Here is a 46430-nt window from a genome sequence, read left to right as displayed (position 1 = left end):
CGCGAGGTGCCGCGCAGCGGCACGAGCCGTCGGCTCTGGCTTTTGACCTACCGGGTCCCCGTATGAGGCGGCGGGCGGGTGGAGATCAGGCCCCGCAGGGGTGCCTGGCAGGAAGCCAGGCACTTTTCGTCGGGGCAGGAGCCCCGTCGAAAAGCCCGGAACCCGCCCGCGCACCTTCCGGGCTTCGCCCGGAAGGCGCCTCATCCGGGGGGCCCTTCTCTTTGGTTACTTTCTCTTGGGCAAGCAAGAGAAAGTGACCCGGCCTCCGGCAGGAGGTCGGAACGCCCGCCGCGCAGGCGGCCAGGTCGCGGAAGCGCTCGAAGAAACCAATCACCTCTACGCGACAACCGAACGCAAAGTCACTGGATCCCGGCCTACGCCGGGATGACGGCTAAAGCACGAAACACCGAGGCCAGATTGTCCCTGTCCAGAGCGCCGACAAACTCAAACACTCAGCCACCCGCCCCCGACATCAACTCCACCGCCGCCGCCCGCGCCACATCCCGTGCAATCCCCCGCCCCAACGGAGAAAGCCACCCCAGCGCCCCCGTATCGAGCACCCGCAACGAAGCCAACCGATGCGTGCGAAAGCACAACAGCTCGGCGATGGCCGCCTTGCACGCCACCTCCCCCGGACACACCGGCGCCGCCGGCAACAGCGTGCCACCCGACAGCAGGGCATCCCACGCCAGGTAATCAGTATCCGGCAGCAGATGCAGGCGCGCGCAGAACGTGCCGGCCGCATCGAGGCAGTCGATCCACTCGCGCGGGCCGTCCGCGCCGATCATGCTCGATGCACGCAGTTCTTCCGTATGCAGCAACGGCGCCAGATCCTCGCGCGCCACCAGCCAGCCCGGCGCGATGTCGCGCATGGCGCGCGCGGACCGGCACGCCGGTAGGTACAGCACGCCGCCGAGCAAGGGCAGCTGGGCGGCGAGTTCGGTGCCGGACATCCGCACCGAGGCGCGGCTGATGGTCCAGCCCGTCGCGTCGGCGCAAGACCGTACCGAGGCCAAAGCGTGGGCAAGCCAGCCAAACATCATCGTGCTCCTTGAAAGCCATGGAGAGGACCCGGCTGGCGTTCGGCGAGAAGCGCGTGGCGGTAGGCCAGTTGAACGTGTCCGGCACGAAACCGGCGAAGGTGTGGGCATCCTTGCCCGTGAAGTTTCTCCATCGGGGGACGGCGCAGCCGTTGGCGACCCGCGATGCAGCGCGGGTCGCGGGCATGCTTATTTGGTGAGGATCAGCTTGTCGTTGCGGGTCAGGCGCAGGTGGTACTCGCTGCCCTGATGCTGGATCACCAGTTCGCGCTCGCCATGGAGCAGCGCCTGGCTGGAGATGCGCCGTACCGGCGCATCCGGTGCAGGGGAAGGCTTGGACTTGAGGCTGAGCAGGCGGAACGGGCGGGCCAGTGCGTCGGCCCCCGAGGGGAGGGACAGAACCGTCGTGGTCATGGTGATGCTCCGCAGGAGAGTGGCGACGCTCAGATGATAATAATTCTCATTTGAGTGTCAACCACCGGATTCACGGTGCGGCTTTCTGACCGGCCCGCTCCTTGGCCAGCTTGGCGTCGAGCATGCGGGTGCCTTCGGCCGCATAGCGGCGGCAGGCGCCGGTGTCGATCAAGGGGTCGGGCTGGGTCCCCGCGTTGTGGCCCGCCATGCGCTCCAGGAAATCGCTCTGGCTCGGATGCGGGGACATCAGGATGTCGCAGGGCAAGGCCGCGACCATGGCGATGCTGCGCCGATAGTTGGTCACCCGTTCCGGATGCGCCGGGTCGCTGTAGCGGTAGTCGGAACCATCAGCGGTGAAGGCGCCCAGGCTGTCCGCGTAGACCATGTGCAGGCAGCGGCTACCCTCGCACGACTCCCACGTCCAGCTCGTGCTGCCGGGCGTATGTCCCGGCGTGTAGTGCGCGGTGATCGCCACGTCGCCGACGCGCACCACGCCGTTGTCCGCCACGACGCCGACGTGCGGAATCGGCGGATACTCCGGCGCCTCGCCGAACTGCGGATCGTCGGGATAGTGGCCGCCCACCATCAGCTCCTTTGCCCCGGCGTCGCTGGCCGCCACACGTGCGCCGCTGTCGCGTGCGATCGCGGCGATGGCACCGGCATGATCGAAATGCGCGTGGGAGTTGAGGATCAGCTTGACGTCTTCGAGCTTGAAACCCAGCGCCTTGATGTTGCCCTCCACCTGCGCCGCGTTCTGCGGCAACGTGCCGTCGATCAGCACCAGGCCCTTGGACGAACCGATGAGGATCGCACTGAGTCCACGCGTGCCGACGTAATAGGTGTTGCCGTAGATGCGGAACGGCTTCTCGGGCTGCGTCCAGTCGGGATGATCGGCGGCGTGGGCCGATGCGGCGGCGACCAGGGCGAAGGCACCGAGCAATGCGTGGCGAAGGGACTTCATGGGATGGCGTTCCTTACCGTGGAAAGTCTGCAGAACATAGCAGCGGCGCGCGGCTGGAAAAGGCGGCCGTCAGGCGGGGCGGGGGCAAGATCGGGCATCGCGCGGGCAGGTGCTCGCTGCACGATTTGGCGCCACCGCGGGCTCGATGCGAGAAGTGATGGGCGAGATGCTTGCTAAGCCTGTTCAGAATCTCGCGTGAGCGCGCCATCCCCCTCACCGTCATCCCCGCGAAAGCGGGGATCCAGCGACTTTACGCGCTGCGAGAAGGCTTAAAGACACTGGATCCCCGCTTTCGCGGGGATGACGGTGAGGGAAACAGGCGTTGCTCAAGAGATGGCGACCGGCTCTTACGCCACCGCCTGCCCGATATGCTTCAGCACCTCAGCATCAAGCCTCGGCAACAACGCCAGCGACGCCAGGTTCTGCTCCAGTTGCTCCAATTTGCTGGCGCCCAGCATCACCGTGGACACGTGCGGATTGGCCAGGCACCACGCAATGGCCAGCTGCGCCATCGGCACGCCGAGTTCCGCCGCGATGGGCGCGAGGCGGCGCACCTTGTCCAGGCGCGAGGCGTCGTGTTCCAGCACTGCTTCGCGCAGCCATTCGTAGCCCGGCTGGGCCAGGCGCGATTCCGCCGGCACGCCATGGTTGTACTTGCCGCTCAGCAAGCCCGAAGCCAGCGGCGACCAGATGGTGGTGCCCATGCCGTAGGCGTCGTACAGCGGCGCGTATTCCTGCTCCACGCGTTCGCGATGCAGCAGGTTGTATTGCGGCTGCTCCATCGTCGGGGCGTACATGTGGTTTTCCTTCGCCACGCGATGGGCCTCCACGATGGCCTCCGCCGGCCATTCGCTGGTGCCCCAGTAGAGCACCTTGCCCTGGCGCACCAGCGTATCCATCGCCGCCACCGTTTCGGCAATGGGCGTATCCGGATCGGGGCGATGGCAGAAGTAGAGATCCAGGTGCTCCACGCGCAGCCGCTGCAAGGCCTGGTGGCACGCCTCGATCACGTGCTTGCGCGACAGGCCGCGCTGCGTGGGCAGCGGGTTGTCGACCGCGCCGAAGTACACCTTGCTCGACACGCAGTAGCTGTCGCGCGGAAAGCGCAGGTCGGCCAGCACGTCGCCCATCAGCGTCTCGGCCACGCCGTTGTTGTAGGTCTCGGCGTTGTCGAAGAAGTTGATGCCGTGGTCGTGCGCCATCGCCAGCAGGTCGCGCGCGAGCGAACGCCCCACCTGTTTGCCGAACGTGACCCAGGCGCCGAACGACAGCGCGGAGAGTTGCAGGCCGGATTTGCCAAGACGTCGATACTGCATGGGGGCGCTCCGATCGGTGGGGACTGGTCAGCATGCCAAGAGCGGCGGTGGTTCGTCCATCGCCACGGCTTACACGCAACGCCAACGCCATGCGGCTTAAGCTGAGGCGTTTGCCGCACTCACTCTCACGATACGGAGCGCATCGCATGTCGACCATGAAGGGTTGGGCCGCCGAGCAGGCGGGCAAGCCGCTGGTGCTTTCAGAGTTCGATCTCGGCCCGCTCGGCGCCGAACAGGTGGAAGTGGCCGTGGACTACTGCGGCATCTGCCATTCGGACCTGTCGATGATCAACAACGAATGGGGCATGGCGCGCTTTCCCTTCGTGCCCGGCCATGAGGTGATCGGCCGCGTCACCGCGCTCGGACCCCAGGCCAAGGGGCTCACCATTGGCCAGCGCGTCGGCATCGGCTGGAGTTCCAGCAGCTGCATGCACTGCAAGCAATGCCTGAGCGGCCACCAGAACCTGTGCGCCGAAGTGGAAGCCACCATCGGCGGCCGCCATGGCGGCTTCGCGGACAAGGTACGCGCGCATTGGGCCTGGGCCATTCCGCTGCCCGAGGGCATCGACCTGCCCAGCGCGGGTCCCCTGCTCTGTGGCGGCATCACCGTGCTCAAGCCGTTCCTCGCCTATGAGGTGAGCCCGACCGCGCGCGTGGGCGTGGTGGGCATCGGCGGCCTGGGCCACATGGCCGTGAAACTCGCCAGGGCATGGGGCTGCGAAGTGACCGCCTTCACTTCCACCGCCGCCAAGGCCGACGAAGCCCGCGCCTTCGGCGCGCACAACGTGGTTTCCAGCCGCGACGCCGCGGCCATCAAGGCGCTGGCGCGTTCGCTCGACCTGCTGCTGGTCACCGTCAACGTATCGCTGGACTGGAGCGCGTTGATCAACACGCTCGCGCCGCGCGGACGCATGCATGTCGTCGGTGCGGTGATGGAGCCGATACCGGTATCGATCTTCCAGCTGATGGGCGCGGAACGCGAGATCTCCAGTTCGCCCACCGGCGCGCCCGAAGATATCGCCGCCCTGCTCGATTTCGCCACGCGCCACGACATCCGCCCGCAGGTGGAAATGTTCCCCATGTCGGACATCAATGCCGCCCTCAAGCATCTGGAGGAAGGCAAGGCGCGCTATCGCATCGTGCTCGACGCGAAGGCCTGAACGGCGAAAAGGCCCACGGTCGCCGTAACCGGCAACCGTGGGCCATGATCAAGCCCGCTCAGGGCAAGGTGTGGACGTTGATGCGGCCGTCGAGCCCCTGGTCCGCGTCGGGACGCCACATGGTGCTCTTGAGCGCATCGGCGGTGGCCCAGGCTTTCAGCGCGGCGACCAGCGTTGCGTTGTCGCCGTCCTTGCGCACGTAGAAATCCAAATGGCGGAAGTCGTCGCAGGCCGTGTCGCAGTGGTAGCTGGAAAAACCCAGCGCTTCGATCTGGCCGTATTCGTTGACGATGATCGCCGCCGCGCTGCCGCCGCACTCGCGCGTCGGGCAGGCGGAGAACAGGTAGCGGTCGTTGGCCAGCGTCTGCACCGACGGCGACGAACCACCCAGCGCCGCCAGCGCCTGTTCGCTCACCGAACGGTTGCCCTGGAAATAACTGACCTTGCTGCCGCCCGCGAAATGACCCAGCGCCGTCGCGAAACCGCTGGCGCGCGCCAACTGGTTGGCGTTGGCACACGTGGTCGGATCGATCATGCGGCACGGACCTACCGGCGCCGCCGTCGCGGCCCATACGGAAGCCGGCACAACAAGCAGCAACAGAATGAAACACGCCAAGCGCGCGAATTTGCTCATGACACACCCTCCCCTACGAGTGATCTTCCCTCTGAATCCGCGTCAGGCTGCCTCCGTGCCGGCACCGGCGATGACGCCGGCGGCATGCGCCTTTGCCGGCGCCTGACGCAAAACACGTTCACGCAGAGCCAGGAACGGACGCTCCACCCCGTAGTAAAGCACCGCCCCCACGCCCAGTACCGCCAACGCATACCCCGCGAAGGTCAGTACGCCGTGGCCGTCCAGCCACGCGCCCGCCACGCTCTCGGTCATATGGAACACCGCTTTGTGTGACAGGTACATGCTGTAGGACACCGTCGCCAGCCAGCCCGCGCCCGGCACCCGCCATCGGGCGAGCACACCGGACGCCTGCGCGCCGGCAAACACCAGCAAGCCCATGCCGAAGGAAAGCAACGGATATCCCAGCACCGTGGGAACCAAGCCGGTCCGATCGCGGAACAGCCAGATCGAACCGCCGACTACCGCTACCCCTGCGAGCAGAAAGCCGTTGGCGTGGCGCCCCCATCGGGACCAGAGGATGGGCCGGTAGACCCTGGCCGCAGCCAGCATCACGCCCATCAAAAGGCCGTCCAGACGGGACCACGTGGGATAGTAAACGCCCTCGAGGAACATTTTGTTATAGGAATTTTGGTCAATCGCCTTGAGCGGCTGCATGCCCCACAGCCAGACGCCGCCGCGCACCAGCATGCCTCCCAGCACCACCACCGCGCAGACCGCGGCGAACCGGCGCATGGACGGCCGCCGCGCCAGCCACCACGCCAGCAGCGGGAAAAGCAGGTAAAAGTGCTCCTCCACGCACAGCGACCAGGCGTGCGAAAACGCCAGGTGATACTTCGCCTCGATCAGCAGGTTCAGCGTGAACGTAAGGAACTGCCACAGCGGCTGGATCAGGTTCACCTCGCGAATGGACGGCCAGATGAAATAGGCGGCCACCACCACCAGGTAGGCGGGCAGGATGCGAAACGCGCGGCGCAGGTAGAAATCCCCGAAGGCGAAGCCACGCCCCTCCGCCAGCGGCCTGAGCACCTGCGAGCCGATCAGGAAGCCGCTGAGCACGAAGAACAGATCCACGCCCATCCAGCCGTTCTTCTCGATGCCGCCGAAATGGCCCCAGCCATCGACGACGAACGAATGGAAGATCATCACCCACACGATCGCTGTCGCACGCAGCAGATCCAGCCCCGGCAATCGGTTCACGCGTCTCCCCTTCCCTGGTGTGTACCCGCGGCCTTGACGCGTGTGCGTCGAGAGAGAACCGCAGCGGCGCAATATAGCGTGGCGGTGATGGGGAGTTATGGCGAATTTGTGGCGGGGATGGGGGCTTGGTTTGGACGGCTACTTGAGGTGCTGTCGTTTGACGTGCGATGCGAGCTTTTTTCCATCCGGTCTAAGACAGCATGGACACGCGACCTGCAAGGCACCTCTGTCCAGCTCCCTCTCCCCTCCGGGGAGAGGGTTGGGGTGAGGGGTCACGCTTGCCTCATCACTTCAAAGAATCCGTCACCCCTGCGAAGGCAGGGGTCCAGTGACTTGGCTTTTGGTTTTGCCGTGCCTCCGGTTACTGCGATTTCGCGGGGTGGTCAGATTGGGGGAGTGTGCTCCTAGGGCTTACGGCTCATATGAAACCGCGAGGCGAGCACCCGCCCCTCACCCCAGCCCTCTCCCCGGAGGGGAGAGGGAGCAAACCGGGGTGCACCCCATGCTCATCGCAAGGGTGTTTAACCCACACTCACCGCAACGCCCCCAACACCACATCCAGCACCACGGCCGCGAACACACCCGCCACCACGTCATCCACCATCACGCCCAAGCCACCCTTGAGGCGCCGATCCAGCAGGCGGATCGGCCAGGGCTTCCACACGTCGAACAGGCGGAACAAGGCGAAGCCGATCAGCGCGCCCCACCAGTCTTCCGACATGGCCGGAATCAAGGCGATCCACAGGCCGACGAATTCGTCCCACACGATGCTGCGGTGATCGTCCACGCCCACCGCGCGCCCGGCGACGCCGCATGCCCACACGCCCACCGCAAACGCCACTGCGATGGCGAACACGTAGAGCTGCAATGGCAGGGTCCGCAGCAACAGCCACGGCAGCAGCGCCGCCAGCGAACCAAAGGTGCCCTGCGCGAAGGGCGTGAGGCCGGAGCCGAAGCCGCAGGCGAGCCAGCCGGCCGGCGTGGCGAGCAACTGGCGGCGCTGTTCGAGGGTGAGGGTTTTCTTGTCGCTCATGCGAAGTGGTCCCAGCCGCGATGCGCGGCTTCCAGCCATTGTCCCTGGGCATCGCGCACGCGTACGCCCTCGCCTTCCACCATGCGGCCGATGCGCGTGGCACCGCAGCCCAGGCGCGCGAGGTCGCTTTGCACATCCGCCACCAGCGAGGGCGGCACGGTGAAGCACAGTTCGTAGTCGTCGCCGCCGGCCAGCGCGAAATCGCGCACGACAAGCTCATCAAAACTCGCCATGAGCATCGGTGAACGCGGCAGCAGTTCCGCGTCGATCTCCGCGCCCAGACCGCTTTGCTCGCAGATATGGCCAAGGTCGGCCAGCAGGCCGTCGGACACATCGATGCACGCGCTGGCGCGGCCACGCAGTGCGAGCCCCGCGGCAAGGCGTGGCGTGGGCCGGTGCAGGCGTTCGATCAGATAGGCGGCGCGGCCGTCGCCCTCGTCCACGCGCGCGCCCCGCTGCAGCATGTTGAGGCCGGCCGCCGCATCGCCCAGCGTGCCAGTGACCAGCACCACATCGCCGGCGCGCGCACCCGCGCGCGTGAGCGCCTTGCCCGGCGGCACGAAGCCGTGCACGGCCACGCTGATGGTCAACGCGCCGCGCGTGGTGTCGCCGCCGATCAAGGCGAGGCGATGCGGTTGCGCCAGCTGCGCAAAGCCTTCCGCATAGTCGTCGATGAACTGCCGCAGCTGCTCGGCCGGCTGCGCTGGCAGGGTCAGCGCCAGCAACGCCCACGCCGGGCTCGCGCCCATGGCGGCAAGGTCGGAGAGATTCACCGCCAGCGATTTCCAGCCGATGTCCGCGGCCGCCGTGCCTGCCGGGAAATGCACGCCCTCCACCATGGTGTCGATGGCGATGGCGACCTCCTGTCCGGCCGGCGGCGCCACGATGGCGGCGTCATCGCCGATGCCCAGCTTCACGTCTTCGCGACCTTGCGCGGTGCGTTCGCGGATGCGGTCGATCAGTCGGAATTCCATGGCGAGCTTCCTCGTCGGAATGGTAGGACTTATCGGCTGAACACGATGGTCGGGCTGCCGTGATAAGTGGTGTCCTGCCAGCGCCGGAAACCGGCCTTCTCGGCCACGCGGATGGACGGCAGGTTCTCGGGCGAGATGATGCATACGGCGCGGCGGTCGCCAAAGTGCTGCTCGCCCCAGGCGATGGCGGCGGCCACCGCTTCGCTGGCGTAGCCCTTGCCATGCGCGTGCGGCGCCAGCACCCAGCCGAATTCCAGCATGCCGTGCAGCGACGGCTCCATCTCGCGCCGGAAGTCGGCGAAGCCGATGTCGCCGATGTAGCGGCCGGTGGATTTCTCTTCCACCGCCCAATAGCCATAGCCGAGCAGGCTCCACAGGCCCGCGTACTGCAGCAGGCGCCGCCACACCTCCTCGGAAGTGGAAGGACGCCCGCCGATGTAGCGCGTCACCTCCGGATCGGACCAGATGGCCAGGCACTCGGCGTGGTCGGCAACGCCATGCGCGCGCAGGCGCAGCCGCGCCGTTTCGACCACGGGCACCACGGACGTGTCGACCGTGGCGCCGTCCATCAACCGCGCTTCTCCACCGAACGCAGCGTGGCGGCGAGCTTGTCGAGCACGCCGTTGACGTAGCTGTGGCCGTGATCGGCGCCGAAGCGCTTGGTCACTTCGATGGCCTCGTTGATGATCACGCGGTACGGCACGTCCGGTCGGTATTTCAGCTCGTAGGTAGCCAGGCGCAGCGCGGCGCGCTCGATCGGGTCGATCTGGCCGACCTCGCGGTCCACATAGGGCTTGAGGGCATCGTCGATGACCTCGACATGGCGCTCCACGCCGTGCAGCAGATCCTCGAAGTATTCGAGGTCGGCCACTTCCATGTCCTGCTCGTGGCGGAACTGGTCGATCACGGCATCCATGCGGCTGCCGCCGATCTGCCATGCGTACAGCGCCTGCAGCGCGCGGCGACGCGCGCGCGAACGGGCGGCGAGGTCGATGCCCTGGCTCATTACAGCTTCCCGTACAGGTTGACCATCTCCAACGCCGCCAGCGCGGCATCCGCGCCCTTGTTGCCGGCTTTGGTGCCGGAGCGCTCGATGGCCTGCTCGATGTTGTCGGTGGTCAGCACGCCGAACGCCACCGGCACGCCGGAGGCGTAGGCGGCCTGGGCCAGGCCCTTGGCGCATTCGCCGGCCACGTAGTCGAAATGTGGGGTGGAGCCGCGGATCACCGCGCCCAGCGCGATCACGGCGGCGTACTTGCCGGAGTTGGCCACCTTGTGGGCGGCCAGCGCGATTTCCCACGCGCCAGGCACGCGGATCAGCTCGATGGCATCGTCCTTCACGCCGTGGCGTACCAGCGCGTCGCGCGCGCCGGCCACCAGGGGCTCGACGACGAAGCCGTTGAAACGGCCGGCGACGATGGCAAAACGGCCTTTGGGCGTGGCGAAATCGCCTTCGATGATCTTCATGGGTATGCGTTTCCTGGGTCTGGGCCCGGAGGGGCCGTCTATTTTACGGAATTTGGGGCAGCGTGCCCGGCTCGGGCCGGAAAACCGTGCGGGCCAGCGTGGGGTGGCCCTGGAACGTGAGGCTGGCCTGCCCTTCGGCCACGCTCAGCCGGGCCGGCGCGCCGAACGGCAGGGTGAACTTGTCCACCTCGTGGCCGAAGGGCAGGCCGTGGACGATGGGGATGCGCGCGACGCGGGCGATCTGCGCGAAGGCCGCCGCCGTGTCGAAGCCGTTGTCGTAGGCGTGCGGACGGCAATGGGTGAAGTGGCCCAGCACCAGCGCCCGCTGGCGGTCCAGCACGCCGGACAGGTGCAGCTGGTACAGCAGGCGCTCGATGCGGAACGGCGGCTCGCCCACGTCCTCCACGAACAGGATGCCGCCGTCGATGGCCGGGAAATACGGCGTGCCCAGCAGGCTGCACAGCATGGCGAGATTGCCGCCCCACAGCGGGCCTTCGACATCCAGCTCGGACGGCGTGGGCGTGCTCCAGCGGGCCGTGGCCTGCGGCTCGCCCACCGCGCGCCAGAAGTGCTCCCACATGAGGCCGTTGAGTTCCGGCGCGCCAAAATCGGCCCCCAGCATGGGGCCGCCGAAGGTGACCAGGCCGCATTTCACATGCAGCGCCATCTGGATGGCGGTGAAGTCGCTGTGGCCCACCAGCAGCGTGTTCGCGCCGGCCAGGCGCTCGCGCAGGGCGTCGTAGCGGATGTGTTCCAGCAGCCGCGTGGCGCCGTAGCCGCCGCGCACCGATAGCGCGATATCGGGCAGCGTGGAGGCGGTGGCGAGCGCATTGATGTCGGCTACGCGCGCCGCATCGTCGCCGGCGAAGCGATGATCCACGCGCTCCAGCACCTCCGTGCCCTCGACGGCGCAGCCGGCGGCACGCAGGCGCGCCACGCCGCGATGCATGGCGTCGTGGTCGTGCGGGTAGCCCGAGGGCGCGATAAGGCGGACGGTCAATGGAGTCATGGCGTGGATTCGTGGCTCAAAGCCCGGAGTATGCCGGCCGGGACATGGCGTGGAAGTGGCGTGGCGCGGCAAGCCTTCTGCGGAAGCGCGAAAACGTCGCTCCCGCCGAAGCCGCCGGGTTCACACGTATTCGGTCACTTCCAGGCCGAAGCCGCCCAGGCCCACCATCTTGCGCGGCGTGCCGAGCACGCGCAGTTGGCGAATGCCCAGGTCCGCTAGGATCTGCGCGCCCAGGCCCAGCTGGCGCCACTCCTGCTGCTGCGCTTCTTCCGGCGCCTGCACCGCGGGCTGGCGGTTGAGCCGGCGCAGCAAGGCATCGGCGGTGTCCTCGCCGGAGAGCACCAGCAGCGCGCCGCGGCCTTCGTCGGCAATGCGGCGCAGCGCGGAAGTCACGGTGAGGCCGAGATCATCGCGCTGCAGATGCAGCACGTCGGACAAGGTATTGCGCACGTGCACGCGCGTCAGCACGGGCTGGCCGTCGTCCACCGTGCCGCGCACCAGGGCGAAATGCAGGCCGTGGCGGATCGCGTCGCGATAGGCCACCAGGCGGAACGGACCGAACTCCGTATCCACCTCGCCCTCGTACACGCGCTGCACGGTCTTCTCGGTTTCCAGGCGATAGCGGATCAGGTCAGCGATGGTGCCGATCTTCAGGCCATGCTTCTTCGCGAACACTTCCAGCTCGGGGCGGCGCGCCATGGAACCGTCTTCGTGCAGGATCTCGATCAGCACCGCCGACGGTTCCAGGCCGGCCAGCGCGGCCAGATCGCAGCCCGCCTCCGTGTGGCCCGCGCGCGTGAGCACGCCGCCCGGCTGCGCGGTGAGCGGGAAGATATGGCCCGGCTGCGAGAGGTCCTGCGGCTTGGCGTCGGACTTCACCGCCACCTGAATGGTGCGCGCGCGGTCATGCGCGGAAATGCCGGTGGTGACGCCCTCCGCCGCCTCGATGGAGACGGTGAAGTTGGTCTGGTATGGCGAGGTGTTGTCCACCACCATGGGCTTCAGGCCCAGCTGGCGCGTGCGCTGTTCGGTGAGCGTAAGGCACACCAGGCCGCGCGCCTCGCGCACCATGAAGTTGATGTCCTCCGGGCGCACCATCTGCGCGGCCATGATGAGGTCGCCTTCGTTCTCGCGATCTTCATCGTCGAGGATCACGACCATGCGGCCGGCGCGGATGTCTTCGAGGATTTCGGGGATGGTGTTGAAGCTCATGACATATCCAATCTAATGCGTTGCCTCAGCGCTTCGAGCCGTCATCCCAGCGAAAGCTGGGATCCAGCGACTTGTAAGCACCGAGCATAGACACTGGATCCCAGCTTTCGCTGGGATGACGGGCGTTATGCGAAACCGTGCTGCCTGAGGAACGCCTCATCCAGCTTCGGCGCATCGCCACCGGCGATCAGCCGCTCGATGTAGCGCGCCACCACGTCCACCTCGATGTTCACCGCGTCGCCCGCCTTTCGTGCATGGAACGCCGTGTGTTCCACCGTGTGGGGAATAAGGTTGACGCCGAAGCGATGCCCGTTCACCTCGTTCACGGTGAGGCTGGTGCCGTCGATGCAGATGGAGCCCTTGGCGGCGATGTAGCGCGACAGCGCGGCGGGTACTTCGAACACCCAGCGCAGCGAGCGGCCGTCCGGGGTGATCGACACCACCTTGCCCACGCCGTCGACGTGGCCGGAGACCAGATGCCCACCGAGGCGATCGGCCAGGCGCAATGCCTTCTCCAGATTCACCAGGTCGCCGGCCTTGTGCTTGCCCAGCGTGGTGAGCGACAGCGTTTCGTTGGAGACGTCCGCGCTGAAGCCGCGCGATTCCAGCGTCACCGCGGTCAGGCACACGCCGGAGACGGCGATGCTGTCGCCCAGCTGCACGTCGGAGAGATCGAGGTCGGCCGTATCCACGTACAGGCGCACGTCGCCGCCGCGCGGTTCCAGCCGCGCAATGCGGCCCACGCTCTGGATGATGCCGGTGAACATCAGCGCACCTCCTGCATGGAGGCGGCGAAAGCAATGCAACGATGCTTGGACATGAAACGTTTCCCGCGTCGAAAGTGCGAAAAACGCCCCAAGGCGTCTGGCAGGCGCACGCCGGCGAAGGCGCGCACCGTACCGTCTTCTCTCATCCGGACTTTCTGGTCGCCATCGCTGGCATGCCAACCGTCGGCTCCGGCATTGGACCGGATCTGCTGACCTTCCGATGTTCTGGAAGCGCTCGCGGGCTTATCCCTCAGGATCTACCGCCGGTGGGGAGTTTCGCCCCGCCCTGAAGACGTCGTTTTGTGGTGTTGCCGGCTAGCCGGCCGGCGGATTCTAGCACCAACCCCGGGCAAGGCCGACGCTGCCGTTGTCCACCGTGGCGAACAACGCGTCCTTACGGCTGCTTCATGGCCTGCACCAGATAGTCGATCAACAGACGCACGGCCGGCACGCGATCCGCGCCCGGCAGCCAGACCAGATGGATGGGCGACTCGCTCAGCTGCCAGGGCGGCAACACCTCAACCAGCCGCTTCTGCGCCAGCAGCGCGTCGCCCATGTAATCACCCATGATGCCGATGCCCGCGCCGGCCAGCAGGGCGTCGCGCACCGCCTGCACGTCGTTGCACACCATCACCGGATCGATGCGCACGGAACGCCGCCTGCGCTGCTTCTGAAGCTGCCATAGCGTGCCGGTGCGCAATCCGCTGAAGGCGAGGCAGCGGTGATGCTTGAGGTCGGCGGGATCCTCGAGCGGCGGCGCGCCTTTCAGGTACGCGGGCGAGGCGCAGAGATAGCGGCGCATCGTGCCCACGCGCCGGGCCACCACGTTGGCGTCCGCCAGCCGCCCCACGCGCACCGCCACATCGACCTTGCCCGCCACGAGATCCACGTAGGTGTCGTCATAGGTCGCGTCGATGCGTATCTGCGGATGCCGTGCCATGAAACGCGCGACCAGCGGCGCGACGCGCTCGCGCCCATAGGTGCGAGGCAAATGCAGGCATAGGCGCCCCTGCGGCTCGCCTTGCTGGGGACGCAGGTCCACGGCCAGGTCGGTCATCACCTGCTCCAGCCGCTCGCAATGCGCCAGCAATTGCTCGCCACGCGCGGTGAGCGTGACGCGGCGCGTGGTGCGCATGAACAGCCGCGTGCCCACCGCATCTTCCAGGGACGCGATGCGCCTGCTCAGCACGGACGGCGTGCAGCCGGCTTCGCGCGCCGCTTGCGAGAAATTCAGCAGCCGGGCGGAGATGGCGAAGGCCCGCAGCTCGCGTACCCGTGTCGGCGTCAGCTCGAACGATTTATTCATGGTATGAACAAATGAAGTGCGATTTGCGAAGATTATCACCCGAGGCATCCCGCCCGACCATGGCGCCATTCCCACCACGGAGTCACGCCATGCGCGCCTATCGCCTACCCGCTTTCGGACTGGACCAGCTGCAACGCATCGACCTGCCGGAGCCCCAGCCCGGCCCCGGTGAAGTACTGGTCAAGCTGGAAGCGGCCTCGCTCAACTATCGCGACCTGCTGATGGCCCAGGGCGGGCTGTACCGCGACGTGAAGCTGCCGATCGTCCCGGTGTCGGACGGCGCGGGCACGGTGCTCGCCGTCGGCGATGGCGTCAGCCGCTTCAAGCCCGGCGACCGCGTCACCACCTTGTACAAATCACGCTGGGTGGCCGGCTCCATCCGGCCGGAATGGACAGGGGCGGAACCTGGCGGCCCCGATGACGGCGTCATGCGCGACCTTGCCTGCTTCGACGCCTATGCGCTGGTGCATGCGCCGTCCCACCTCGACCATGTGCAGGCCGCCACCTTGCCCATCGCCGCACTCACTGCATGGCATGCGCTGGAGCTTGCGCATGTCACCAGCGGCCAGTCGGTGCTGATCCTCGGCACCGGCGGCGTGTCGCTGTTCGCGCTGCAGTTCGCCAAGCTGCGCGGCGCGCGCGCCATCATGCTTTCGTCCAGCGACGAGAAGCTCGCCCGCGCAAAAGCCCTGGGCACCGACGTGGGCATCAACTACCGCACCCATCCGCAATGGAGTCCGCTGGTGCGCGATGCCACCGGCGGCCGCGGCGTGGACGCGGTGATTGAAACCGTGGGCGCGTCCACGCTGCCGCAATCGATGGACGCGGTGGCCATGCACGGCTTTATCGGCCTGGTGGGTTTCATGGGCGGCAACGAAGCATCGCTCACGCTGACCCAGGCGTTGCTCAAGCGCATTCGCCTGCAGGGCATTTCGGTGGCGCCGCTGGAATCGCACGAGCGCATGAATGCGGCCATCGAACTGGCGCGCCTCGAACCGGTGATCGATCGCGTTTACGGCTTCGAGCAGCTACGCGATGCCTTCGACCTGATGGCCACGGGCAAGCACTTCGGCAAGATCGCCATCGATTTCAGCAAGTGAGTGCCCTGCATGAAGCGTGCGCGCCTCCTTGGCTCGGAGGCGCGCACGCGCATCATCCGCCGATCGTCTGCCCGGTATCGCGGCGATACTGGCGCAGCACCTGATCCATCACCCAGCTGGTGCGCGCGCCGCTTTCCGCCGTGGACGGGCAAGCGCCCTTGTGGCCGGTGAGTTCGGCCACGATGGTTTCGATCAACGGCTGCTGGATGTGCGACGGGTTGGCGACGCGGTACTCGTGCGAGCCGTCGAGGTTCTCTACGTGGATGGGGCCGTCGCCGAAAGTAGCGAAAGCAATGCGCCCCTTGTCGCCGATCACCTCGATCTGGTCATGGTGCTTGAAACTGTCGAAGTTCCAGAGGCCCGTGCCCAACATGCCGTTGCCGAACTGGAACGACATGGCGACGCCGTCTTCCACGCCATAGGCGCCCAACTGATTGCTGGCGTTGCCGCTCACCGACACGATAGGCCCGAACAGCCAGTCGAGGATGTCGAGCGTATGGCAGCCGATATCCATGAACACGCCGCCACCTGAAATCTCGGGCACCACATGCCATGGCAGATTCGCCGGATCGTGGTAGCGCCGGTGATGCGGCTCGTACAGCACCGTGTTGACGATGCGTGGCTTGCCGATGGCCTGCTGGCCGAAGATCAGCTCGCGCACCTTCTGGAAGCGCGGCAGGCTGCGGCGGTAGTACGCCACGAACACCGGGACATTCGCCTGTTTGCCGGCATGGATGATCGCCTCGCATTCGGCGTGGTCCAGCGCCATCGGCTTTTCCACGTACACCGGCTTGCCGGCGGCGATGCTCATCAGCGCGTACTGCTTGTGCGTGGAGGGCGGCGTGGCGACATAGACCGCATTGACGTCCGGATCGGCGATGAGCTTTTCCGCATCGTCGTACCAGCGCGGCACGCCATGACGCTCGGCGTAATCGCGTGCCTTCTCGCCATCGCGCCGCATCACCGCGACCAGGGCGGAGTTTGGCGTCTTGCTGAAGCCCGGCCCGCTCTTCACCTCGGTGACATTGCCGCAACCGATGATGCCCCAGCGTATCGCTGCCGTCGTCATGTGGTCTTGAACTCCTGCTTCAGGAACTGCTGGTGGTAGGCGTGGAACACGTTCACTTCCGGATGGCGCGCACGTTCGACCAGATGCGCGCGCAGGGCCTCGCGCACGCAAGGCGCCAGCGAGGAGAGATACTCCACGCTGTATTCAGTGTGATCGAGCACGCCGAAATGCAGGGTCGGCGGATACTGCGCCGAGTGGAAGCCCAGGTGGATGGTGATGCGGCGATCCTTCAATACGCCGCCCCAGCCGCGATGCACGGCGTAATTGTTGTAGAACACCGCCTCGCCCGGCTGCAGCACGATCTGCTTTCCGGTGGACAGCTCCGGCGCCTCGACCGGGGCCATCTTTTCGGTGTTGCCGAAGATCGCGCGCTCCTGCGCATCGAGCTGGCGGCGATGGCTGCCCGGCACGATCCATAGGCAGCCATCCGCCGTGAGCGGCATGTTCATCTGCACGTAGTTGTAGTGGTAGTCCTCGCTGAACCAGCGCGTGTCCACCTGATCGTCCGGCACCTGCAGCACGTCGCGATGCCAGCCCTGCCGGTAGTCGACGCCGGCATCGGCATAGAACAGCGACGCACCGTCCACGATGATGCCCTCGCCCAGCAGGTCGCGGCAGACGGCGAGGATGTCTTCGTTGCAGATGATGTCCTGGATGCCACGGATGGCCTTGCCGGGCTGCAGGAACTGCAGGTTGCTCATGCGCTGCGCCTCCCCGCTTTCGCGGCGCGCCTCGTCCACGGCGGCGACGTAACGCGCGACGCTGACGTCATCGAGGATCTTGCGGATCAGGTAGCCCTGCTCGCGGAAGAAGGTGCGCTCGGCATCACTCAGGACGAGCAGCGGCGTGTGGGGTTGCGTCATGGTTGGCATCCAGCAGGGGTAACGCGCACTCAGGCGATGGGGCGAAGCTGCAGCCGCAGGTCATCGCCCAACACCCGGCGGTCGATGGTGCGCAGCTTCCAGCGCGACGCCATGTCCGTCAGCGACGGCAGGCCGAGCAAAGGCTGCGCGCTGTCGCCCAGCAACACTGGCGCGATGTAGATCAGCAGCTCGTCCACCAGCCCGGCCGCGAACAGCGAACCGCACAGGCTGGGACCCGCCTCCACATGCACTTCGCTGATATGCCGCCGCGCCAGCTCATCCATCACCGCGTGCAGATCCATCGCGCCGCCCTTCTCCGCCACCACGGCCAGTTCCACCGCCTGAAAGCGCGGGTCGACCGGTGCGTATTGCGCGTTGTGCAGCACCAGCGTCGGCACGGTGCCATCGAGCACGTGGCTGTCCGGCGGCGTACGCAGGCGATTGTCGAGCACCACGCGCCACGGCGGCGTAAACGCCTCGCCTTCCGGCAAGCGCACGGTCAGGCGCGGATTGTCGGCCAGCACCGTGCCCGATGCCGTGAAGATCGCCGAACTGCGCGCACGCCAGCGCTGCACATCCGCGCGCGCCGCCTCGCCGGTGATCCACTTCGATTCGCCATTGGCCAGCGCCGTGCGCCCATCCAGACTCATCGCCAGCTTCACGCGCACCCACGGACGCCCGCGTTCGATACGGCTGAAGAAACCGATATTGAGCTCGCGTGCGGCGTCGCGCATCAAGCCCGTCTCCACCACGATACCCGCGTCGCGCAACTTGCCGATGCCGCGACCGGCCACCTGCGGAAACGGATCCTCCGCTGCAATCACCACGCGCGCCACGCCCGCTGCGATGAGCGCATCCGCGCACGGCGGTGTGCGGCCATGATGCGCGCAGGGTTCCAACGTCACATAAGCCGTCGCCCCACGCGCCTGCTCGCCAGCCTCGCGCAACGCATAAACCTCCGCATGCGGCTCTCCCGCCCGCTGGTGATAACCCGCACCCACCACCTGTTCGCCGTGCGCTATCACGCAGCCGACACGCGGGTTGGGATGCGTGGTGTACAGACCAAGCTCGGCCAGGCGCAGGGCGTGGGCCATATGGGCGTGATCGATGGCGGTGAATAGTGGAGGCATGGGCGCTTTTGGCGGCGGAGGCTTGGCGCAGTTTAAGGGATGAGGACCACTCCACCGCCACGACGCGATGTGCCGCACAGCGGCACGAGCCACCGGCTTTGGACTTTGGGCTCTTGATCTTCCGGGTCCCCGTATGAGGCGGCGGGCGAGTGGAGATCAGGCCCCGCAGGGGTGCCTGGCATGGATGCCAGGCACTTTTCGTCGGGGCAGGATGCCCCGTCGAAAAGCCCGGAACCCGTCCGCGTACCTATCGGGCTTCAGCCCGATAGGCGCCGATTCCGGGGGGCCCTTCTCTTTGGTTACTTTCTCTTGGGCAAGCAAGAGAAAGTGACCCGGCCTCCGGCAGGAGGTCGGAACGCCCGCCGCGTAGGCGGCCAGGTTGCGGCAGCGCCAAAAAGAACCGATCACCCTTTGCGCGACAACCGAACATAAAGTCGCTGGATCCCTGCCTTCGCAGGGATGACGGTTCTTTTTGAAGTGGTGAGGCAAGGGTGCGCCCCCTAGAACAGCGAGAGCAAAAGCCCCCTCAGGACTTCTTGCGCCTCGCCACACTCTCCCCCAACAACGACAACTGCAACGCCTCCAACTCCGGCAAATCGCGCTCCAGCTTCTCGATCTCCTCGCGGAACGCCTGCACATCCTCGAACTTCCGATACACGGAAGCGAAGCGCACATACGCCACCTGATCGAGCTTCTTCAGCTCGCGCATCACCAGCTCGCCCAGCTGCCGCGAAGGCACTTCGCGTTCGCCGCAGCGGCGCAGGTCGTTGACGATCTCGCGCACGGCGGTGTCGACGGAATGCGTCGGCACGGGGCGTTTCTGCAAGGCACGCTCGAAGCTCACGCGCAGCTTGTGCTCGTCGAACGACTCGCGCCGCTCACCGCTCTTCACGATGGTGGGCAGCTTGAGTTCGGCGGTTTCAAACGTGTTGAAGCGCTCGTTGCATTTGGGACACTCGCGACGACGGCGCACGGTGGCGCCGTCCTCGGTCAGGCGCGAGTCGATCACGCGGGTGTCTTCGTGCTGGCAGAAGGGGCAATGCATAGGGTCAGGAGTGAGAAACGAGGAGTGAGAAAACAGAGGGTTGGTTCGCTCTCACTTCTCGCTCCTCTCCACTCGCTTCTCGCTCTCAGCCGTACACCGGGAACTTGTGGCACTGCGCCGTGACCTTCTCGCGCACCTTGGCGATGACGGCCTCGTCCTTCGGCGCATCGAGCACGTCGCAGATCCAGCCGGTCAGCTCGACCACGTCCGCTTCCTTGTAGCCGCGGGTGGTGACGGCGGGCGTGCCCACGCGCAGGCCGGAGGTGACGAACGGCTTGCGAGGGTCGTTCGGCACCGCGTTCTTGTTGACGGTGATGTGCGCCTTGCCCAGCGCTTCTTCCGCGTCCTTGCCGGTGACGTCGCGGCCGATCAGGTCCACCAGCATCAGGTGGTTTTCGGTGCCGCCGGAGACGATCTTGTAGCCGCGCTCGATGAAGGTCCGGGCCATGGCCTTGGCGTTCTTGACCACCTGTTCCTGGTAGGTCTTGAACTCCGGCTCCAGCGCTTCCTTGAAGGCCACCGCCTTGGCGGCGATGACGTGCATCAGCGGGCCGCCCTGGATGCCGGGGAACACGATGGACTGCAGCTTCTTCTCGATCTCCTCGCCGGCGTCCTTGGCCACGATGATGCCGCCGCGCGGGCCGCGCAGGGTCTTGTGCGTGGTGGAGGTAACGACGTGCGCATGCGGCACCGGGCTCGGGTACACGCCCGCGGCGATCAGGCCGGCGACGTGCGCCATGTCCACGAACAGGTAGGCGCCGACCTTGTCGGCGATGGCGCGGAAGCGCGCCCAGTCCATCACCTGCGAGTAGGCGCTGAAACCGGCCACGATCATCCTGGGCTTGTGCTCGATGGCGAGGCGCTCGACTTCGTCGTAGTCCACCAAGCCCTGCTCGTTCACGCCGTACTGCACGGCGTTGAACAGCTTGCCCGACACGTTGACCTTGGCGCCGTGCGTGAGGTGGCCGCCGTGGGCCAGGCTCATGCCCAGGATGGTGTCGCCGGGGTTGAGCAGCGCCAGGTACACGGCCTGGTTGGCCTGCGAGCCGGAGTGCGGCTGCACGTTGGCGTAGGTGGCGCCGAACAGCTTCTTCAGGCGGTCGATGGCCAGCTGCTCGGCGATGTCCACGTATTCGCAGCCGCCGTAGTAGCGCTTGCCCGGATAACCCTCGGCGTACTTGTTGGTGAGCACGCTGCCCTGGGCTTCCATCACGCGGGGGCTGGCGTAGTTCTCCGAAGCGATCAGCTCGACGTGATCCTCCTGACGGCGGGCTTCGTCGGCCATGGCCTGGGCCAGTTCATTGTCGTAACCGGCGATCGTGTCGTGCTTCGGGAACATCCTGACCTCGTTGGGGTGGCTGCAGGGTTAGAACGCGAAATTGTAGCGGTGATGTGCTATGGCGGCCACTCGGGGCCACTTGCGGCCACATTTCGTACAGCGTACCGTACATTGCACGCCATCCCAGCCACGGACTTTCGCCATGCCCACCATGCCGCCGCGCGCCAAGGCGCGTCCGATGTCCCAGCTATTGCTTCGCCGGTTTGCCCTGATCCTCGCACTGCTCCTGCCACTGGCCGCCTACGCGTCGGAAGTCACCGGCGTGGGCTTGTCGCCCATCCAGATCACCGACCCGGTCAGCGGCAAGCCGACCGAGGGCTATGTGTTCTACCCCTCGCCGCAGCCGGTGCATGGCACCACGGCCATGGGCCCGTACGACGTCGCCGCCACGCCGGGCGCGCCGGCCATCCCCGGCGCCAAGCCGCTGGTGGTCATCTCCCATGGCAATGGCGGCAGCAACCTGGGGCACCATGACCTGGCCACCTACCTGGCCAGCCACGGCTTTGTCGTCGCCACGCTCAACCAGCTCGGCGACTATTTCGGCGACACCAGCAAGGTCGGCAAGATCGAGGTGCTGGCCGGCCGGCCCGTGCAGGTGAAGGCAACCATCAGCACCGTGCTGGCCGACCCGCGCTGGAAGGCGCTGATCGACCCGCAGCGCATCGGCGTGGCCGGCTTCTCCGCCGGCGGCTATACCGCGCTGATGATCGCCGGCGCGCAGCCGCGCTTCGTGCGCTTCATCGATTTTTGCGATCACTACCCGCAGGACAAGGATGTGTGCGGCCATCGCAAGGAGGCCGAAGCCGAGGCCGCCAGCCAGGGCGAGACCATCGCGCAGGCGTTCGAGAAGATGCAGGGCCAGCTGGGTCGCTACGGCGACACCGCCGACCCGCGCGTGAAGGCCGCCTTCGCCATGGCGCCGCTGAGCCTGCTGTTCGACGAACACAGCTTCGACAAGGTGCATATCCCGGTCTTCCTCTACTACGGCCAGAACGACCAGGTGCTGCCGCCGGAAGCCAACGCGAAGCACATCGCGCCCCTGCTCAAGACACTGTATGCGGTGAAGGAAATCCCCCGCGCCGACCACTGGGTATTCCTGCCGCCCTGCTCCGATGCGCTCAAGAAGGAAATCGCGCAGCTGTGCGCCGACCCGACCGGCGTCGACCGTGCCAAGGCGCACGCGCAGATCAACGCCGATGCGCTGGCGTTTTTCCGCAAGACGCTGAACGCAAGAGACTGACGTGCCGCGAGCGCTGAGCGAACAGGAAACCGAAGCCTTCCGCGAACGCCTGTGCGAAGCGGCTGCGCGGCTGTACGTGGAAGAAGGCCCCGGCGCCGTCACCCTGCGGCGCCTGGCCGGCGAACTGGGCGTGGGCACCATGACGCCCTACCGCTACTTCGACAACAAGGAAGAGATCATCACGGCCGTGCGCACGCGCGGCCTCAACCGCTTCTCCGAAGCGCTGGAACGCGCGCTCGACTCGCCCGGCGACGGCCGCACGCGCAGCCGCGCCGTGCGCGACGCCTACATCGCCTTTGCCCGCGACAACACCGCCACCTACCGGCTGATGTTCGAATACCCGGAAACCCGGCGCGACGACCCCGCCTATCGACAGGCCTACGAGCGCATGTGGCGCACCGTCTCGGCGCACGTGGAAGTGATGATCGCCGAAGGCACCGTGGCGGCGGACCCGGCCATCCTCGGCCACCAGATCTGGGCATCGCTGCATGGCGCGGTGATGCTGGAGATCGCCGGCATGCTGCCGGAGGGCTTCGACGCCGCCTCGCTGCACACCCGCACGGTCAGCGCGCTGTTCGACACCGCCAGGCCAGCGCCCGCCCTGCCCCGGTAAGGGCGCGGGCGGGGCCGCCGTCACCGGACCGCCCCCAACACCCGCTATAATGAGTGGTTTACACCCACTCTGAATCGCACCGCCTGCCCCTGCGCCGGCGCCGTGCACGTCGCCGGAGGCTCCATGCAGTACATCTACACCATGAACGGGGTCAGCAAGATCGTTCCCCCGAAGCGCCAGATCATCAAGGACATCTCCCTGAGCTTCTTCCCCGGCGCCAAGATCGGACTGCTGGGCCTGAACGGCGCGGGCAAGTCCACGGTGCTGCGCATCATGGCCGGCGTCGACAAGGACTTCCAGGGCGAAGCCCGCCCGCAGCCGGGCATCAAGGTCGGCTACCTGGCGCAGGAGCCGGAGCTCGATCCGGAGAAGACCGTGCGCGAAGCGGTCGAGGAAGGCGTCTCCGTCATCATCGACGCGCAGAAGCGCCTGGAAGAGGTCTACGCCGCCTACGCCGAGGAAGGCGCGGACTTCGACAAGCTCGCCGCCGAGCAGCAGGAGCTGGAAAACATCCTTGCCGTGAACGACGCGCACGCGCTGGAGCGCCAGCTGGAAGTGGCCGCCGACGCGCTGCGCCTGCCGCCGTGGGACGCCAAGATCGGGCCGCTGTCCGGCGGTGAAAAGCGCCGCGTGGCGCTGTGCCGCCTGCTGCTGTCCAAGCCGGACATGCTGCTGCTGGACGAGCCCACCAACCACCTGGACGCCGAATCCGTGGACTGGCTGGAGCAGTTCCTGCAGAACTACCCGGGCACCGTGGTGGCCGTCACCCATGACCGCTACTTCCTCGACAACGCGGCGGAGTGGATTCTGGAACTCGATCGCGGCCGCGGCATTCCCTGGAAGGGCAACTACACCGAGTGGCTGGAGCAGAAGGACGCCCGCCTCAAGCAGGAAGCCCAGCAGGAGAAGTCGCGCCAGAAGGCGATCGAGAAGGAGCTGGAGTGGGTGCGTTCGGCCGCCAAGGGCCGCCAGTCCAAGGGCAAGGCGCGTCTCAACCGCTTCGAGGAGCTGAACTCGGTCGAGTACCAGCGCCGCAACGAAACCAATGAAATCTTCATTCCGCCGGGCGAGCGCCTGGGCCAGGAAGTGATCGAGTTCAAAAACGTCACCAAGTCGTTCGGCGACCGCGTGCTGATCGAAGACCTGTCGTTCAAGATTCCGCCGGGCGCCATCGTCGGCGTGATCGGCCCGAACGGCGCGGGCAAGTCCACGCTCATGAAGATGATCATGGGCAAGGAAACCCCGGATTCGGGCGAAGTGAAGCTGGGCCACACGGTCAAGCTGGCTTACGTCGACCAGTCGCGCGATGCGCTCGATCCGAAGAACAACGTGTGGCAGGAAGTGTCCGGCGGTTCGGACATCCTCACCATCGGCAACTTCGAGATCCAGTCGCGCGCCTACATCGGCCGCTTCAACTTCAAGGGCACCGACCAGCAGAAGATCGTCGGCCAGCTCTCCGGCGGTGAGCGCGGCCGCCTGCACATGGCCAAGACCCTGCTGCAGGGCGGCAACGTGCTGCTGCTCGACGAACCGTCCAACGACCTGGACGTGGAAACCCTGCGCGCGCTGGAAGACGCGCTGCTGGAATTCCCCGGCTGCGCCGTGGTCATCTCGCATGACCGCTGGTTCCTCGACCGCATCGCCACGCACATCATCGCGTTCGAAGGCGACTCGCACGTAGAGTTCTTCCCGGGCAACTACAACGAGTACGAAGCGGACAAGAAGCGCCGTCTCGGCGATGAGGCCGCGAAGCCGCATCGGGTGAAGTACAAGAAGCTGGCGTAAGAGCGAGCAACGAGTAAAGAGGAGTGAGAAACGAGAGCGCCACGCCCTCTCTCACTCCTCGCTTCTCTTCACTCACTCCTGGCTCGGAGACCGCAATGCACTTCATGCACTCCCTGCAACACGCATGGACTGACCACCACTCCCTCGTCTGCGTCGGCCTCGATCCCGAGCCCGCGAAATTCCCCGCGCACCTCAAGGGCCGGCCGGATGCGGTGTTCGAGTTCTGTCGCGACATCGTCGACGCCACCGCCGACCTGGTCTGCACCTACAAGCCGCAGATCGCGCACTTCGCCGCGCTGCGTGCGGAGGACGCGCTGGAGCGGCTGATCGCGCACATCCACGACAAGCATCCGGCCGTGCCGGTGATCCTCGACGCCAAGCGCGGCGACATTGGCAGCACGGCGCAGCATTACGTCACCGAGGCGTTCGACCGCTTCAAGGCCGACGCGGTGACGCTGAACCCGTACATGGGCCGCGATTCCGCGCAGCCGTTTCTTGAGCGCGCGGACAAGGGCGTGATCCTCCTGTGCCGCACCTCCAACCCGGGCGGCGCGGACTTCCAGGCGCTCGACTGCGGCGGTATGCCCTTGTACCTGCGCGTGGCCGAAACCATCGCGCGCGACTGGAACGCCAATGGCAACTGCGCGCTGGTCACCGGCGCCACCTGGCCGGAGGAACTGGGCAAGGTGCGCGCGCTCGTCGGCGACATGCCGCTGCTGGTGCCCGGCATCGGTGCGCAGGGCGGCGACGTGGAAGCCGTGCTGAAGCACGGCCGCACGGCCAACGGCACCGGCCTGATGATCAGCTCGTCGCGCGCCATCCTCTACGCCGGCAGCGGCGAGGATTTCGCCCAGGCCGCGCGCGCCGCCGCCATCGAGCTGCGCGACACCATCAACCGCTTCCGTTGAAGCGCGGCTAGAAACGCCGCTCCGGCGCGCACGCCTTGCGCCGGAGCTGTTCGAAGTCGTGCACGCGCAGCACATTGCGTTCGCGGCTGATCAAGCCAGCGCGCTGCCATTCCTGCAGCAGCGCATTCAACTTGGGGCGGCTCGCATTGAGCATGGAGGCCAGGATGCCCTGCGTGGGCGGCAGCTGGATCTGCGCGGCGTCCCGCTCGCGTCCGTTGCGGTCCGACGCATCCAGCAGATAGCGCGCCAGCCGCGATTCCAGGCTGTACAGGCACATCGTTTCCAGCGCCCTGGCCGTGCGGCTCACGCGCCCGGCGAGCAGCAGCATCACGCGATGCAGGAACTGCGGCTCGGTCAGCAGCCCGGCCAGATGCACGCGCCGCAGCAACAACACCGTCGCCATGCCCGCGGCCACCGCGGTGAAGTGATGGCAGCTCGCACCGAGCAACGCGGCTTCGCCGATGGCCTGTCCGGAACCGGCCATGTCCACGATCAGCTCGCGACCATCGGGGCCGTACAGGATGGCGTAGACCACGCCCTCCACCACCAGCGCGGCGAAATCGGCCGCATCGTTCTTGCGGAACACCAGCTCGCCGCTATCCAGGCAACGCCCATTGGAACGCCCGGCCAACTCGTCCAGCACCGGGGCCGGAAGGCCGGCGAACAGGTCCGACCGCGCGAGCAACGCGCGGCGACCCTCCGCATCCAAGACCGTCGAACGGCCGCTGCGCACAGCCGTGCGCGACGCGTGCCGCCGCGTAGCCAGTTCCATGCCGATTGCCCCCTGATGCCCGGCGCCGCGCATCGCCCATCCTGTAGAGCGCACCGGACCGGATACCGAATATTCATGCCCGGCCGCCTGCGGGTATCGCCATCCAGCCCGCGGCGCCGGGAGTGTCGTTCTCCTGCGCTAACCTGCCTGCCCCCGGATAACGGGAACGTGATCGTCACACCCCTCGGCGGGCCGGACAGGCGCCTCCTGTCCGGTCCGCCGGGCCGGCGGGTTCAGCTGCTGCGGAATGCGTTGAGCACGCTCAGCAGGCTGGTCAGGTTGTCCGCCACACCGCCCTGCGCCACCTTTTCGCTGGCGGCACCGGTGGCCGTGGTGTCCAGGCTGTAGATCTGCATCACGCCCTGGTTGGCCGCCGCCTGCGACAGCGTGTTCTGCTGCTGCTGCTGCGCCACGGCGTTCTCGAACAGGATGCCCGTCGAGTGGGCCATCGTCTGGTAGATCGACCCCATGGCCATGGCCGGCGCTTCGGCGACGACCTTCACGTTGGTCTGGGTAACCGCATCGGTGATCTGGCTGTTCACGGTCATGATTCAACTCCATGCAATGAAGCGGCTAGGCCGCGGAAGAAACGGAACGACGCCGGGTGCGCGCCATGCGCACGGGCATTACTGATTGCTGAAAGCGTTCATCACGCTGAGCAGGCTGGTGAGGTTGTCCGCCACGCCGCCCTGCGCCACCTTTTCCGTGGCCGCCGCGGTGGCGGTGGTGTCCAGGCTGTAGATCTGCATCACGCCCTGGTTGGATGCCGCCTGCGACAAGGTGTTCTGCTGCTGCGACGACGTCACCGCGTTCTCGTAGAGCACGCTGGTGGAATGGGCCAGGGTCTGGAAGATCGAACCCATGGCCATGGCGGGACCTTCCGCGATCACCTTCACGTTGGACTGGGTGACCGCATCGGTGATCTGCGAATTGACCGGAATGGGGATAGGCATGTCGTGCTCCTCTGGTTAAGTACGGCGTTCCCGTACATGAAAGTGAAACGCTCCGGGCGAGCCGGCGTGAATCAACGCCTGCGCTTGGCGCCTGCCTTACGCGCGCGCCGCGGCGGCGCGCTGGTTGCGTGTGCGTGCGCATGTTCGTGCGGGTGTGGCGCCGCCTGCTGCGCGTCGCCATCGCCCTGATGCCGATGCCGGTGCTGCAAGGCCTTCAGCGCCGTCAGCGATTCGATCACCTGCTCCACGGCGTTCTGTTCAAGATCGCGTTGCTCCGCCAGCCGCAGCAGCGCCTTGCGTGCCTCGTCCGTGCCCTTGCGAATGGCTTCGAGCGCATGCGCACCGCCGCGCTCGACGATCTCCGCGGCGCGCAACAGGTTCATGCCGCCATCGCTGGTTCCCGGCTGCGTAGGCATGGGCGGCTGCGGCGGGGCCGGCGGCGCGAACGGCGGATACGGATAAACCGCGCGCGGCCGCTCTGCCCTGGTCAGCGCGAGCAGCAGCTTGATCAGCTCACGCAAGCCTTCGAGCTTGTCCTGGTCGATGTCGATCATGGGAGGGTCTCCGGCCATGGCGTTCAACGCATGCGCGAGGCGAGCAGGCGGGCGAGCGCGAACAGCAGCTGTTGTTCGCGGGTGCGCTTGCGCTGCGTTTTCCCTGTCGCCGCGCCGGTCAGGCCGGTCGGCCGCACGGGTCCATTCCGCTTTTCAGTCGGTTGCGGCTCGACGCTCCGCCCTTCCGCTGTCGCCGCCTTGCGGGGCGCATGCCGCTCGCTGATGCCCAGGCGGTAGAACCGCTGGATGATCTCGTCGTGCGCTGGCGTCGTCATGGGACAAGCTCCGTCGTGGAGAGGTCAGGATCCGGCCGCCGCGCGTGCGCGCTGCAGGCTCACCACCGAGGCAGCGGACTGATAGCCATCCAGCTTCTCGATTTCGCGATCGCTACGCGTCGGCTTGAACCGAGTCTTGCCCACCGTCGCCTCCCAGTACCGCACCGCAAAGACGATCATCACCTCCTGCACCTTTTCCAGCGTGTCCTCCAGCAGCTGCCGGTGCCCCACGGGAAGAAGGTTGTAAGCGACAAGGATCACCATCCGCAGGAACTCGTCCTGGATGTTGCTGTGCTCCGCGCCCTGCCCGTCGGCGCCAAGCAGGTAGGATCGCCAGTTCTGAAAGAGCGCGAACACCCTCGCCAGCGCCTGGTAGCGCACCGTGGGCTGGTCCGACACGTCGACGATCTCGATGACAATCTCGGAGTACATCTCGTAGTACCTTTCGTCGAACTGGCCCGACTCTCCCGCCACGGGCCCCAGCGCCACACGCAGGTACTCGCTGATCTCCTTCTTGACCTCGCCGTCGGCAAGCACTTGCCTGATGCCGTCCTCCTTGCGGCTGGTATCCAGGAAGTACTCGATCTGCTCCTGGGTCAAGGCATCGCTGCTCATGTTGGCGACGGCCGCGGATACCGCGGCAATGACATCCGTATCGATATAGCCGTCCAGATGACGGAACCCTTTGTTGATGCGATAGGCCTCGCCTGAGCCAAACAAGCCTGCCGCACCAGTGATGGCATTGCTTCCCAAATTCGTGTCGAAGGCGATGACTGGGTACTTCTGCGCCATGTAGCTGCGGTAGTAGTAGTCATGCCCAAGCCGGAACACATAAGGCCCATCAGGCGTCGTCAACGTGTCGTACCAGGTTTCTCCGTCCACGCCGGACGGCGCATCGAGCGCCTCGCTCAAGGCCATCACGTTGCGCTTGCCGTTGTAGGCCGCGAGGGCGCGACTGCGCTCGCCGTTGATGTCAAAGCGGCGCAGATGGCATCCCTGGTGGGTGAGCGAATTGCTCAAGAACAACTCGTCGAACAGGCGGGAAAAGGTGCGGCGCAGCCCGGCCGCCCCACGGCTTCCATGTCCCTCCGTCGATTGGCGTTCGCGTGCCGCGACGGCGCAGCGCCGGATATAGGCTGCCATCGCCTGATAGAACGACGCGTCGGGCACGCGCTGGCCATAGGCCATGTAGTAGCCGATCAACGAGCGGTGATCCGCAGCGGCGCTGGCGCCCTCGCCGTTGTGCACGTGAACGATGAAGTGGTCGGACTGCATACCGCCGACCAGCGATGAAATGGCTGGCTCGTTCTTCTGAAGAAATTCGAACAGCGTTCCGTAGTAGGCCACGCGATTCTCGACACCGAGCAGATCGATGCCGATGGTGGCTGGAAGAGGCTTGTCCTTGTTGCTCAACAGCTCGAGGATCTTGCCCAGGTCGGCGGCGAGCTTCTTGTCCTCCTGATACGCCAGGGAGGTGTGAACCAGGGCCCGATAGGACGTGGAATGATCGCCGTTGAACTTCTGTATGCGGCTGTCGAGCGCGGGAATGTCGTCGCGACCGGCGGGAATCTGGATATGCAGGATGCCCTGCTTGAACAGATACTCCAGCGTGTCGTCTATCCACTTCTCGTACTTTGCTTCACCGCCCTGGGGCTTGCGGACCCTATCCACCATGCTGGAGCGTGTCTTGTAGGCATCATCGAACGGCGTGAACTTGTTGCTCGCGTAGGTCTTTCCATTGAAGTAGCGCATGAGCGCGTTGATCCACGCGTACTCCGGCCCCTGGCGTGTCAGCACGGCGCGAATGGTCTCCTGCGTGGCCAGATAAAGGCGCTTGTCCGTCACGGGTAGCTCGTCCACGCCCTCGCCCGGACGAAAGCGCTGCGCGATCAGCACGCAGGCGATGTAGATGTTCTCCGCCGCACACTCGCCACGCTCGTACGTCGTCCTTTCTCCGGACTGCAGAAGCACCTCGAACGGGTTGGCGGTCAACATGAACTGCAGGCTCTGGTCGAACAACAGCTGCTCGCCACGGTCGGCATCCGTGTTTCCCAGCCAATGGACCAGGGATAGCCCACCCGCATCCCGCACGGGCAGGATGCCGCCAAGATGGCTGTGATAGTCAAACGGATACTGGTAAATCTTTGCCGGAGCGGAGAGCTTGAAATAAGCCATGGCACATCCTCGCGATATCGGTGGGCGGCGGATCTCGGTGCGTTACTGCGCCGGCGGCGTCTTGCGCGCGGCCAGTACGCTGCTGTACTTGGCGATGCTCTGGTCAATGCGGTCGATGGCGAAACTCGCCGACTCCGCCTCCATTGCGCCGGCAGCGGCCGCGACGGCGGCTGCGGCGCCCATCAGCAGATCGGTGGCGACGATGCCGAGCGCATCCTCGGCGGCCTGTTCCAGCTGCTGCTCCGCCAGGGCCTGGGTCATCTGCTTGAGCAGCACGCTCTGGCTGGCGAGCACGAGCTTGCTCACGCCGTCGAAGTAGCTTGCCGCCGCCTGCGCGACCAGCCCGGATGCCTGGCTGATCATCATGTCCGGGCCCAGCGCGATCTGCGACGGCGCGTAGCCCGCGGTCTCCGCATTGCTCAACTGCACCGCCTGCACGACGGCCTGATTGAGCGCGCTCGTGTCCGGTGGCGTCGGGTTCTGCTGCAGCATGCGCTCGGTCATGAGCGTGCGAACGTTGGACGGTGGTGCGGGCGGTGCTGGTGCTGGTGCTGGTGCTGGTGCTGGCGTCGGCGCTGGTGCGGATGCGGGTGCCGGCGCTTGCGCAGGGCCGCCGGCATTGCCTCCGTCCTCGTCGCCGCTCGCCGCACGGGGCGCTCGGGTACCCGCGATCCATTTCGACCAGAAGGCCATGTCGATTCCCCTCCCCTATGCCAAAGTCGATTCGCACTCGTCCTGCGCCTACGACTTCTCGGCGATCGACATGATCATCGCCACCGCCCGCGACACCACCGCGTTGGAAATCTGGTTGAGCGCCTGCTGGCTGTGCACCGCGTTCTGCAGCGAAAGCCCCGCCGAATGGCTCGCGACCTGATACAGCGCGGCAATGGCCTGGGCCGGCGCCTCGGCGACCACTTTCACGTTCGTCTGCGTCACGGCGTCGGTGATCTGCTCGTTGACTTCAGCCATGGTCGGTTCCTTTGGTTAACGGTATCGTCGGATCGCGGCGCTGTACGCCGGCCTTTTCATAACGACGGGGAGCGCCGGCTGTGAACGCAGCGGCGCGCGATTCGTCCAGCGGCAGCGTGGATCGGCTGATCTCCGCGCGCAGGCGATCGCGGATCAGCTGCACGCGCTTGCGCAGCAGAGGCTGGTTGATGCCGAGGCGTTCGGCGATCTGCGGATACGGAAGATCGTCGATGAAGCGGAACGCGAACAGGCGCTGCTGCGCGGGGGTCATCGCGCGCAGCACCGTCTCGATGCAAGCGATTTGTTGCTCGATCTCCAGCTTCTGCATGGCGCTCGGCGCGAGCGCGTCATCCGTGGTGACCTGGGCGTTGTGCACGTCCACGCTGTCGTCGAACACCTGGCCTTCACGGGCAATGCGACGCAAGCCGTCCACGAAGGCGTGGCGCAGTACGACGAACAGGAAACCCTTGGGCCGATCGAGAAACTGCGGCCGGTGGCGCGTGAACTGAAGTGCCTTGAGCGCCGTGATGGCCAGCAGCTCATCGGCACGATCCTGCTGACCGCCGGTGAGGCGGCGCGCGCGCCGCAGCAACATGGGCTGATTCGCACGCCATGCGTGCTCGAAGCGTTCGTCGATGCTAAGACGGGCCCTGCAGTCCATCGCTTTGCACCCTCGCCTGAGAGAGTGCGCGAGTCTCCATGGGCGTTATGGGTGCCGCTGTTCCCTGCGTGACAGGCGCGCGCGATTTCAGCAGCGCGTGCTCAGGATGCGAACTGGCGCATGCATTTTCACCGTTTCGTTCGCGCGATAAGTTGCGATGACGCGCCACCCTATCGCTTTTGGCCTATGACTGCAGAGCTACCGCAGCAGGTGTCGCGCCGTGCAACCACCGTGAACGCAGCCATCGTTCCGAAGGCGCCGAAATCAAGCGCTCCAGCAACTTTCCCAGCACCCAGCACGCGAGCAGCGCCGGCAGATACCAAAGATAGCCGTGCGCGACGTCGCTTCCAGTCGCCTTGTAGAGGCGGACCACAGCGAACACCACGAACATATGGGTGAGGTAGATCTCGTAGCTCAGGCGTCCCCATGAGCGCAGCCAGGCTAGTCCAAGCCAGGGTGCGCGATCGTGCCGTGCCCATGCGCTGGCCAGCACGAGGCACAACGCGGCACCGGTAAGCACCAGCATGTAACCGTCATGCAGCAGCGACCACAGCAGGCGGCCCTGGAACATCACCAGATACAGTCCAAGGCCGCCGGCCACACCGAGCACGTAGGCAAGGCCTCGTCGCACCGTGGCCCAGCGATGCACCAGCAAGGCACCGAGTATGCCGGTAGCAATGGCCGCCATGCCCGGCAGGTAGGCCTTCTCCTGCCAGATCTCGTTGTCGGCGAGGGCCGCGCGTGTCCATGGCAGCGACAAGGCCAGCACGAGCAGCAACAGCACCAGCATCCACCTGCGGCGTGTGAGCAGGCAAACGATCGGGAAGGCGAGATAGAACACTTCTTCGATCGACAACGACCACAGCACGTCCCAACCGCCAGGCAAATAGCCCGTCATGCCCTCATACCAGTTCAGGTGAAAGCCCAGCGCCGCCACGATGGCTCGCGGCAGTGTTTGCCCTTCACGGTGGATCACGTAGTCCTGCACGCCGAGCAGATGCAGCAGGCTTAGCACGGCGACCAGCGCCAGCAGGCACGGCGCGATGCGCGAAAAACGGCGTGCGTAGAAGGAGCGCAAGTCGATGTTGGCCAGCTCACCACTGCGGCGCAGTGCATGGCTCGCAATCAGGAAACCGGAAATGACGAAGAAGATGAAGACGGCTTCGTAGCCATTGAAGTTCAGGGCGTTGAGCAGCGTCTCCGGCAGCACGTCGCCCAACGCCGCCTTGCTGAGGCGAATGCGCAGGCCGATGTGATGCAACACCACGAGCAGGATGGACAGTCCGCGCAACAGGTCGATGCCCGCGTTGCGCTGCGGGCCCGCGCGATACGCCGCAGCTTCCATCAACCCAATCTCTGCAGTGCGAAATCGACGAAAGTGCGCAGCTTGGCCGTAGGACGCGCCTCGCGCCGGCGCACGATATGCAGGTGCCGCACCGGCAGTTCCCAGTCCGGCAGCAGCTGTATCAGCTCTCCGGTGGCGATCGACGGCGACAGCAGCACGTCCGCCTGCACCACCACGCCGACGCCGTGCAGGGCCGCCGTGAGCAGGGCCTGTCCGTTGTTGCACATCAGCGGTCCGCGCACGGGCACATCCACGTGGCGCTCGCCTTGGGTGAAGCGCCAGTGGTGGTCGCGTCCCCAGGCCGCAAAGCCCAGGCAGGCGTGAGCGTGCAGGTCGCCGGGTTCCCGCGGCACGCCATGGGCTTGCAGGTAGGCCGGGCTGGCTACCGCGAACATGCGCGAGGGCGCGAGCGGCCGCGCCACCAGGTTGTCATCGTGCAGCGGGCCCGAGCGGAAAGCCACGTCCACCCCTTCTTCGTGCAGGTCGACCACGCGATCGTTGAGGTTCAGCTCCACCTGCACGGCGGGGTACTTCGCCATGTAAGCGCCGACCACCGGCATCAGCCGATGCGCGCCCCAGGTGACGGGTGCGGTCACGCGCAGCGTGCCTTGCGGTTCCGCACGCAAGGCTTCGGCGACCTGATCGGCCGCCTGCACGCTGCTGAGCACATCGCGGCAACGCTCCAGATAGGCCGCGCCGATTTCCGTGAGGTGATGGCGGCGCGTGGTGCGCTCGAGCAGTTGCGCGCCGAGGTGTTGCTCCAGCGCGCGCACATGGTTGGCGACCATGGTGGTGGACAGGTCCCACTCTTCCGCCACGGCCGCGAAGCTGCCTTTCTCCACCACGCGGACGAACACTTCCATGCTGGTTAATCGGTCCATTCCAAAGTCCCGCTGTGGAGTGAAGGAACAGGAAGCGCATTTATAGACCAGAAGTGGCCAACAACAATCCCTGCCATCCGCCATAGGGAGATCACGATGACCACAGCCGCCCTGCTGCGCCGCCTTGCCCTGGCCTGCGCGCTTAGCTTCGCCGCCGCCGGCCACGCCACCGACGCCCCGCTTTCCACGCGCCCCTTGCCGGCCGACTGGTACCCCGAAAGCATCGCTGCGGCACCGGACGGCACCTTCTATGTGGGCAGCTGGCGCCAGGGCGCGGTGGCACGCATCCGGCCCGGCGCGGATCGGCCGGAGGTACTGGTGACGCCCGGCGCCAACGGCTTGTCCAATGGACAAGGCGTGCTGGTGGATACGCGCCGCGGCCTGTTGTGGATCTGCTCCGGCACGCTGGGCTACACCACCGTGCCCACGAACCCGAGCGCGCTGAAGAGCTACGACCTTGCCACCGGCGCGGCGCGCGCGAGCTACGAGCTGCCTGACAAGGGCTACTGCAACGATCTGGCGCAGGATGCGCAGGGCCGCCTCTACATCACCGATTCGTTGCAGCCGCGTGTCTTCCGTTGGCGCGACGGCGACACCGCGCTCGAACTGTGGAAGCAGGATGCTTCCTTCATTGCCGGTGCGGAGGGTTTCAAGCTCAATGGCATCGCCATCGATGGCGACAGCATCTACGTGAGCACGGTGACGGCCGCGCCCTATCTGTTGCGCATCGACATGCGCGCGGACGGCAGCGCCGGCGCGGTGACGCGCATCGACATGCCACGCATGCTGAAGAACGCCGATGCCATCCGCTCGGCTGGGCACGGCCGGCTGGTGATCTTCGAAAGCAATGCCTTCGGCCACGATGGCCCCTACGGCGGGCAGATCTCGCTGGCGGCGCTATCGGGCAACCATGCCGACTCGCTGGTCACGCTAGTGGCCGGGCTCAACGATCCCTCGTCGGGCGTCATCGCCAACGGCCGCGTGTACTTCATCGAGTCGAAGTACAGCCTGCTGTTCGCGCACAAGGGTGACGATGCCGGCATACCGCGCAACGTACCGTTCGATATCCAGTCCGTTCCGCTGTCGCCATGAGTGCGTGCGACACAGGTAGCCCGGATGAAGCCACCGGCGGAATCCGGGACCTGCCGCGAAAGCGCACCGACTTCGCTGGGAAAAGCACTCCGCACGGACAAACGTGGATCGATCAACAGCATGTGCCGCATGACTCCAACAGCATCATCTGGATCAAGCCCACGTCGCGTACATTTGCGGACGACCGCGTGAGTAGTTTTGGCAAATGGACAGGCTGCGCCACGCGGCGCACAGTAAGCACTCGCCATAGGCGCCCTTCTCCACGTCCTTTCACTCACGGCATTCACGCCGCGCTTCCTCGCGCGCGATGCAAGCCACTGGAGGGTTGGTCATGCGTCTCTCACGCTTGCTGTTTCCCGGGTTGGCGTTTCTTGCCTCGCTGTTCGCTCCGGGCGTGCTGCGCGCCAACCCTGGACTCCATACGTGTTTCTGGCAAGGACCTTATTCGGTGGCCGACTTGCCGGTCTACAACCAGCCGCCCTACCCCGATACGCATGCCGCCTATTGGACAGCGCAGTTCGTCATACCCGCCGGCGCCAGCGTGGTGCTCAATGGCACGTATCCGGTGGCGCGTTACATGTCGTTGATCAGCTACCACACCGCCAATGCAACGCCGGTGAGTGATCTTCCCGATATCGGCATCCAGCCGGACGCGGGTTCCATCAATCCCTTCGTTGCCGGCGCGCCGCGCTATGGCAGCTCGCCCACGAACTACACCGTGCAGCTGGCGGCGGGCAATGCGCCGTCATCGCCAGCGGCGAACACGCTTTATTCCGGCACCACCGACCAAACCATGACGGTGATGTATCGCGTGTACGTGCCGGACAACGGCCTCGACGAAGCAGGCGGCGTCGCCCTGCCGGCCATGAGCATCCACAACGCCGATGGCTCCATCACTACAGGCAGCGCAGCCTGCAGCGCGGCACAGGCGTCGCAGTCGCTGATTCCAACCACCATCATCGGCCAGCTCGCCTACCTGCCCGTGCGCCTGGCTGATCCGCCCCTGCCTGTGGTGGTGTGGTTGCAGACACGCCTGATCCTGATGGCGGCGCTGGTGGACGGTTTTGCGAACCCGGACAATGCGTATCTCGAAGCATCGCTGAGCCGGAACTACGGCACGGTGGCGGTCGTGACCGGGCTGCGGCCCACCACGCCGCAAACCTTGCCGAACGCCGCCGTGATGGGCACAGGCAACATGCGCTACTGGTCGTTGTGCACTTACGAGTTCTATACCGAAGCCACCACCGATTGCGCCTTCGATCAGGGCCTGATCACCGATAGCACAGGCAACTACACCATCGCGATCAGCCAGACCGCCGACCGGCCATCCAATGCCGTGCCCAATTGCGGCTTCAACTGGCTGCACTGGTCCGAAGCCGGCGATGGCGACGGCCACACCAATGATGGATTCCTGATATTGCGCAACATGCTGCCGGATCCGTCCTTCACGCACGCGATACAGAACGTGCCATTGCCCGTCGCCGCGGCAACGAGCGCGCTGGTCATGGGGCCTTATCTGCCTACGGTCACTTATATGTCCAAGGCCGATTTTGAAGCCAAGGGGTGTTCGCCGATGTGAGGGCGTGATGGTTCGAGCGCCCGTAGCGGCGTGGCTGCATCCGCTTTAGAACATGCGGCCTGCAGGTCCCGCTACTGCCGATGTGCTTTCGCGGGTTGCCCCGGATTCCGCTGCGCTTCATCCGGGCTACTTGGTTCGGCGGTGCGACAGCCACACGTAGCCCGGATGGAGCCATCGGCGGAATCCGGGAATGCGGCGCGGTCGCAGCCACTTCAGGAATGCGGCCTTCAAGTATCGCTACTGCCGATACGCTTTCGCGGGTCGCCCCGGATTACGCTGCGCTTCATCCGGGCTACGTGGTTCGGCGATACGCCATGCGCAGCAGCCCATAGGCCAGCCACAGCAGGCCCACGGGGGCGATACCGAACAGGAGCAGCACGATCAACGCTTCCGCCATCGACTCGTCGCCAAGCGCAATGCACAGCACGCACAGCAGCCATGTCACGGAAACGGCCACCAGCAGGCGTCGCGGCCAGAATCGCGAAGGTTCGGTGCTGCGTCGATCCCTGAAGGTGATCCACAGCCACCAGGGCATCCAGAGCACGTACATCGGCAACGCGCACGTGGCGAGCAATTCGAGGCAACGCTCCTGATCGGTGGGACCCCTCTCGACACCGGCAATCACAAAGCAGAAAAGCAGCCACGCAAGCGCCAGGCACAGCACCACACGCTGCCACATGGGTGGCGCCAGCTTGTCGTATGCCGGCGGATGCTGGGCGAACGGGTTGCCGTCCTTGCGGGTGGGCTGGCAGCAGAGCAGGATCGTCGCGCACTGCGATACCACGGGCATCAAAAGCACCCAGAACCAGTGCCCGCTACGCCCGATATCATGCAGGCGACGCACGCTGGTGGCGGCGAATATCCATAGCAACCCCAGCAACGTGCCCGCCACGACGAGCTGGCTTGGCAACCACCAAAGCGTGCCATAGACGCGCACCACGGTAAGGCAGAGCAACAGCATGCAAACCGTGCCGATCATGGCTCTGCGCGGCGCGCTGCCCGAAAAGGACATCAGCCCAGCCAGCCAGGCTGCGATGCCCATGCCTTGGCCGTTGTGAACGGTGACGCTCATAGGTTCCCGAATTTCCATTGGTGCGGCCTTGAAAGCTGGCGAGCCGCTACGGATGCGATGCATCCGGCATCGACACGAAGGTGAGCACCATGCTGGGATGGAACGCCTGCTCGTAGCCTTTGTAAGGCAGCGGATCGGCACGCCGCACGGCCTCGACTACGGAGCGCCTTCCCGCTTCGTCGTAAGGGCAATCCGGCTCAACGTCGACGCCGGTGACGTAACCGCCGCGCTGCAGCGTGACGCGCACCTTGCACGGCGATGCGGGTGTGTTGTCGGGGCGCAGCCAGTGGGTCTGGATGGCTTGCATCACCGCGCGATGGTAATTCGCAACCAGCGCGGGGTCGCCTTGCTGCCGCTCCTGCAGCGCGCCAGCGACGAGCACGAGTGCGACGATGGCCGGGATCATCAGCCAACCGCGCCGGCGCATGACAGGGATCGGGTCCCTGGTCACGCTGGCCTGGAATGCCTGTTTGGTTATCGCCACGCCGTTGTGGCAGCGCGAACAGATGGCGAGGTATTTCCGGCGGGTGACCCAGCTGAAGACGTACCAGATATGCGCATAGCGGTAGCTGACGCTGAAGTCGAACCGCTGCGCGCTTTGACAGATCGGGCAATCCCGCACGCCCGCGTCACCGGCGATGCATAGCCCGCCACCGCTTCCCCAAATGATCATCCAACCCTCCTGGCACCGTGCCGGCCGTCCCTGGCTGTCAGTCGACAGCGACGACACGCATGGTAAGAAGGGTCTGAGCGGCGATAAGTAGGATTTTTCCTATATACGTGAGGGCGTACGCGGTTATCGCACCCGAATGTCCGCTGGTTTGCCTGCCCTCGCCTGTGGCGCGCCCGCCGTGTCGGCGTGTATCCCGCCGATCATCGCCATCAAGAATCGGAAGAATCCCATAGTGACCCGGCGAAGGCTCGCCCTTAATAGCCGACACGACTCGGACGGGACCGACCGGGCGGGGACGCACGAACCACGCGACCGCCCCGCTTGCCCTTGCCATGCCGGGAGCGCTCGGGCCGCAGCCGCTCGGTTCGCCACGCCATCGCTGGGCCGTAAGCCGATGAATCCCGTAGCGGCACGAAACACATGGGTTCCGTGAACGCACATGGGCATGCGGCCATGGCAAGCGAGATGTCCTCCCCGCCGATCGTTGCACCCGCGCATGCGGCATCACTCACCTATCCACAGAGGACACGGCACCCATGCCAAGGAAAACACCACTGATCGCCCTGCCGCTCGCTTTCGCATGTCTGGCTGCGGCGTGCACGTCTCAGCCCGGAGACCAATCCCCGGCATCCGCCACGGCGGCGAACGACCCCATCCTGACGACGCCACTGCGTCCTTACGCGCAGCCCCTGGTGCCCGTGACCATCGACGGCAAGCCGTACCACTTCATTCTCGATACCGGCGCGCCTTACACCTTCATCGACAACCGCAGCGCCGCCGCCCTATCCAAGGCGCTGCCCAGCAAGGACGTTCCGGAATACTTCCGGGATTACGTCGGCGGGCTTGCGGTCATCGACGGCACGGCGCTCAAGCAGGACCAGGTGGTGTACTGGGAAACCCGACCTATCCAGATCGGTGCCCGCACGATCTCAAGCAGCGTACCGTGGATCGGCGTGGATCTCTCGATGTTTGACATGTCCTACGGCTCGCATGTCGATGGCTTGCTGGGCGCCAATGCCTTTCGCCAGCTCAACTGGGGCTTCGACAATGTCGCCCACACCCTGGCCGTGTGGAGTCAGCCGCCGTCGACGGCGGGATACGAGCGCTGCGCGCCCTACGAGGACGCTTTCGGCAGCAGCCCTTCCCTGAATATCCTGCTGGCCAACGGCAATGGCGGCCCGATGAAGATCGACACCGGAAGCACGTTCACCGTCAGTCCGCTGGACCATATCCAGATATTCAAGGACCAAGGCGCCACGGTGGAGGACATCGGCAAGTTCAGCCGCATGTCCGCCAACGGCGTCTACGAGGTCGACAGTTATCTGGTGGACGGCCTGCATTTGGGCGACCTGCCAATCGGCCAGTTGCAGACGTTTGCCAGCCAGGAGGGAGGAGGCAGCACGCTCGGCATGAACTTCCTTTCCCGCTTCGACCGTTTCGCCTTCATACCGAGCGAGATGCTGTTCTGCTTCAACGCCAGGCACTTCACGCGCAATGACCCCAAGCCCCTGCGGCTGATCGAACTGAGCGTGGAGAGTGGCCACCTTCTCATCGGCCCGGTCAACTTGTCGAGCGACAGTCTTCCGGAAGGCCTCGAACCGGGCGATGTCCTGGTATCGGTCAATGGCAAGCCGGTGGAACCCGCCGATATCGAAGCGCTTCGCCACCAGCTGGCGTATACGCCGAGCGGCCAGTTGGAGTTGCAGATCGAACGCGAGGGCACGCAGAGCACGATCAAGCTCTGAGCATCCCTAGGGAGTTGGCGCAGCCGGCAGGTCGTGGATCATCTGCTGCGCCAACCCTTCGTAGTTGTAGTCGAAGTGGTGGTCGCCGGTCTTCTCGTACACCTTCACCCACGATGGCAGTTTGGGATCGGCGCAGATGGTGTCCGCCTTGTCCTGGATGCCGTAGTAGCAGACCACGGGCGGCTGGCCAGCCAGGGCTTCCAGCGGCGGCATCGCATCGTAGTGCTTGACCGGGTTGACCCACTGGAAGAAATCCTGGGTCCAGGTTTTCCACTTGCCTTCGCGCGCCGAGATATAGCCTTCCATCTCGATCTCGAAGTTCACGTCCTTGCTGGGCGAAAGCAGCACGACCTGGGCGATGCGCGCGCGCCCTTCCGGGCTGAGCTTGCCCACGATGGTGGGCAGCACGTCGGCACCGAACGAAAAGCCGATCAGCCAGATGCGCTGCTTGCCGTTCTGCGCAAGGGTGCGCGCGATCAGGGCATCGAGGTCCCTGGCCGAATCCTCGGCGCCTTTTTCGCGCCAGTAGTACTGCAGCAGGCTCACGCCTTCCACGGGAATGCCGTGGGACGCGATGATCTTGCCCAGCGACTGGTCCAGGTCACGCCAGCCGCCGTCGCCGGAATAGAAGATGGCGACCACGTCGCCGCGGCCCTGCAGCGGCGTGACGCCCTGTTGCGCGGGCACCTGCACGAGCGATTCGTCCATGCTGGCGTGGTGCCAGGGTTGCCATGCCAGCAGGCCGCCGGCAGCGGCCACGGCGAGGACGAGAGCGGTCCACTTCCAGAATCGTTTCAACGGCGCACCATGCCTGACAATCCACCCGAGATAAGGCTCGCCACGTTGGCGAACACCAGCGGTAGCGCGATGCCGTTGGGCACCGCCAGGTAACGAGGTTCCCACACGGGATCGAATTTGTCTTTGTATTTGCGCAGCCCGCGGAAGTTGTAGAAGCGCTCGCCGCGGCCGAACAGCATGGCTCCCAGGCGACTCCACAGCGGCGCACTGCGCCGGTTCTGCAGGCCGGAGAACGGCGCCATGCCCAGGTTGAACCAGCGGTAGCCCTGCTGCTTGGACCACTGCATGAGGCTGATGAACAGGAAGTCCATCACGCCGGCCGTGCCGTCAGGCAGGTGGCGCATCAGGTCCAGCGAGGCTTCTTCCTTGTTGTCGGTCAGGAACAGGTTGGCGAAGGCGACCAGTTCCTCGCCCTGCCACACCAGCGCCATCGGCGTGCGTTCCAGGTAGCGCGGGTCGAAGGTGCCCAGCGAGAAGCCCTTCTCGCGCACGCCCTTGTCGCGCATCCAGGCATCGGAAATCGTCTTGAGCCGGGGTATCCAGCCGGCCACCGCATCGGCCGGCACCACTTCCATGCGCATGCCCTCGCGGGTGAGCTTGTTGATGGTGTTGCGCAGGACCTTCTTGGATTTGCCGTCGAGGTTGAAGCTGGCGAGATCCACGCGCGCCTCCTCGCCGATCTTGAGCAGGTTCATGCCCGCTTCCAGATACAGGTCCAGGTCTTCCGGACGCACCTGATAGAACAGCGGCCAGCCGCCGGCACGTTCGCACTGGTCGCGGAAGGTCCACACCAGTTCGCGGCGTGCGTCTTCGTCCTCGCCCACCGGGTCGCCCATGGCCACCCAGCTGCGGCCTTCCACGTCGTACATGATGAAGGCGCGATTGTCGGCATCGAACAGCAGCGTCTTGTCGCCCATCAGCGCGAGGTGCGCCTGAGCCGAGGTGTAGTTCTTGATCAAGGGCAAGGCGCGCTGCAGGTCGTCCTCGGTGGGAAGATGCAGGTCCGGACGCGCCGGGCGGATCAGGTTGGCCAGCGCGAACAGCAGGCCCGCCGCCGCCGCGCCGACCAGCGCGCGCAGCGCGCGCGGTGCGCCGCCGTGGTAGAAGCTGAACTCCCACCACAGGTTGTTGCTGTATTCCACGTGCTTGTAGCTGAAGCCGACCAGCCACCCAGCGCAGACCAGCACGGCGACGATGGCGATGATCCAGCCCCACGAGAAGCTCGCACTGAACAGCGAGGCGCGGCGATAGAACAGCTTGTGCGCCGGCGCCAGCGCCAGCGCCAGCAGCGAAAGCAGCGTGGCTTCTTCGTAGTCGATGCCCTTGAGCAGCGACAGCACCGCGCCGAGCACCAGCAGCACCAGGGTCAGCACATAGGCCGCATCGAGGCGACGCTGCAGGCCGCGCGCGAGGATCAGCAGCATCATGCCGACCACGCTGGAGAGGAAGTGCGAGACTTCCAGCACCGCCAAGGGCAGCACGTCGCGCAGGATCGCCATGCGCGCCGGCAACGCCGACGTGGCGCCGGAGAACAGCAGCACCGCGCCGGACACCATGGTCAGGCCGGCGAAGAACGGCGGCAGCAGGCCGGTGAACCACGGCGCCAGCAGCGCCTTCTGGCGCAGGCCGCGCGCTTCGCGCCACAGCACCACCACGGTGGCGGCGAACAGCGGCAGGAAGTAGTAGATCAGGCGGTACGCCGCCAGCGCGCCGAGGATGGGCGCTTCCAGGCCCTGGTTTCCTTCCGCGCCGAAGCCGGCCAGCATCACCGCCTCGAACACGCCCAGGCCGCCGGGCACGTGACTGATCAGGCCGGCGATCTGCGCCAGCACGAAGATCGCCAGAAAGTGGCCGAACCCCGTATCCACCTGGTTGGGCATCAGCAGATACAGCACGTACGCGGCCAGGCCCCAGTCCACCGCGCCGACCAGCACCTGGCGCGTGGCGATCAAGGTGCTCGGCAGGCTCACGCGCCAACGCCACAGGCGCAATGGACGTCCAAGCAGGCGGCTGCCCACGATCCACAGCAACGGCACAAGCGCGAGCACGCTCGCCACCGGAATGCGCAGACTGGCCAGCGGCAGCGACGGCGGCACCGGCACCAGCAGCAAGGTGACGCCCGTGAGCGCGCTCAGGCCCAGCCAGAAACTCAGCGTGGTGTAGACCACCACCTTCGCGACTTCCGCCGTGGAAAGCCCGGCCTGGATATAGAAGCGGTAGCGGATGGAGCCGGAAATCAGCAGCGCCATGCCCAGCGCATTGCTGAAGGCGTAGCTGATGAAGGAGATCAGGCTGACCTGCGCACCCGGCAGGTGCTTGCCGATGTACTTCAGCCCGAACCAGTCGTACAGGATCATCACGCCATAGCTGCCGGCCGTGAGCAGCACGGCCAGGGCGACGCGGTAGTTCTCCAGCCCGTGGACGTAGCGGGCCACCTCGCGGTAGCTCACCTCGCTGGCAAGGCGGTGCAGCGCCCACAGCGCCAGGCACAGCATGGCCACCGAAAGCAGCGGACCGGCAAGCCTGCGCAACCGGACCATCAGGCCTGGTCGTGCAAGCGTCTCACCGGGATTCGGGGCCTCCACCCCTGTCTGCTCCACCACGCGTTTACCGCCTCCACATGACCGTCGCGCAACGCTAAAGCTGCGACCGTCTAGGATAGCCGGTCAGGGCGCACTCCTGTTCGATCGTGGCATGCAGGCATGACATTTGGTCGCGTCCGCTTCAGGCTGGGCGCGACTTGAGCGCGGTCGCATATCGCTCATGCGTGCACGCCCCCCTCACCGTCATCCCCGCGAAAGCGGGGATGACGGTGAGGAAATAGGCACCGCTCGACGTTGAACAACTGTCCAGGATTCAGGACTTGTCCGCCAGCCGGTTGGCCATCCGGGCCACCCAGACGTACATGACGAGCACGACCAGGGCGAAGGCGATGCCGCCGATCCACTGCGCCGCTCCGGCGAAGTCCTCGCCCACCAGCGCCAGCGGCGCGGCCTTGCCGGAGAAGCCCACGATGAAGGCGATCACCACGCCGATCACGCTCTCGCCCACGATCAGGCCCGAGGCGAGCAGCACGCCCAGCTGCTTGGTGGTTTCCGGCCGCTTCGCGCGGTCCGCGCGACGGTCGAAATACCAGCCCACGATGGAGCCCACTACCACCATCAGCGTGCTGACGGTCGGCAGGTAGATGCCCAGGCCCACCGCCAGCGGCGGCATGCTCAGGTGCTTGGTGGTGCGACGCAGGACCTCGTCGATGATGATGATCGCCACGCCGATCCAGATGCCGGTGATGATCAGGCTCCAGTCGATGTTGTTGGTGATCACGCCCTGCGCCAGCGCGGAAATCAGGCCCGCCTGCGGCGCCGGCAGCGCGTGCGCGCCTGCGCCGGCCACGCCGACGAAACCGTAGGCCTTGTTGAGCAGGTCCAGCACCGGCGGAATCACCGCGGCGCCGGCGATCACGCCGACCACCAGCGCCGCCTGCTGCTTCCACGGCGTGGCGTCCACCAATTGGCCGGTCTTCAGGTCCTGCAGGTTGTTGTTGGCGATGGCGGCCACGGTGAACACCACCGAGGTCACGAACAGCGCGAAGGCCACCAGCGCCTTGCCCGCTTCCGGACCCACGTGCGGCTTGACGAAGCCCACCAGCAGCAAGGCCGCCGCGATGACCACGAGAATGCCCACGCCCGAGAGCGGACTGTTGGACGAGCCGATCAGGCCGGCCATGTAGCCGCACACGGTGGAGACGAAGAAGCCCATCAGCACCACGAAGGCCACGCCGCCGATGGCGAGCACGGCCACGTGATCGCCCAGGCCCGCAGTGGAACCGAAGTAGCCCAGCAGCCACGCGATCGGCACGAAGCACGCCAGCGTGATCAGGCCCACGATGCCGATCGGGATGTCGCGCTCGGTGCGCGGCAGCGAATCCGCCTTGCCGGCCTTGCGCACGCGCGAGGCGGCCATCGCGGAAGTCAGTCCGCTGATCACCGGCTTCACCAGCTTGGCCAGCGTCCAGATCGCCGACACGCCAATCGCGCCGGCGCCGACGAAGCGCACCTTGTGGCTCCAGGTGGAGTTGGCCAGATCCGCCACCGAGGCAGACATGTCGCCCAGCACCGAATAGTGCGGCACACCCCAGCCCCAGCCGATGATCGCGCCGATAAGCATCGCCACGCCCACCGACAGGCCCACCAGGTGGCCGATGGCGAACAGCGCAAAGGAAAGATTGAAGTCAAAGCCGCTCACGGCGCCCTTGTCGTTCACGCGGAAGTTGCGCACGAAATCCGACGCGAACACCTGCGTGGCGACCACCACCGCGAACACCGCCGACACGATGGAACCCCACAGCACCGCGAGCAGGCCGGCGCGGCCCTCTTCCACGCTGTTGGCGTCAGCGTCATCGCCCGCACCGACCTTGAGCACCTCGGCGCAAGCCAGGCCTTCCGGATACGGCAGATCGGTATCGGTGACCAATGCGCGGCGCAGCGGGATCGAATACATCACACCCAGCGTGCCGCCCAGCGCGCAGACCGCGAACGAGGTCCAGAACGGAAAATCCGCCCACCAGCCGATCATGATCATGCCCGGCAGCACGAAGATGATCGACGACAGCGTGCCCGCCGCCGACGCGATGGTCTGCACGACGTTGTTTTCCTGGATGGTGGAATCCTTGAACCCCCGCAGCAGGGCCATGGAAATCACCGCCGCCGGAATCGACGTGGCGAAGGTGAGGCCGGCCTTGAGGCCGAAGAACACATTCGCCGCGGTGAACACCACCGTGATGATGACGCCGAGGATGAGACCGCGGACGGTCAGCTCTTTGCGCGATTCGGTTTGGGAAAGATTGCCGCTCACGAGAGTCGTCCCGTCATGTCATTGCTCCCCTGTGGCCGCCATCGCGGCACGGATATTTCTGGGCCGCCGGGTGGCGGGCCAGCGCGTAGGGTTGCCGGATTCGTGAGGAATCGCAACGGGTTGACGGATGGGTTGGGGTTCTTCTGGGGGTGTTGGGGCGGCTTGGGTAGCCTTTCTGAGGACAAGGGGGCTTGGTCAGCTCCATGGTGGTGAGGGGCGATCCGGCCTCACGACTTTCCGATCCACCCTCGCGACGTCATAAGAACCGTCATTCCTGCGAAGGCAGGAATCCAGTGACTTTGCTTTTGGTTGTCGCGTGGAGGTGACGGGCGTCTTCGTGCGTTCCCGCGACCTTGCCGCCTACGCGGCGGGCGTTTCGATCGTCTGCCGACGCTCGAGTCACTTTTCTTTTGCTGGCCCAAAAGAAAAGTAACCCAAAGAAAATGGCCT

The 46430-nt window shown here is 65.9% G+C and carries 46 protein-coding genes and 1 riboswitch; of the genes, 9 read left to right on the top strand and 37 right to left on the bottom strand.

Going from position 1 to position 46430, the window contains the following annotated elements:
• Positions 1 to 452: 452 nt before the first annotated feature.
• The 4 genes from BDW41_RS22235 to BDW41_RS22215 form a co-directional block, all read right to left on the bottom strand.
• A complete protein-coding gene (locus BDW41_RS22235; protein ID WP_074548042.1) occupies positions 453 to 1040 on the bottom strand; it encodes a hypothetical protein in 588 nt (195 codons plus the stop codon).
• A 189-nt stretch (positions 1041 to 1229) separates the two neighbouring features.
• Positions 1230 to 1454: a hemin uptake protein HemP gene (locus BDW41_RS22225; protein WP_199535417.1), complete on the bottom strand. Its 225-nt coding sequence runs from the start codon at positions 1452 to 1454 to the stop codon at positions 1230 to 1232.
• Between the two features lie 70 nt (positions 1455 to 1524).
• Complete coding sequence (gene bla, locus BDW41_RS22220; protein ID WP_074547923.1) at positions 1525 to 2415, bottom strand: subclass B3 metallo-beta-lactamase; 891 nt, start codon at positions 2413 to 2415, stop codon at positions 1525 to 1527.
• Positions 2416 to 2762: 347 nt separating this feature from the next.
• The gene (locus BDW41_RS22215; protein ID WP_074547924.1) at positions 2763 to 3731 is read right to left on the bottom strand and encodes an aldo/keto reductase; all 969 of its coding nucleotides are present in this window, start codon (positions 3729 to 3731) and stop codon (positions 2763 to 2765) included.
• Between the two features lie 146 nt (positions 3732 to 3877).
• Between BDW41_RS22215 and BDW41_RS22210 the strand changes: the two genes are divergently transcribed.
• Positions 3878 to 4891, top strand: a complete 1014-nt coding sequence (locus tag BDW41_RS22210) for an NAD(P)-dependent alcohol dehydrogenase (protein ID WP_074547925.1) — start codon at positions 3878 to 3880, stop codon at positions 4889 to 4891.
• Positions 4892 to 4949: 58 nt separating this feature from the next.
• On the opposite strand, the gene BDW41_RS22205 is transcribed toward BDW41_RS22210, so the two are convergent.
• From BDW41_RS22205 to BDW41_RS22155, 11 genes are all read right to left on the bottom strand, one after another.
• Complete coding sequence (locus tag BDW41_RS22205) at positions 4950 to 5525, bottom strand: hypothetical protein (protein WP_074547926.1); 576 nt, start codon at positions 5523 to 5525, stop codon at positions 4950 to 4952.
• A gap of 42 nt (positions 5526 to 5567) precedes the next feature.
• Positions 5568 to 6722 (bottom strand): acyltransferase, encoded by a 1155-nt coding sequence (locus tag BDW41_RS22200; protein ID WP_074547927.1) that lies wholly within the window; start codon positions 6720 to 6722, stop codon positions 5568 to 5570.
• 532 nt (positions 6723 to 7254) lie between these two features.
• Positions 7255 to 7755 (bottom strand): phosphatidylglycerophosphatase A, encoded by a 501-nt coding sequence (locus tag BDW41_RS22195; protein ID WP_074547928.1) that lies wholly within the window; start codon positions 7753 to 7755, stop codon positions 7255 to 7257.
• Positions 7752 to 8729, bottom strand: a complete 978-nt coding sequence (thiL, locus tag BDW41_RS22190; RefSeq protein WP_074547929.1) for a thiamine-phosphate kinase — start codon at positions 8727 to 8729, stop codon at positions 7752 to 7754. Before thiL ends, BDW41_RS22195 begins: the two co-directional genes overlap by 4 nt.
• A gap of 29 nt (positions 8730 to 8758) precedes the next feature.
• A complete protein-coding gene (locus BDW41_RS22185) occupies positions 8759 to 9298 on the bottom strand; it encodes a GNAT family N-acetyltransferase (protein ID WP_074547930.1) in 540 nt (179 codons plus the stop codon).
• Complete coding sequence (gene nusB / locus BDW41_RS22180; RefSeq protein WP_074547931.1) at positions 9298 to 9735, bottom strand: transcription antitermination factor NusB; 438 nt, start codon at positions 9733 to 9735, stop codon at positions 9298 to 9300. The genes BDW41_RS22185 and nusB overlap by 1 nt, the downstream gene beginning before the upstream one ends.
• Complete coding sequence (gene ribE / locus BDW41_RS22175) at positions 9735 to 10202, bottom strand: 6,7-dimethyl-8-ribityllumazine synthase (protein ID WP_304529204.1); 468 nt, start codon at positions 10200 to 10202, stop codon at positions 9735 to 9737. Before ribE ends, nusB begins: the two co-directional genes overlap by 1 nt.
• Before the next feature lie 37 nt (positions 10203 to 10239).
• Positions 10240 to 11205, bottom strand: coding sequence for a muramoyltetrapeptide carboxypeptidase (gene ldcA / locus BDW41_RS22170; RefSeq protein ID WP_074547933.1), 966 nt, complete (start codon positions 11203 to 11205; stop codon positions 10240 to 10242).
• A 120-nt stretch (positions 11206 to 11325) separates the two neighbouring features.
• Entirely contained in the window at positions 11326 to 12417 is a 1092-nt protein-coding gene (ribBA, locus tag BDW41_RS22165; RefSeq protein ID WP_074547934.1) for a bifunctional 3,4-dihydroxy-2-butanone-4-phosphate synthase/GTP cyclohydrolase II, read from the bottom strand.
• 125 nt (positions 12418 to 12542) lie between these two features.
• Positions 12543 to 13184, bottom strand: coding sequence for a riboflavin synthase (locus BDW41_RS22160; RefSeq protein ID WP_074547935.1), 642 nt, complete (start codon positions 13182 to 13184; stop codon positions 12543 to 12545).
• Positions 13185 to 13314: 130 nt separating this feature from the next.
• Positions 13315 to 13482: riboswitch (FMN riboswitch) on the bottom strand.
• Positions 13483 to 13578: 96 nt separating this feature from the next.
• Entirely contained in the window at positions 13579 to 14490 is a 912-nt protein-coding gene (locus tag BDW41_RS22155; protein WP_074547936.1) for a LysR family transcriptional regulator, read from the bottom strand.
• An 89-nt stretch (positions 14491 to 14579) separates the two neighbouring features.
• Between BDW41_RS22155 and BDW41_RS22150 the strand changes: the two genes are divergently transcribed.
• Complete coding sequence (locus tag BDW41_RS22150) at positions 14580 to 15590, top strand: NAD(P)-dependent alcohol dehydrogenase (protein ID WP_074547937.1); 1011 nt, start codon at positions 14580 to 14582, stop codon at positions 15588 to 15590.
• Between the two features lie 52 nt (positions 15591 to 15642).
• On the opposite strand, the gene BDW41_RS22145 is transcribed toward BDW41_RS22150, so the two are convergent.
• The 5 genes from BDW41_RS22145 to glyA form a co-directional block, all read right to left on the bottom strand.
• Positions 15643 to 16659 (bottom strand): Gfo/Idh/MocA family oxidoreductase, encoded by a 1017-nt coding sequence (locus BDW41_RS22145; RefSeq protein ID WP_074547938.1) that lies wholly within the window; start codon positions 16657 to 16659, stop codon positions 15643 to 15645.
• Positions 16656 to 17522, bottom strand: coding sequence for a phytanoyl-CoA dioxygenase family protein (locus tag BDW41_RS22140; protein ID WP_074547939.1), 867 nt, complete (start codon positions 17520 to 17522; stop codon positions 16656 to 16658). Before BDW41_RS22140 ends, BDW41_RS22145 begins: the two co-directional genes overlap by 4 nt.
• Positions 17523 to 17551: 29 nt before the next feature.
• Positions 17552 to 18652 carry a bifunctional diaminohydroxyphosphoribosylaminopyrimidine deaminase/5-amino-6-(5-phosphoribosylamino)uracil reductase RibD gene (gene ribD / locus BDW41_RS22135; protein ID WP_233497002.1) on the bottom strand — a complete coding sequence of 367 codons (1101 nt, stop codon included), beginning with the start codon at positions 18650 to 18652 and terminating at the stop codon, positions 17552 to 17554.
• A gap of 526 nt (positions 18653 to 19178) precedes the next feature.
• On the bottom strand, positions 19179 to 19697 hold the full coding sequence (gene nrdR / locus BDW41_RS22130) for a transcriptional regulator NrdR (RefSeq protein WP_074547941.1): 519 nt from the start codon (positions 19695 to 19697) through the stop codon (positions 19179 to 19181).
• A gap of 85 nt (positions 19698 to 19782) precedes the next feature.
• Entirely contained in the window at positions 19783 to 21036 is a 1254-nt protein-coding gene (gene glyA / locus BDW41_RS22125; RefSeq protein ID WP_074547942.1) for a serine hydroxymethyltransferase, read from the bottom strand.
• Between the two features lie 142 nt (positions 21037 to 21178).
• Here glyA and BDW41_RS22120 point away from each other — a divergent pair, with 142 nt between their 5' ends.
• The 4 genes from BDW41_RS22120 (at position 21179) to pyrF (ending at position 25582) form a co-directional block, all read left to right on the top strand.
• Positions 21179 to 22276, top strand: a complete 1098-nt coding sequence (locus BDW41_RS22120) for a hypothetical protein (protein WP_074547943.1) — start codon at positions 21179 to 21181, stop codon at positions 22274 to 22276.
• Between the two features lies 1 nt (position 22277).
• The gene (locus BDW41_RS22115; RefSeq protein WP_074547944.1) at positions 22278 to 22889 is read left to right on the top strand and encodes a TetR/AcrR family transcriptional regulator; all 612 of its coding nucleotides are present in this window, start codon (positions 22278 to 22280) and stop codon (positions 22887 to 22889) included.
• A gap of 123 nt (positions 22890 to 23012) precedes the next feature.
• Positions 23013 to 24674 (top strand): energy-dependent translational throttle protein EttA, encoded by a 1662-nt coding sequence (ettA, locus tag BDW41_RS22110; RefSeq protein WP_074547945.1) that lies wholly within the window; start codon positions 23013 to 23015, stop codon positions 24672 to 24674.
• 95 nt (positions 24675 to 24769) lie between these two features.
• Entirely contained in the window at positions 24770 to 25582 is an 813-nt protein-coding gene (gene pyrF / locus BDW41_RS22105; protein ID WP_074547946.1) for an orotidine-5'-phosphate decarboxylase, read from the top strand.
• Between the two features lie 7 nt (positions 25583 to 25589).
• Here pyrF and BDW41_RS22100 read toward each other — a convergent pair whose 3' ends face one another.
• The 11 genes from BDW41_RS22100 to BDW41_RS22050 form a co-directional block, all read right to left on the bottom strand.
• On the bottom strand, positions 25590 to 26354 hold the full coding sequence (locus BDW41_RS22100; protein WP_158537027.1) for a Crp/Fnr family transcriptional regulator: 765 nt from the start codon (positions 26352 to 26354) through the stop codon (positions 25590 to 25592).
• Positions 26355 to 26587: 233 nt separating this feature from the next.
• Entirely contained in the window at positions 26588 to 26902 is a 315-nt protein-coding gene (locus tag BDW41_RS22095; RefSeq protein ID WP_074547948.1) for a RebB family R body protein, read from the bottom strand.
• A 78-nt stretch (positions 26903 to 26980) separates the two neighbouring features.
• Positions 26981 to 27307 carry a RebB family R body protein gene (locus BDW41_RS22090; protein ID WP_074547950.1) on the bottom strand — a complete coding sequence of 109 codons (327 nt, stop codon included), beginning with the start codon at positions 27305 to 27307 and terminating at the stop codon, positions 26981 to 26983.
• A 71-nt stretch (positions 27308 to 27378) separates the two neighbouring features.
• Positions 27379 to 27861 (bottom strand): hypothetical protein, encoded by a 483-nt coding sequence (locus BDW41_RS22085; protein ID WP_074547952.1) that lies wholly within the window; start codon positions 27859 to 27861, stop codon positions 27379 to 27381.
• 23 nt (positions 27862 to 27884) lie between these two features.
• Positions 27885 to 28136: a hypothetical protein gene (locus BDW41_RS22080; RefSeq protein ID WP_074547954.1), complete on the bottom strand. Its 252-nt coding sequence runs from the start codon at positions 28134 to 28136 to the stop codon at positions 27885 to 27887.
• A 24-nt stretch (positions 28137 to 28160) separates the two neighbouring features.
• Positions 28161 to 30311 (bottom strand): hypothetical protein, encoded by a 2151-nt coding sequence (locus BDW41_RS22075; RefSeq protein ID WP_074547957.1) that lies wholly within the window; start codon positions 30309 to 30311, stop codon positions 28161 to 28163.
• Between the two features lie 42 nt (positions 30312 to 30353).
• Positions 30354 to 30815, bottom strand: a complete 462-nt coding sequence (locus BDW41_RS22070; protein WP_110301695.1) for a hypothetical protein — start codon at positions 30813 to 30815, stop codon at positions 30354 to 30356.
• 237 nt (positions 30816 to 31052) lie between these two features.
• Complete coding sequence (locus BDW41_RS22065) at positions 31053 to 31280, bottom strand: RebB family R body protein (RefSeq protein WP_074547961.1); 228 nt, start codon at positions 31278 to 31280, stop codon at positions 31053 to 31055.
• A complete protein-coding gene (locus BDW41_RS22060; protein WP_074547963.1) occupies positions 31273 to 31941 on the bottom strand; it encodes a sigma-70 family RNA polymerase sigma factor in 669 nt (222 codons plus the stop codon). The genes BDW41_RS22065 and BDW41_RS22060 overlap by 8 nt, the downstream gene beginning before the upstream one ends.
• A gap of 184 nt (positions 31942 to 32125) precedes the next feature.
• Positions 32126 to 33286, bottom strand: coding sequence for an acyltransferase (locus tag BDW41_RS22055; protein WP_074547965.1), 1161 nt, complete (start codon positions 33284 to 33286; stop codon positions 32126 to 32128).
• A complete protein-coding gene (locus tag BDW41_RS22050) occupies positions 33286 to 34167 on the bottom strand; it encodes a LysR family transcriptional regulator (protein ID WP_074547967.1) in 882 nt (293 codons plus the stop codon). Before BDW41_RS22050 ends, BDW41_RS22055 begins: the two co-directional genes overlap by 1 nt.
• Before the next feature lie 96 nt (positions 34168 to 34263).
• On the opposite strand from BDW41_RS22050, the gene BDW41_RS22045 reads away from it, so the two are divergent.
• A complete protein-coding gene (locus BDW41_RS22045) occupies positions 34264 to 35259 on the top strand; it encodes a hypothetical protein (RefSeq protein ID WP_074547969.1) in 996 nt (331 codons plus the stop codon).
• 331 nt (positions 35260 to 35590) lie between these two features.
• The gene (locus BDW41_RS22040) at positions 35591 to 36838 is read left to right on the top strand and encodes a hypothetical protein (protein WP_074547972.1); all 1248 of its coding nucleotides are present in this window, start codon (positions 35591 to 35593) and stop codon (positions 36836 to 36838) included.
• A 292-nt stretch (positions 36839 to 37130) separates the two neighbouring features.
• Here BDW41_RS22040 and BDW41_RS22035 read toward each other — a convergent pair whose 3' ends face one another.
• Together BDW41_RS22035 and BDW41_RS22030 are read right to left on the bottom strand one after the other, a co-directional pair.
• A complete protein-coding gene (locus BDW41_RS22035) occupies positions 37131 to 37910 on the bottom strand; it encodes a DUF805 domain-containing protein (protein ID WP_074547974.1) in 780 nt (259 codons plus the stop codon).
• A 46-nt stretch (positions 37911 to 37956) separates the two neighbouring features.
• Entirely contained in the window at positions 37957 to 38583 is a 627-nt protein-coding gene (locus BDW41_RS22030) for a cell envelope integrity protein TolA (protein WP_074547980.1), read from the bottom strand.
• 692 nt (positions 38584 to 39275) lie between these two features.
• Between BDW41_RS22030 and BDW41_RS22025 the strand changes: the two genes are divergently transcribed.
• The gene (locus tag BDW41_RS22025) at positions 39276 to 40328 is read left to right on the top strand and encodes an aspartyl protease family protein (RefSeq protein ID WP_074547982.1); all 1053 of its coding nucleotides are present in this window, start codon (positions 39276 to 39278) and stop codon (positions 40326 to 40328) included.
• Positions 40329 to 40334: 6 nt separating this feature from the next.
• On the opposite strand, the gene BDW41_RS22020 is transcribed toward BDW41_RS22025, so the two are convergent.
• The 4 genes from BDW41_RS22020 to BDW41_RS23820 form a co-directional block, all read right to left on the bottom strand.
• Entirely contained in the window at positions 40335 to 41126 is a 792-nt protein-coding gene (locus BDW41_RS22020) for an AcvB/VirJ family lysyl-phosphatidylglycerol hydrolase (RefSeq protein WP_074547984.1), read from the bottom strand.
• A complete protein-coding gene (mprF, locus tag BDW41_RS22015) occupies positions 41123 to 43666 on the bottom strand; it encodes a bifunctional lysylphosphatidylglycerol flippase/synthetase MprF (RefSeq protein ID WP_074547986.1) in 2544 nt (847 codons plus the stop codon). The genes BDW41_RS22020 and mprF overlap by 4 nt, the downstream gene beginning before the upstream one ends.
• A gap of 316 nt (positions 43667 to 43982) precedes the next feature.
• Positions 43983 to 45980 (bottom strand): oligopeptide transporter, OPT family, encoded by a 1998-nt coding sequence (locus BDW41_RS22010; RefSeq protein ID WP_074547988.1) that lies wholly within the window; start codon positions 45978 to 45980, stop codon positions 43983 to 43985.
• Positions 45981 to 46248: 268 nt separating this feature from the next.
• On the bottom strand, positions 46249 to 46430 hold a 182-nt coding region (locus BDW41_RS23820), incomplete at its 5' end, for a hypothetical protein (protein WP_233497001.1).

The sequence above is a fragment of the Dyella sp. AtDHG13 genome (assembly GCF_003201105.1).
GTDB classification, from domain to species: domain Bacteria; phylum Pseudomonadota; class Gammaproteobacteria; order Xanthomonadales; family Rhodanobacteraceae; genus Dyella; species Dyella jiangningensis_B.
This window is presented reverse-complemented; position numbering and strand designations above follow the sequence as displayed.

What these genes read in the sequence shown, in the direction of transcription:
- bla (WP_074547923.1), bottom strand. Translation starts at nt 2,415, where the DNA reads ATGAAGTCCCTTCGCCACGCATTGCTCGGTGCCTTCGCCCTGGTCGCC.
- pyrF (WP_074547946.1), top strand. Translation starts at nt 24,770, where the DNA reads ATGCACTTCATGCACTCCCTGCAACACGCATGGACTGACCACCACTCC.
- BDW41_RS22085 (WP_074547952.1), bottom strand. Translation starts at nt 27,861, where the DNA reads ATGATCGACATCGACCAGGACAAGCTCGAAGGCTTGCGTGAGCTGATC.
- BDW41_RS22215 (WP_074547924.1), bottom strand. Translation starts at nt 3,731, where the DNA reads ATGCAGTATCGACGTCTTGGCAAATCCGGCCTGCAACTCTCCGCGCTG.
- BDW41_RS22070 (WP_110301695.1), bottom strand. Translation starts at nt 30,815, where the DNA reads ATGACCGAGCGCATGCTGCAGCAGAACCCGACGCCACCGGACACGAGC.
- mprF (WP_074547986.1), bottom strand. Translation starts at nt 43,666, where the DNA reads ATGGTCCGGTTGCGCAGGCTTGCCGGTCCGCTGCTTTCGGTGGCCATG.
- BDW41_RS22050 (WP_074547967.1), bottom strand. Translation starts at nt 34,167, where the DNA reads ATGGACCGATTAACCAGCATGGAAGTGTTCGTCCGCGTGGTGGAGAAA.
- BDW41_RS22040 (WP_074547972.1), top strand. Translation starts at nt 35,591, where the DNA reads ATGCGTCTCTCACGCTTGCTGTTTCCCGGGTTGGCGTTTCTTGCCTCG.
- BDW41_RS22155 (WP_074547936.1), bottom strand. Translation starts at nt 14,490, where the DNA reads ATGAATAAATCGTTCGAGCTGACGCCGACACGGGTACGCGAGCTGCGG.
- BDW41_RS22095 (WP_074547948.1), bottom strand. Translation starts at nt 26,902, where the DNA reads ATGACCGTGAACAGCCAGATCACCGATGCGGTTACCCAGACCAACGTG.
- nrdR (WP_074547941.1), bottom strand. Translation starts at nt 19,697, where the DNA reads ATGCATTGCCCCTTCTGCCAGCACGAAGACACCCGCGTGATCGACTCG.
- BDW41_RS22065 (WP_074547961.1), bottom strand. Translation starts at nt 31,280, where the DNA reads ATGGCTGAAGTCAACGAGCAGATCACCGACGCCGTGACGCAGACGAAC.
- BDW41_RS22120 (WP_074547943.1), top strand. Translation starts at nt 21,179, where the DNA reads ATGCCCACCATGCCGCCGCGCGCCAAGGCGCGTCCGATGTCCCAGCTA.
- BDW41_RS22055 (WP_074547965.1), bottom strand. Translation starts at nt 33,286, where the DNA reads ATGGAAGCTGCGGCGTATCGCGCGGGCCCGCAGCGCAACGCGGGCATC.
- nusB (WP_074547931.1), bottom strand. Translation starts at nt 9,735, where the DNA reads ATGAGCCAGGGCATCGACCTCGCCGCCCGTTCGCGCGCGCGTCGCCGC.
- thiL (WP_074547929.1), bottom strand. Translation starts at nt 8,729, where the DNA reads ATGGAATTCCGACTGATCGACCGCATCCGCGAACGCACCGCGCAAGGT.
- BDW41_RS22035 (WP_074547974.1), bottom strand. Translation starts at nt 37,910, where the DNA reads ATGAGCGTCACCGTTCACAACGGCCAAGGCATGGGCATCGCAGCCTGG.
- BDW41_RS22140 (WP_074547939.1), bottom strand. Translation starts at nt 17,522, where the DNA reads ATGACGCAACCCCACACGCCGCTGCTCGTCCTGAGTGATGCCGAGCGC.
- BDW41_RS22030 (WP_074547980.1), bottom strand. Translation starts at nt 38,583, where the DNA reads ATGATCATTTGGGGAAGCGGTGGCGGGCTATGCATCGCCGGTGACGCG.
- BDW41_RS22185 (WP_074547930.1), bottom strand. Translation starts at nt 9,298, where the DNA reads ATGGACGGCGCCACGGTCGACACGTCCGTGGTGCCCGTGGTCGAAACG.
- ldcA (WP_074547933.1), bottom strand. Translation starts at nt 11,205, where the DNA reads ATGACTCCATTGACCGTCCGCCTTATCGCGCCCTCGGGCTACCCGCAC.
- BDW41_RS22075 (WP_074547957.1), bottom strand. Translation starts at nt 30,311, where the DNA reads ATGGCTTATTTCAAGCTCTCCGCTCCGGCAAAGATTTACCAGTATCCG.
- BDW41_RS22080 (WP_074547954.1), bottom strand. Translation starts at nt 28,136, where the DNA reads ATGACGACGCCAGCGCACGACGAGATCATCCAGCGGTTCTACCGCCTG.
- BDW41_RS22160 (WP_074547935.1), bottom strand. Translation starts at nt 13,184, where the DNA reads ATGTTCACCGGCATCATCCAGAGCGTGGGCCGCATTGCGCGGCTGGAA.
- BDW41_RS22195 (WP_074547928.1), bottom strand. Translation starts at nt 7,755, where the DNA reads ATGAGCGACAAGAAAACCCTCACCCTCGAACAGCGCCGCCAGTTGCTC.
- BDW41_RS22205 (WP_074547926.1), bottom strand. Translation starts at nt 5,525, where the DNA reads ATGAGCAAATTCGCGCGCTTGGCGTGTTTCATTCTGTTGCTGCTTGTT.
- BDW41_RS22045 (WP_074547969.1), top strand. Translation starts at nt 34,264, where the DNA reads ATGACCACAGCCGCCCTGCTGCGCCGCCTTGCCCTGGCCTGCGCGCTT.
- BDW41_RS22100 (WP_158537027.1), bottom strand. Translation starts at nt 26,354, where the DNA reads ATGGAACTGGCTACGCGGCGGCACGCGTCGCGCACGGCTGTGCGCAGC.
- BDW41_RS22060 (WP_074547963.1), bottom strand. Translation starts at nt 31,941, where the DNA reads ATGGACTGCAGGGCCCGTCTTAGCATCGACGAACGCTTCGAGCACGCA.
- BDW41_RS22210 (WP_074547925.1), top strand. Translation starts at nt 3,878, where the DNA reads ATGTCGACCATGAAGGGTTGGGCCGCCGAGCAGGCGGGCAAGCCGCTG.
- ribBA (WP_074547934.1), bottom strand. Translation starts at nt 12,417, where the DNA reads ATGAGCTTCAACACCATCCCCGAAATCCTCGAAGACATCCGCGCCGGC.
- BDW41_RS22145 (WP_074547938.1), bottom strand. Translation starts at nt 16,659, where the DNA reads ATGACGACGGCAGCGATACGCTGGGGCATCATCGGTTGCGGCAATGTC.
- BDW41_RS22090 (WP_074547950.1), bottom strand. Translation starts at nt 27,307, where the DNA reads ATGCCTATCCCCATTCCGGTCAATTCGCAGATCACCGATGCGGTCACC.
- BDW41_RS22150 (WP_074547937.1), top strand. Translation starts at nt 14,580, where the DNA reads ATGCGCGCCTATCGCCTACCCGCTTTCGGACTGGACCAGCTGCAACGC.
- glyA (WP_074547942.1), bottom strand. Translation starts at nt 21,036, where the DNA reads ATGTTCCCGAAGCACGACACGATCGCCGGTTACGACAATGAACTGGCC.
- ribD (WP_233497002.1), bottom strand. Translation starts at nt 18,652, where the DNA reads ATGCCTCCACTATTCACCGCCATCGATCACGCCCATATGGCCCACGCC.
- BDW41_RS22225 (WP_199535417.1), bottom strand. Translation starts at nt 1,454, where the DNA reads ATGACCACGACGGTTCTGTCCCTCCCCTCGGGGGCCGACGCACTGGCC.
- BDW41_RS22235 (WP_074548042.1), bottom strand. Translation starts at nt 1,040, where the DNA reads ATGTTTGGCTGGCTTGCCCACGCTTTGGCCTCGGTACGGTCTTGCGCC.
- ettA (WP_074547945.1), top strand. Translation starts at nt 23,013, where the DNA reads ATGCAGTACATCTACACCATGAACGGGGTCAGCAAGATCGTTCCCCCG.